This is a genomic window from Paenibacillus oryziterrae, from assembly GCF_042610485.1.
In the GTDB taxonomy this organism is placed as follows: Bacteria; Bacillota; Bacilli; order Paenibacillales; family Paenibacillaceae; genus Paenibacillus_AQ.
The window spans coordinates 57,672-115,342 of sequence record NZ_JBGJZO010000001.1; the positions used below are offsets into that span (position 1 = coordinate 57,672).

The following is a 57,671-nucleotide window of genomic DNA, read 5'->3' on the forward strand; positions in this document are numbered from 1 at the left end:
ATACGCTGGCAGACAAATATAAGGTTCTGCTTGAGAGTCATCACCGTGCGATAGATGATACCGTAGCGCTGGGCGGGATTCTCAATGGCTTGCTTGCGGATGCGGAGAAGCTGAAGGGCATGACCAGGCTGGACCGCCTGAATGACTATGTCGGCAATGATTTGTCGAATACCCGTCCGTTTCACTGCGGAATTTATGCGCTCAATCCAGTCGGGAAAAAGAACCTGTATAAGCTGATTTCTATGTCACATACCGAATATTTCAAACGAGTTCCTTGCATCCCTAAATCGAAGCTCGAAGAGCTAAGAGACGGACTTTTGGTTATTTCGGGATGTGAACGCGGTGAGTTCTTTGAGACTGTCCTGAACAAAACCACTGAAGAAGCTATAGAGGTTGCCCAGTTCTATGATGTCCTGGAGATTCAGCCTCTGACCATGTACATGCATTTAGTAGATAAGGGGTTTGTTGCGAGCCCAGAGGATTTACGGAGCGTAGTGCGGAAGATTTGCGAAATTGGTGAGCAGATGAATAAACCGGTTATTGCAACCGGTAATGTGCATTATCTTGAACCACGGGACAAGCTATATCGCGATATAACGATCCACGGGATAACCGGCTTCAGCCCTTTGAAAGACCAGCGTAAACCTGATGCCCATTTCCGGACAACGGATGAAATGCTGGAGGAATTTGAATTCCTGGGCGCGGAAAAAGCAATGGAGGTCGTCGTTACCAATACCGTGGAGCTGGCTGACCGTTTTGAGGAGTATGAGCTATTCCCGGACAAACTGTTCACACCGAATATCGAAGGGGCAGACGAAGAGATCCGGGAGACCTGCTATAATACGGCCAAGTCTATTTATGGAGAAGAGCTTCCTGAGGTTGTTGTAGCACGGCTTGAGAAAGAACTGGGGCCGATTATCAAATACGGCTTCTCTGCCAACTACTTGATCTCCGAGCGTCTGGTTAAAAAATCGAACCGAGATGGCTATCTGGTAGGTTCCCGGGGTTCGGTTGGCTCTTCCGTTGTAGCTACCTTCCTCGGCATTTCTGAGGTTAATCCGTTGCCCGCCCATTATATTTGTAATAATTCAGATTGCCGCCATAGTGAGTGGTTTCTGGATGGCAGCGTGCCAAGCGGTTTTGACCTTCCGGATAAGGCCTGCCCGGATTGCGGGAATGCACTTAAGGGCGAGGGACAGGATATTCCATTTGAAACCTTTTTGGGATTTAAGGGCGACAAGGTTCCCGATATCGATTTGAACTTTTCGGGGGAATATCAGCCGAATGCCCATAACTTTACCAAAACCATGTTCGGGCCAGATAACGTGTTCCGTGCCGGGACAATTGGTACAGTAGCCGAAAAGACAGCTTTTGGCTTTACGAAGAAATATGAAGAACATCATCAGAAGCAGTGGCGCGGCGCCGAGGTAGGACGCCTTGCTGCCGGTTGCACCGGCGTCAAGCGGAGTACGGGCCAGCATCCGGGTGGTATCGTCGTAGTTCCGGATTATATCGATGTTGAGGACATTACACCTGTTCAGTTCCCGGCGGATGATGTCAACGCCGAGTGGAAGACAACTCATTTCGATTATCATGCATTTGATGCCAACCTGCTCAAGCTCGATATTCTCGGTCATGATGATCCGACCATGATGCGGATGCTGCAGGACTTGACCGGGGTAGATCCAACATCTATTCCGATGAATGACCCCAAAGTAATGAGCATGTTCAATTCTACGGAAGCACTTGGTGTATCTCCTGAACAGATCCGGTCGCCTGTTGCAACCTATGGTGTTCCGGAAATGGGAACCAAGTTCGTCCGTCAGATGCTTATTGAATCGAAGCCGACAAGCTTTGCCGATTTACTGCAGATTTCAGGGCTATCCCACGGTACAGGCGTATGGCTGGGCAATGCACAGGAACTGATCAAGAACAATACGTGCAATATTAAGACTGTGATTGGCTGCCGGGATGATATCATGCTCTTCCTGATCTATAAGGCGGGAATGGATGCGGGTCTTGCTTTCAAAATCACAGAGAGTGTACGTAAAGGTAAAGGGTTATCTGCAGAATGGATCGAGGAAATGAAGAAGTGTAAAGTACCGCAATGGTATATCGATTCCTGTCTGAAGATCCAATACATGTTTCCGAAGGCGCATGCTGCTGCTTATGTTATCTCAGCGGTGCGTACCGCCTATTTCAAGCTATATCATCCTATTGAATATTATGCTACGTACTTTTCAGTCAGAGCGGCCGATTTTGACATTGAGCTTTGCTGCAAGGGTTATGAAGCGATCGGACGGCAGATCGTAGAGATTGAGCAAAAGGCTTTCCAGGCTTTGCCGAAAGAGAAGGCGATGCTGCCAATCCTGGAGATGGCTCTTGAGATGACCGCACGCGGATTAACCTTCAAGAATATTGATCTTTACCGCTCCGACGCTACCAAATTCACAGTGGACGGTAGCAGTCTGATTCCACCGTTCTCTGCTTTACAGGGAATTGGCGAGAATGCGGCCTATAATATCGCTGCTGCCAAAGACGCTGGAGAGTTTCTGTCGATCGAGGATTTTCAGCAAAAATCAAAAGCCAGTAAAACGGTAATCGAAACGCTTACCTCGATGGGATGTTTCCGGGGGTTGCCGGAAAGTAACCAGCTCTCACTGTTTTAATCGTCCGGGAATGTGGAAATCGCATTTTGGGCATATTCAATAATGTACGAAAGCCCCGTGATTCTTGGATTCACAAAGGGGAGTCAAGGGCTGGCACTTGTCAGTGCACACGCACCTATGGTATAATTTTTCTTGGTAATAATGCGAAAAGTCCGTTGTGTAAAGAGTGGGGAAACCCACTCTTTATCTTTGGTATATAGCAAAGACAAGTTCGTGGAGGTTATCATCTTTTGAGCACACCCAAATCCAAAATTAAACAAACGGTAGAGCAAATGCTCGGTCCCTATCTGGACGACCACGGTTTTGAACTGGTGGATGTTGAATACGTGAAGGAAGGCTCCAATTGGTTTCTGCGTATATTCGTAGATAAAGAAGGCGGCATTGATATTGATGACTGCGGATCGATCAGCGAATATTTCAGCCAAAAGCTGGATGAGAATGATCCGATTCCTGAAGCTTATTTCCTTGAAGTATCCTCACCTGGAGCGGAGCGTCCGCTTAAAAAGGCTGCGGATGTCGCCAAAGCTGTAGGCAAGGATGTCTATGTCACCGTCTATGAGCCTATTCATGGTCTCAAAGAATTTGAAGGCCGGCTGCTTTCATTCGAAGGTGAAGAATTGCTCATCTCCGCGGGCAAAAAGCAATTTGTTGTGCCATATGCCAAAGTCGCCAGCGCGAGATTGGCCATTATTTTTTAACGTCTTGAAAGGGGGACCGGAATTTCATGAGTATGGATTTTATCGAAGCTATGAATGAACTGGAAAGGGAGAAAGGCATCAGCAAGGACGTGCTGTTTGAAGCCATTGAGGCTGCGCTGATCTCCAGCTATAAACGTAATTTTAATGCGGCGCAGAATGTACGCGTCGACATGAACCGCAATACAGGGGTAATCAAAGTGTTTGCCCGCAAATTGGTTGTGGATGAGGTTCTGGATATCCGCACTGAAATTTCCTTGCCGGCGGCAAGAGAAATTAATCCTCATTTTCAGCTTGAAGACATTGCTGAGCTTGAAGTAACACCACGTGATTTTGGACGCATTGCTGCCCAGACAGCGAAGCAGGTTGTAACACAGCGTATTCGCGAAGCGGAGCGCGGACTTATCTATAACGCCTTTATCGACAAGGAAGACGATATCGTTACAGGACTTGTACAGCGTCAGGATATGCGCAATGTTTATGTGGATCTTGGCAAAATTGAGGCGGTTCTCCCGCTGAACGAATTAATGCCTGGTGAAAAGTTTAAGCAAAGCGAGCGTATCAAGGCATATATCACTAAAGTGGAGAATACAACCAAGGGCCCGCAGATCATGTTGTCCCGCAGTCATCCCGGTTTGCTGAAGCGCTTGTTTGAGCTTGAAGTTCCGGAGATTTTTGACGGCGTGGTTGAGATCCGTTCTGTAGCACGCGAAGCTGGATTCCGTTCAAAGATCGCGGTATACTCCCGTAATCCTGAAGTTGATCCGGTAGGCTCGTGCGTCGGACCAAGAGGAACTCGCGTACAAACGATCGTTAATGAACTTCGCGGTGAGAAGATTGATATCGTTCGTTACTCTGAGCACGTGCAGGAATATGTTGCTAATGCGCTAAGCCCGTCCAAAGTACTTGAAGTTCAAGTATTTGAAGCCGAGAAAATGGCACGAGTAATCGTTCCTGATTATCAATTGTCTCTGGCAATTGGTATTAAAGGACAAAATGCCCGTCTTGCCGCCAAGCTTACAGGATGGAAGATTGATATCAAGAGTGAAACTCAAGCGGAGCAGGAATACGGTAGACCTAGAGCAGCAAGTGATGAAATGCATCAGGATTCCGTCTCCATCGATTAATTAACTCTCGGCGGGAGGTGCATGTATGAAACAAAGAAAGATTCCGCTGCGCAAATGTGTCGCTACCCAGGAGATGATGCCCAAGAAGGAACTGATCCGTGTGGTCAGAACTCCTGAAGGCGAAGTGCTCATAGATCTGACGGGCAAGAAGTCAGGACGGGGAGCGTATATCTGCGGCAAGCTGGAATGCTTCAAGCTGGCTCAAAAAACAAAGGCGCTTGACCGAGCACTCAAATGCCAGGTCAGTCCGGAAATTTATGCTCAGCTTGCCCGGGATTTCGTATCCGTGGAAGAGCAGTTTCTGGCATCAAAGGATAGTGAGGATAATGAGTAAGGCTCTTTCTTATTTGGGGCTTGCCATGCGTGCGGGCAAGATAGTTACCGGCGATGAAGCCGTATTGAAAGCAGTAAGGTCTTCAGAAGCGAAACTCGTTGTACTTGCGGGCGACGCATCAGATAATACACAAAAAAAGTTCCGGGATAAGTGCGGAACCTACGATATTCCACTAGTAATCGCATTTCACCGGGATACTCTCGGTGCAAGTATTGGTAAGGATCAGCGCGTTGTGCTGGCCGTTACGGATAAAGGATTCGCGGAAATGATCTCCAAGCAACTCGGAGATACTGTCGGAGGTGGAGTTATTGACTAAGGAAGACAATAAAGACAAACTGCGTGTTTATGAGTACGCTAAATCATTAAACATGAGCAGCAAGGAAATCATTACGATTCTGAAGCGTTTGAATGTCCCTGTGAATAACCATATGAGCGTCATGGAAAATGGTTCCGTGACTAAAGTGGAACAATTCTTCAAAGACATAAAGTCAAACGCAGCAGCCAAACGCGATAGCGGGACCAGCAGCCGCCCGGCGAATACCGGTGCACCAACAGCTGAAGTCTCAGGCAGCCAGAATGTTAACAAAAATCAACCGGAAAAGCAGGTAGGTATGAACAGTAACCAAAACAACAACCAATCGACAACGTCACCAAGGCCCCAAAGCGGACAAGATTCGCGCAGAACACAAACAGGCGGAACGCAGAATGCACGTCCGCAATCTGGCGGAGCTCCTCGCCAAGGCAGTACAGGTGGCAGCCGTCCACAGAGTAGCACTGGTTCAACCGGCGGCAGTCGTCCGCAGGGCAGCAGCAGCCGTCCACAAGGCAGTACTGGCCCAAGACCGCAAGGCAGCACTGGTGGCAGCCGTCCGCAAGGCGGAACTGCACCACGTACTGACAGCCGTCCACAAGGTGGATCTGCACCACGTACAGATAGCCGTCCGCAAGGCGGAGCACCACGCACTGGAGCTCCAGGCGGCAGCCGTCCGCAAGGATCACAAGGCGGAGCACCGCGCACGGGTGACCGTCCACAAGGCGCACCTGCAGGCGGTGGAGATTTCTCCCGCGGCGGTGACAGAGGTCCCAAGAAGAATGCGACTGGCGGCAGACCGAACAACAACAATGGTAACCAGAAGCGGTTTGAAGATGGCAAAGGCGGAGGCAACTTCCGCGGCCGTGGAGGCAAGAATACACGCGGTCGTAACCAGCCGATGGAACGCCGCGAGAAGATTGACAACACACCGAAGAAAATCATTGTTCGCGGCAACATGACTGTCGGCGAGACAGCAAAACTGCTGCATAAGGATGCTTCGGAAGTCATTAAGAAGCTGATCCTGATGGGTGTGATGGCTACCATTAATCAGGAACTGGATATTGATACAATTCTGCTGCTTGCCGGTGAATTCGGAGTAGAAGTAGAAGTGAAGATCCCTGTCGACGAAGACAGCTTCGAAACGGTAGAAGAAAATGACAGCGAAGAGGATTTGCAGTCCCGTCCTCCAGTCGTTACCATTATGGGTCACGTTGACCATGGTAAGACTACTTTGCTAGATGCGATCCGGTCCACCAACGTAACTGGCGGCGAAGCCGGCGGGATTACGCAGCATATCGGTGCGTACCAAGTCGAAATCAATCACAAAAAAATCACGTTCCTCGATACACCGGGTCACGAAGCGTTTACCGCAATGCGTGCCCGTGGTGCACAAGTTACAGATATGACCATTATCGTTGTTGCTGCGGATGACGGTGTAATGCCGCAAACAGTAGAAGCGATTAACCATGCCAAAGCTGCAGGACTTCCAATCATTGTGGCTGTCAACAAGATCGACAAGCCAGGTGCAGATCCTGACAAGGTGAAGCAAGAGCTTACAAGTTATGAGTTGGTACCGGAAGAGTGGGGCGGCGATACTATCTTCGTTAACCTGTCCGCTAAACAGCGCATCAACCTGGAAGAATTGCTGGAAATGATTCTGCTCGTTGCTGAAGTTAATGAGTACAAAGCGAATCCGGATAAACGGGCGCGCGGTACAGTTATTGAAGCCGAGCTAGACAAGAGCCGCGGTCCGGTAGCACGTATCCTCGTACAACACGGTACACTCAAAGTCGGAGACGCATTTGTAGCCGGTAACTCCTTTGGACGTGTACGTGCGATGGTGAATGACAAAGGCCGTCGTCTCAAGGAAGCGGGACCTTCCACACCAGTGGAAATTACCGGTTTGACTGAAGTTCCGCAAGCCGGCGATCCGTTTATGGCTTTCGAAGATGAGCGTAAAGCTCGTGCGATTGCTGACAGACGTTCGACTACCCAACGTGTATCCGAATTGAACACGAACAGCCGTGTAACTCTGGATGATCTGTTCAAACACATCAAGGATGGCGAGATCAAAGATCTGAACGTGATTATCAAAGGTGACGTTCAAGGTTCGGTAGAAGCTCTGAAAGGCTCCCTGGCCAAAATCGAAGTTGAAGGCGTCCGCGTGAAAATTATTCATAGCGGTGCAGGTGCGATCACTGAATCGGATATTGCTCTTGCAGCGGCTTCCAACGCGATTGTTATCGGCTTTAACGTTCGTCCGGATGCACAGACTAAAGCGGCTGCGGATCAGGAGAAAGTGGACGTTCGTCTGCACAACGTAATATACAATGTTATTGAGGAAATTGAGCATGCTATGAAAGGGATGCTTGATCCTATCTTTAAAGAGAACGTTATCGGCCATGCCGAAGTACGTAGCGTCTTCAAAATCAGTAAAGTCGGTACAGTTGCAGGATGTATGGTTACTTCCGGCAAAATTGCCCGCAATGCTGAAATGCGTTTGATCCGCAGCGGAATTGTTGTGTTTACAGGCAAGATTGATAGCTTGAAACGCTTCAAGGACGAGGCAAAAGAAGTAGCACAAGGCTACGAATGCGGTATTACCCTGGAACGCTATACTGATCTCCAAGAGGGCGACGTTATTGAAGCGTTCATCATGGAAAAGGTTGAGCGCTAAGCAAAGAGGTGAACACACATGTCTAAAATTAGAGCTGGACGTGTAGGCGAGCAGATTAAAAAAGAGCTTAGCCTACTCATCCAAAAAGAACTGAAAGACCCCCGGATCGGATTCGTGACTGTAACCGGCGTAGATGTAACTAACGATCTGTCGCAGGCCAAAGTGTACCTTAGCGTATTTGGGGATGATGAACAAAAAGCGAACTCGCTCAAGGCGATCGAGAAAGCTAATGGTTATCTGCGCTCGGAAATCGGTAAAGCAATCCGTCTCCGGCACACGCCAGAGCTGATCTTCAAAATCGATGAGTCTGTTGCATACGGCAGCCACATTGAGAAGCTGCTCGGAGAAATCGGCAAGAACGAAAGCTAGGCAACATAAAGGAGACGGCGAATGCAGAGCTATGAACAAAGTCTCCAGCAGGCCCATAAATTTCTGCTGGAACACGACGATTATTTAGTAGTGTCGCATGTTCAGCCGGACGGAGATGCAGTCAGCTCCACCCTCGCGGTGGGCTGGCTTCTCTCATGTCTGGGCAAAAAATACACTATGATTAACGAGGGGCCAATCCCGACTCGGATGGAATATTTGTGGCATGCACGCGAAATCGTGGATATGTCAGTATCCGGACCTATGGGTCCATACAGTAATATCATCTGCGTGGATTGTGCCGACTTTAAGCGGGTGGGACAGACCCAGCGTTATTTTGCCGAGGATGCCCAAATTCTCAATATCGATCATCATCCTACCAATAACGGATATGGTTCTGTAACGCTAATCAAACCGGATGCCGCTGCAACCGCCGAAATTCTATTTGATCTGCTGAAGACCTTTCAAGTGGACTGGAATCTTGATATTGCTACAGCCGTGTACACGGGTCTGTTGACTGACACTGGTGGTTTCCGTTACACCAACACCTCTTCCAAAGTAATGGCCATCGTGTCCGAGCTGCTTGCACTAGGCGTGAATGGACCCGAGCTGGCTGAGACGCTGCTTGAAGAAATGACGCTTGCCCAGGTAAAAGTGCTGAACAAGGCTCTGAATACGTTGGAACTGTCACCTCAGGGAGATATTGCATGGGTGTATGTTACCCCTCAGGATATGATTGACTGCGGGGCGGCCAACGAAGACTTGGAAGGCATTGTGAATTATCCGAGGAATATCCGCGGTGTAGAGGTCGGTATTCTGTTCAAAGTCATTCATGACCAGGCTGTGAAGGTAAGTCTTCGCTCTGCCGGGAAAGTGGATGTGGCTGAGCTTGCCCAGACCTTTGGTGGCGGAGGCCATACCCGTGCAGCAGGTGCAAAGATCGAAGCTCCGTTGGAGCAGGTCATCCCGCTGATTCTCGAGGAGGTCCGGAGATATCTATGAGTGAGTTTGAAGGGGTCTTGGCTGTATACAAACCTGCAGGATTCACCTCGCATGATGTAGTTGCTAAGGTGCGTCGCATTCTGCGGATGAAACGGATTGGACACACAGGAACACTGGATCCTCAGGTAACCGGTGTTCTGCCGCTATGTTTGGGACGGGCTACCCGAATGGTAGAATATATTCAGGAGCTCCCTAAGGAATACGTAGCAACCTTACGACTGGGAATGTCCAGCGATACGGAAGATTTGACGGGGACGATTACAGAGACGGTTCAAGAGGTTCATGTGACCGAAGAACAGGTTCTGGATACTTTGAAGTCATTCACCGGAGTCATTTCTCAGACCCCTCCCATGTATTCTGCCGTTAAGGTTGACGGAAAGCGACTTTACGAACTTGCCCGTGAAGGTAAGACCGTGGAACGGAAGAGCCGCGAAGTTGAAATCTATGAGATTGAAATGCTGGATTTTAAATGGAATGGCAATTACCCAGATATTACATTCCGGGCGCTTTGCTCCAAAGGAACTTATATCCGGACATTATGCGTAGATATTGGTCGTGCACTGGGCTTCCCCGGTGTTATGGTTAAGCTTGAACGAACAATGTCAGCCGGCATCCGAAGTGACCGTTGTTTGACCTTTGAGCAGATTGAGCAGCTAGTATCCGAAGGCAATCTTGAGGATCACCTGATCCGAACGGACGAAGCAATCGCTCATATGCCTGCTCACAAGGTGATGGACGAGAAGAAGAAAGCTGCTATCCAAGGCCAACGCCTATCTACGCGTCATGTGGCACCAGAAGTGAAAGAGCAGGGCCATTTCCGGTTGTATGATCTACAAGGGACATTTCTTGGAATCTATGAGCTTGAGGATACTGGGGCCATTGCTCCTGTCAAAGTGTTTGCACAGAACTAATATCAATTTTACAAAGTGAATTGCAGGTGAGAACAGCGTGAGAACCGTAACATTAACCTTTCCTATATCGCCGGAGAATGCAGCAGAGTGGGCTCAGCCCCAGGTAGCGGCACTCGGGCAGTTTGACGGTCTGCACCGCGGACATGCCAGCGTTATCAAATCCGCTGTGGCTTTGGCTCGTCAAAAAGGTGTCACCGCTGCGGTGATCACTTTTCATCCCCACCCAAAGGATGTTATGGGCAGGGGGGATTATGACGGATATTTGACACCCCCGCTCGACAAGCAGGAACTGCTCGTGGAGATGGGCGTGGATATTCTGTATATCATTGAATTTAATGAGCAGCTATCTAAGGTATGTCCGGAGGATTTCGTGACCGGCATGCTGTTTCCACTGCAGCTTATTGCCGCTGTGGTAGGATTTGATTTCCGGTTTGGTTATAAAGGCGAAGGTGATGCCGATATGCTTCGCAAGCTGGGAGAAGGTGTAATGGAAGTGGAGACGGTAGCTCCCTTTCTGCTCAACGAACAGAAGGTCAGCAGCTCCGGTATCCGCAAAAGTCTGCAAAGCGGAGAGCTGGAGATCGCCAACTTCTGGTTTGGGCGTTGTTACCATTTACGCGGTACTGTTGTACATGGAGAAAAACGTGGACGCACCATCGGCTTCCCTACGGCCAATCTGCAGCTTGCTGACCGGTTTGTTATCCCTGCTAAAGGTGTATACGCTGTCCGCGTGTTCCATGAAGGAACGGTATTATCCGGTGTCATGAACGTGGGGGTTAAACCTACCTTCCATGCCGATGAAACAGTTCCAAGCTTCGAAGTGCATGTGTTTGATTTCGATGGGGATTTGTATGATAAGGAGCTTATGGTGGAGCTTGTTTCATTTATCCGGCCAGAGCGTAAATTTGATTCCATTCAAGCCCTTGTTGCGCAGATTAGCGCTGATGCCGATACCGCGAAAGCAGTGCTTACTGGCGATAAATAAATGCTTGGGACTTGCCGTTTACTTTTATCTTCTAAGATGCTATACTGATTAACGTTGCTGGAAAAATCAGCATCATAACCTTAGCTTGGTTATTTGCTCTCACCGGCGGTGACGAGGCTATTGGCGATTATAATGAAGGAGGTGAACAGGATGGCATTGACTCAAGAACGTAAACACCAATTGATTGACGAGCACAAAACTCATGAATCCGATACTGGATCCCCTGAGGTGCAAGTTGCTATCCTTACGGAGAACATCGTTAATCTGACAGATCACTTGCGTACCCACAAAAAGGATCATCATTCCCGCCGTGGACTTCTCAAGATGGTTGGACAACGTCGTAAATTGCTTGCGTATTTGAAAAACAAAGACGTTAAGCGTTACAGCGCACTGATCGAAAAGCTCGGATTGCGTCGTTAATCATCGATAAGATTACCCTTAAAGCAGCCTGGTTGTTTACCGTATGTCCTTCTCGGAGCGACGACGGAGGACGACCGGGTTGCTTTTTGAAAATAAGGGTAATATATTTTTTATGAGACCTTACCGAGGTATCAACTTATACGCAGAAACGGCTGCTTCTTTTTCATGTGAGGACAAGCCGTTTCTTCTTATATTGCTCTCGTCTTCAGCAGATGGGATAACGAATGAACACTACTTACATTCAAGGAGGGAATTTATGGAACAACGTGTTGAAATGCAGCTGGGCGGAAGACGCCTTGTGCTGGAAACCGGCCGTTTGGCCAAACAAGCGAACGCAGCAGTGATGGTGCGTTATGGCGATACTTCAGTATTGTGTACGGTTACAGCTTCGAAAGAACCCAAGGATTTGGATTTTTTCCCGCTTACCGTTAACTATGAAGAAAGATTATATGCAGTAGGTAAAATTCCCGGAGGATTCATCAAACGGGAAGGCAGACCGAGTGAAAAAGCGATTCTGTCGAGCCGCTTGACCGACCGTCCGATTCGTCCATTGTTTCCGGAAGGTTTCCGTAATGATGTTCAGGTATTGAACATGGTTATGAGCGTAGACCAGGACTGCACACCGGAAATTGCTGCGATGATCGGAACATCTGCCGCACTTAGCATATCTGATGTTCCATTTGACGGTCCAATTGGCGGCGTGGCTGTAGGCCGGGTCAATGGTGAGTTTGTCATCAACCCTGACATTGCCCAGCAGGCTGTAAGCGATATGTATCTGGTCGTTGCCGGAACAAAAGAAGCCATCATGATGGTCGAAGCGGAAGCTAATGAATTAGCGGAAGATATTATGCTCGAAGCCATTATGTTCGGACATGACGAAATCCGTAAGATTGTGGCTGTGATTGAAGATCTGGTTAAAGTAGCCGGTAAAGAGAAAATGGAAGTGAAACTGCACACGGTGAATGCCGAAGTGAATGCAGATGTTCGCGCCATGGCCGAAAGCCGTCTGGTGGAAGCTGTAAAAATTGCCGAGAAGCATGCACGTCAAGAAGCTATTGATGTCGTTAATAACGAGACTGTTGCGTATTTCGTGGAGAGATACATAGAAACACCTGAACTGTTGAAGGATGTCAAGGAAGTTCTACATGACATCGTGAAAGAAGAAGTCAGACGTCTGATCACCCATGACAAGGTTCGTCCAGATGGTCGTAAGCTGGATGAGATTCGTCCGATTGAATGTGATACAAGCCTTCTCCCGCGTACGCATGGTTCCGGTCTGTTCACACGTGGACAAACACAAATCCTTAGTGTATGTACACTTGGCGCACTTGGTGATGTGCAGATTCTTGATGGAATCGATCTTGCCGAAACCAAACGTTTCATGCACCATTACAACTTCCCTCCGTTCAGCGTAGGGGAAGCCCGTCCGCTTAGAGCACCAGGTCGTCGTGAAATCGGTCACGGAGCCCTTGGCGAACGCGCCTTATCCAAAGTCATTCCGAGTGAAACTGAATTCCCGTACACCATTCGTCTTGTATCTGAAGCTATTGAATCTAACGGTTCTACTTCCCAGGCAAGCATTTGTGCCAGTATTCTGGCCATGATGGATGCTGGGGTTCCAATCAAAGCGCCAGTTGCCGGTGTGGCAATGGGTCTCATTAAGGATGGAGAGCATGTATCGATCCTGACTGATATTCAAGGCATGGAAGATCACCTTGGCGATATGGACTTTAAGGTAGCGGGTACAGCAGAAGGTGTAACTGCAATCCAGATGGACATTAAAATTGCTGGTATTGATCGCCAAATCTTACAGGATGCACTGCAGCAGGCTAAAGAAGGACGTATGTTTATTTTGGGCAAAATGCTTGAAGTCATCTCCGAGCCTAGACCTACCCTGTCCAAGTATGCACCGAAGATCATTATCATCAATATCAATCCGGATAAGATCCGTGATGTTATTGGTGCAGGTGGTAAAATCATCAACAAAATCATTGAAGAGACCGGCGTAAAAATCGATATCGAGCAAGACGGACGCGTATTTATCGGCTCCTCTGATGAAGAGATGATTCAAAAAGCCCGTTCGATTATCGAAGGCATTGTACGTGAAGTACAAGTCGGTGAAATCTATGTGGGTACGGTTCGTCGTATCGAGAAATTCGGCGCTTTCGTTGAGCTGATTCCTGGTAAAGATGGACTTGTGCATATCTCCCAGCTGTCCACAGAACGTGTGGCTAAAGTGGAGGATGTGGTTGCGATTGGCGATACCATTACCGTTAAGGTAACTGAGATCGACCAGCAAGGCCGTGTCAACCTGTCCCGTAAAGCGGTATTGACTTCCGAAAGCGGAGCTAAAGCTTAATTTTCAGAATTCAAGGGAATACGGATATATGGGTTTCAAAAGAGACAGAAGCGAATGCGCTCTGGCTCTTTTTTAACATTTACATGAGTTCATGCTTTCTTCTGAAATGATTTGCCCTAGGCATAAAATCATTAAGCTGTACATAGGCTGGGACAAAGCCTCCCACTGCAAGAGCGGGAGTGTGATCCGTTTTTGCCTGGAGGGAAGGTACATGAAGCTCGAAAAGACCGCAATCATACTGGCCTGCACAACTGTGATTATCGGAATTGGGAGCACCAGCGGACCAGTTAAAGCAATGCTTCGGGAGATTTCACCTAATCAAAGTGTGATAGAAGTGTGGAAGTCCATTCTCCCTGCGACTTCAGACGATAAACTTCGAATGGCGATTGAAGAAAAGGCGGCAAAACTAAACGCCCCACCGGTTGACGCTGTACTCGATAGGGTATGGAAGGCAGTTCCGGGTTATAACGGTCTGGAAGTCGATGTGGAAGAGTCGTACCGCAAATCCTTGGCGTTGCCGTCACCGGACGGGAAGCCGAAGCTCGTATACAAGCAAATAGTACCAGGAGTATCTTTGAAAGATCTTGGGGCTCAGCCGATTTACCGGGGCAACCCTAGAAAGCCTATGGTTTCCCTGATGATCAATGTGGCATGGGGCAATGAGTATATCCTCCCGATGCTGGATATCTTGGATGAGGAGAAGGTTAAGGCTACTTTTTTCCTCGATGGAAGCTGGTTGAACAAAAATTCTGAGCTGGCGTTGGAAATGCTAAAGCGTGGGCACGAGCTGGAAAATCACGCATATACCCATCCGCAAATGAGCAGGCTTAGCCGGGAACGGGCTACTCTTGAAATAGACAAAACACGAAAGCTTCTGGAGAAGCTGGGTGTAAAAAATACATGGTTCGCTCCGCCTTCCGGTGATTTCGACCAGGAAACAGTGGAGATTGCAAGCGGGCTTGGGCTTCGTACGGTATTGTGGACGCTGGACACGGTGGACTGGCGCAATCCGTCTCCGGAGTCCGTTGTAACAAAAATTACATCCAAGGTTGAGCCAGGATTTCTAATTCTGATGCATCCGACCAATTCTTCCTCCAAAGCGCTGAAAGGCATGATATCCGGGATCAAAGCAAAAGGTCTGCAGCTGGGAACAGTAAGCCAGACGTTGTCTTCTGAGCGCATATTACCTTCTGAAGTTGAGTGAGCAGGTTATTTCTGCTAATATCAGTAGGGATTTATAATTTAGCAGCTCATGAAATGAACAGAGGAAGAGACAAAGGTAAGGCCGGGAGGATTTATAGTGGAAAAAATAGTGTTATCCAATGGATTACGGGTTGTCATGGAGAAAATCCCTACGGGTCGTTCGGTTTCATTCGGAATCTGGGTCAAAACCGGATCACGGAATGAAGCGCCCGAGAACAACGGGGTTTCTCATTTTGTAGAACATATGCTTTTTAAGGGCACAGAACGTTTTAGCGCTAAAGAAATTGCAGAACAGTTCGATGCCATTGGCGGGAATGTAAATGCATTTACCTCCAAGGAATATACGTGTTATTACGCCAAGGTGCTGGATGAGCATCTGCCGATTGCGGTTGATGTTCTTTCGGATATGTTTTTCCGTTCCAAGATGGATGCGGAGGAGCTCGCAAAGGAGAAGAACGTAATTCTTGAAGAAATATCCATGTGCGAGGATACACCCGATGATTTGGTACATGATCTGCTCTGCGCCGCCGCTTATGGTGAGCACCCGCTGGCCTATACCATTCTAGGGCTGAGAGAACGACTGATGGATATGACCCCTGAGGATCTTCATGCTTATATGAAAAAGCAGTATACGATTGAGAACACCGTCATTAGTGTTGCGGGCAATATTGATGATGGGATTGTCGATCTGCTGGAGCGTCATTTCGGTTCTTTTGATAATCATGGAACATCGGAACCTCTGTCGCCACCGGATTTTCAAGGAGAATTCAAGTTTCACCGTAAAAAAACAGAGCAGAATCACATCTGTATCTCCCTTCCCGGAGTCCGGTCCGGTGATCCGCTCCAGTATGCCATGGTGCTGATCAACAACGCCATCGGCGGAGGTATGAGTTCCCGTTTATTCCAGGAAATCCGCGAAAAGCGCGGGCTGGCTTACTCTGTATATTCGTATCACAGCGCTCAAGCGGACAGCGGTCTGTTTACGGTGTACGCAGGAACAGCTCCAAAGCAGACCAAAGAGGTTACTGAACTTACGAAAGAAATGCTGCGTGATCTAGCCGAAAACGGACTGAGTGAGGATGAACTGAGAAAAGGTAAAGAACAGCTTAAGGGCAGCCTGATTCTCAGTTTGGAGAGCACCAGCAGCCGGATGAACCGGATTGGTAAAAATGAGCTGATGCTCGGCAGGCATGATACATTGGATGAAATGATCGCCAAGATCGAAGAGGTTACGATGGATGATATTAACCGTACCCTCGACCTGATGTTCGCAGAACCGCTGGCCATCGCTATGGTTGGCTCATCGGATAAAGTTATTGGAAAAGTTAGGAGAGATGATCTTGTCTTATTACGTTCAAATCAATAAACTCCCGGGCAATGATGGAGTTAACCTTCCGCGGAAAATGTCGGAGCAGGCCTCCGGGTATGATCTGTTTGCAGCTGTTGAGGGAGAAGTAGTGCTTGCTCCCGGGCAACGGGCACTGATACCGACTGGGATCGCATTGGCTATGCCGGATGGACTGGAGGCGCAGATTCGCCCGCGCAGCGGTCTGGCGCTGAAGCATGGGATAACCTGCCTCAATACACCGGGAACGATTGATGCGGATTACCGCGGTGAAATTAAGGTGCTGCTGATCAATCTGGGGCAGGAGCCTTTTGCCATCGCCCGTAATGAGCGGATCGCTCAAATGGTGTTCCAGGCCGTTCCAGCCGTAACACTCGTAGAGGTAGAGGAACTTTCCGATACCGTTCGAGGCGCTGGGGGCTTCGGACATACAGGGAAATAATGTAGATTGGGCCTGTAGCTTCGTCATATTGACGTTGCTACAGGCTTTTTTTGTGTGGAATTGTTGTCCTTCACTATCCGCTTTCACCCATCTGCAGCCACCGGCATAAGATGCTCTATAGTCGAAAGTGTAGTTGAAAGGAGCGTCATCCCTATGCTTACTGGCGTGAGGATCGTCTTCCTGGGCGGGGACGCAAGACAGATTGAAGTGATTCGGAAATGTGTGGAAATGGATGCCACAGTAAGCGCTGCCGGGTTTGATAAATGGGAGACCCCGTGTGAAGGCGTTAGCCTTGAGTCGATGACTGTCGAACTGCTGGGCCGGGCGGATGTGCTTGTGCTGCCGACAGTGGGCTGTGATGATGAGGGAAATATTAATGCTTTGTTTTCCTCCGAGCGCTTACGGCTTTTGGAAGAGCATACCGCAGCATTGCCTCAGCAGTGTCTGGTTTATACAGGTATGGCCAAAGGATACTTACGGAAGTTATGCGCCGCCCGCAAGCTGAAGCTTGTTGAGCTGCTGGACCGGGACGATGTTGCCATTTACAACTCGATTCCGACGGCGGAAGGCGCTTTGGTAATGGCGATTCAGAATACTGATTTTACCATCCACGGCTCAGATGCAATGGTCCTCGGCATGGGAAGAACCGGTTTTACGATGGCCCGGAGCCTTCAGGGTCTTGGTGCAAATGTGAAAATGGGAGTACGGCGGCAGGAGCACTACGCGCGGGCGGAAGAAATGGGCTGGAAGCCTTTTATGACTGCTGAACTATTGAATCATGTAACGGATACGGATTTAATATTCAACACCATTCCAGGGATGATCATTACAGCTCAGGTACTCTCAAGAATCCCCAAGCATACTGTAATTATTGACTTGGCCTCTGCTCCAGGAGGCTGTGACTTCCGTTATGCGGAGAAGAGGGGAATCAAAGCCATTCTCGCCCCGGGACTACCGGGAATTGTGGCGCCGAAGAGTGCCGGAATTATTATGGCGAATGCGCTGGTGCAGTCGATTTCGGATGAGATTTTGATCAGGGGGAATGAGGAATGAACTGGCACGGAAAAACGGTCGGGTACGCAATTACCGGTTCCCACTGCACATTTGCCGAAGTAATGCCGCAGATTCAGCGATTTATGGACGGCGGCGCGAACGTTGTGCCCATCGTTTCTAGCTCGGTAATGACTACGGACACCCGGTTCGGCACATCGGAAAATTGGTTAAAACAGTTGAAAGATATAACAGGGAATGATATCATTTCTACAATTGTTGAAGCAGAACCGCTCGGTCCTTCCAAGCTGCTGGATGTGCTTACTATAGCGCCCTGCACAGGAAATACCACCAGTAAGCTGGCTAACGCAATGACAGATAGTCCTGTACTTATGGCGGCGAAATCGCAGATGCGCAACGGGCGTCCTGTGGTGCTCGCGATCTCCACCAACGACGGACTGGGTCTGAATGCTGCGAATATCGCCAAGCTGCTGGTAGCCAAAAATATTTATTTTGTTCCGTTTGGCCAAGATAATCCTACAGGAAAACCCAATTCTCTGGTGGCGCGTATGGACCTCATTCCTGAGGCCTGCTACGCTGCTCTGCAGGGAAACCAACTGCAGCCGATGATCATTGAGCGATTTCCTTCAGCATAATAACCGATGATGCAATTTATACAGCAGCTTTGCCCGGATACCGTCTCCTACACTGGGGGCGGTTCATCCATTTCATTTCCATTCCTTGTTTACAAATACTGCGGCAGAAGGGGAACCTTCTTCAGCGGGCTGTATTCTTGCGTCTTTGGTAATGGGCTTGCTCAATGATAATGGAGGAATAATAGATGAAAATTCTAGTACAGAAATTTGGCGGGACATCCCTGTCTACCCCACAGGCCAGAGAACATGTGATGGGACATGTGAAACGCGAGCTCGCAGATGGTTACAGTCTGGTTATCGTGGTTTCAGCCATGGGACGGCGCGGGGAGCCTTATGCTACCGATACTTTACTGGATTGGGTTGTACAGAACGGCAACGCACTTCCGGAGCGGGAGAAAGATCTTTTGCTATGCTGCGGTGAGATTATTTCCGCAACTACACTATGCAGTCTGCTCGAAATGGAAGGCATCCGTTCCACGGTCCTTACAGGGGCCCAGGCGGGCTTTCTGACGGACAGTGGCTACGGCAATGCCAGAATACTCGATGTGCGTCCAGAACGCATCCTGCGAGAACTGAGAGAGCAGAAGGTTGTCATTGTGACAGGATTCCAGGGACAGACTGAGGCAGGAGACTTCACGACCCTTGGGCGCGGCGGAAGTGATACTTCGGCAACAGCACTTGGAGCTGCACTTCGCGCAGAGATGGTTGATATTTATACGGATGTGGATGGCATACTAACAGCGGATCCGCGCATAGTAGAGGATGCCAGACCTTTAACTTATATGACCTACACAGAAATTTGTAATATGGCCTATCAAGGGGCCAAAGTTATTCATCCGCGCGCGGTGGAGATCGCCATGCAGGCGCAGATTCCGATGCGGGTACGATCTACGTTCTCCGAAGGAGCAGGCACCCTCGTTACACAGCAGGAAGGTTTCAGCGATATGTCAAGCGGGATTGTAGATCGTTTTGTTACCGGAATTGCTTATGTCAGCAATATTACGCAAATCGCTGTGGATTGTCCTGAGGGCAATATAGGCGGTGTTCAGCTTCAAATCTTTAAGAGTATGGCGGATAATGGCATCAGTGTCGACTTTATAAATGTAACACCTACAGGTGCCGTCTATACGGTATTTGACAATAACTCTGAAAAAGCAATCGCAGCGCTGCAGGAGATAGGACTTCGTCCGAAGAGCTTATCCGGATGTGCCAAGGTGTCCGTTATTGGGGGTGGCATCAATGGTGTGCCGGGGATTATGGCTCGTGTGGTAGAGGCATTGACTACCCAGAACATTCAGATCCTGCAGTCAGCCGACTCGAATACAACAATATGGGTACTTGTGAAGAAAGAAGATATGGTCCAATCTCTACGTTCGCTACACAACAAGTTTGAACTGCACCGTTAGGAGGAGGAATTCAAGTGGATTTCGGAAGATTAATTACAGCCATGGTCACCCCTTTTGACAAGGCGGGAGAAATCAACTGGGAAGAAACCTCAAGGCTTGTTGATTATTTGATTGAGGAACAAAAGACAGAGGGGCTGGTTGTGTGTGGCACGACTGGTGAATCACCGACCCTGACGGATGACGAAAAGCTTGAATTATTCTCATTTGTACTTGATAAAGCGCGTGGACGTTGCAAAGTAATCGCAGGAACGGGAACCAACAGCACGAGGCATTCCATAAACCTGACCAAAAAAGCGGAAGCGCTCGGTGTTGATGGTGCGCTCCTGGTGGTTCCATATTACAATAAGCCGAACCAGGAGGGCTTGTATCAGCATTTCGCCGCGATTGCGGCCGAAACTAATCTCCCCCTGATCTTGTATAATGTCCCCAGCCGGACCAGCGTCTGCATGAGTGCTGCGACAACCATCCGGCTTGCTCAAATTCCGAATATCGTGGCAACGAAAGAGTGTGTGTCTGTTGACCAAGTCACACAGATCGCTGCAGGATGTCCTTTGGATTTCCATGTGTATTCTGGGGATGACGCCGCTGCATTGCCTGCAATCGCAGTAGGAGCGCACGGTGTAATAAGCGTGGCCAGTCATATCGTAGGCGCACAGATGTCAGTGATGATTTCTTCTTTCATCTCGGGCGATGCAGGGCAGGCTGGAGAAATTCACCGTAGATTGTTCCCGGTATTTAAAGGACTGTTCGAGTGCCCTCAGCCGTTACCTAACCCGTCGGCGGTGAAATATGCGCTGGAGCTGCGAGGAATTCATGTTGGTTCGGTAAGACTTCCTTTAGTTCCGCCGACTGCAGAAGAAGCAGCGTTTATCGAAGCCCTTTTGAAATGATATCTGCACATGCTTAAATATGAACAACCGGTTCTCCTTTGAGAGAACCGGTTTTTTTGATGCTGTAATTGAGTTAGCACGGAGGAGGAGATACTTGAGAATGATTTTTGGATAATAAGGATGTATAGACAGAGAGGAACAATAATTTACAAAAATAACGGGTTTATTTTTAGGGGAGAATAAGGTTATGGAGTGGACGACTTGTGTTTTGACAAAAAAATCATGTATAATATGGTTAAGTGACTGGGTGCGGTTAATTTAATATGCGGTAAATTTCCGTCAATGTTGTTTACATTGTGAGACAGGATAGGTCCATGGATAAGTCTGTTCTTTGCAGGCCGGATCTTCGCGCGAGGGGCGCGGCGGTGAAGTTTGACGGTAGTTAGTACCGCTTAAGATGTTTTCTTTACTGCCCGGATCGGGAGTTTTAGCGTAGTGCAATTATACAGTATTTGGTATTTATCCCTGTGACTTACGGGAGATTTCTGCAGTTTGAAGCATGTGTTCAGCGCCGCTGAGATATTGAAGCTCATTTTTTAAAATAATAGTATGACGTCCAACATCATAGGAGGGTTAGATTCATTTGTCCAAAAAAAACAACAACGATAAATTGACGATTTTCGCATTGGGCGGAGTCGGCGAAATCGGGAAAAACATGTATGTCATTCAATATGGAGCCGACATTGTAGTCGTGGACTCGGGACTTAAGTTCCCAGAAGAGGATATGCTCGGTATTGACATTGTAATTCCTGATATTTCATACCTGACAGAGAACCGTGACAAAGTAAGAGGGATCGTGCTGACGCACGGACACGAAGACCATATCGGCGGACTCCCTTACGTCCTGAAGAATTTGAATGTTCCCGTCTACGGAACACGATTGACTCTGGGACTGGTTGAGAACAAGTTGAAGGAAGCGAATTTGCTTGGTGAAACCAAAAGAATTCTAATCAACGAAGATTCGGAAATACAACTGGGAACTTCCCTGAAAGCTACGTTCTTCAGTACAAACCACAGTATTCCGGATTCGGTCGGTGTATGCATCGAAACGCCGGAAGGTAACGTTGTTCATACCGGTGACTTTAAGTTTGACCACACTCCGGTTAACGGTCAGTTTGCGAACTTGCACCGTATGGCTGAAATCGGTCAAAAAGGTGTGCTTGCACTCCTGTCGGACAGTACTAATGCCGAGAAGCCTGGATTTACTCCATCGGAGAAGAACGTAGGTATTGTGCTTGAAGACATCTTCCGCAAAGCGGAGCAGCGCGTAGTTGTGGCAACTTTTGCATCCAATGTGCACCGTATCCAGCAGGTAGTGAATGCGGCGGAATCAACGGGCCGTAAAATCACAGTTATCGGACGTAGTATGGTTAACGTGGTGTCCATCGCTTCTGAGCTTGGGTACCTGAATGTTCCGGATGGTATGCTGATCGAACCTGAGGAAATGAACCGTATGGCGGCGAACCGTGTTGTAGTACTGTGTACGGGAAGCCAAGGCGAGCCAATGTCAGCATTGACAAGAATGGCACGTTCAAGTCACCGTAAAGTAGATATTATGCCAGGAGATACTGTTATTATTGCAGCGACCCCGGTTCCGGGCAACGAGAAGTATGTTGGTCGTACAATCGATGAATTGTTCCGTTTGGGTGCCAACGTTATTTATAGCGGCGCTAACTCTGGCGTTCACGTCTCCGGTCACGGTAGCCAGGAAGAACTCAAATTGATGCTCAACCTGATGAAGCCTAAATATTTCATTCCAATTCACGGTGAATACCGGATGCAGCGCAAGCATGCGCTTCTTGCGGAATCAGTAGGCGTGGATCCTAGCAATATTTTCATTACTGAGCTTGGCGAAATTGTGGAAATTGTGGGTGGAGCTGCACGTAAAGCGGGTAAGGTTACTGCTGGCAACGTGCTGATCGACGGTTTGGGAGTAGGCGATGTAGGAAATATCGTGCTTCGCGACCGCAAACTCTTGTCCCAAGACGGTATCCTTGTAGTCGTGGTGACGCTTAGCAAGCAGAACGGTGCCATTGTTTCGGGACCTGACATTATCTCGCGCGGATTTGTGTATGTACGTGAATCGGAAGGACTTCTGGACGAAGCCAACCGGATCGTATCCAGCACACTGCAGCGCCTGATGAGTGAGAAGGTTAACGAATGGGCTTCCCTCAAAACTAGCGTCAAGGATTCCCTCGGCCGCTTCCTGTACGAGCAAACCCGCCGCAGACCAATGATCTTGCCGATTATCATGGAAGTGTAATCTAAACAGTACGACAAATAAAAGCCTTTTCTCCCCGGAAATATTGGACGGTTTCCGGAGTGGGAAGAGGCTTTTTTGCGTTGTATTTATCTAATATAAATCGAGTGTCTGAATAATAGTGCGGCATGTGTAGTCATACTAATGGCAGTTACGGCTGCAGGGATTGTCTGCAAGCGGAAGGAGAAATGAAATCATGGCCAACACTCCGGGTTCACATCCGAAAGAACGTATGGGAGAGGAGAATATTCCGCAGGGTCCAATGAGACCAGAGAATACACCGATCGCAGAATTAGGTGCGATGAATGCAATCAAAGAAATGGGGCAAACCACAGTCCCAGGTGGTGAGTCTGATGTTTTTTGCATGACGATTATTGGTCAGATTGAAGGACATCTCGTTCTACCACCGCACAACAAAACCACTAAATATGAGCATATCATCCCTCAATTAGTTGCCGCAGAGCAGAACAAATCCGTTAAGGGCCTGCTTATTATTTTAAATACGGTTGGCGGAGATGTAGAAGCTGGTCTGGCTATTGCCGAAATGATTGCATCTCTCACCAAACCAACCGTAACAGTAGTTATTGGTGGAGGCCACAGCATTGGCGTCCCAATAGCAGTTTCTTCGGATTACTCCATCATTGCAGAAAGTGCAACCATGACGATTCACCCTATTCGGATGAATGGTCTCGTTATTGGTGTCCCACAGACCTTTGAATACATGGAGAAGATGCAGGAAAGGGTCGTGAAATTTGTTACTCGCCACTCCCGCATTTCGGATGAGCAGTTCAAGGATCTGATGTTCAAGACAGGTGAACTTAACCGGGATATCGGTACAGCTGTTGGCGGTCTGGATGCTGTTCAATATGGCTTAATGGATGAAGTCGGCGGGATCGGCACAGCGTTAATCCGTCTAAACGGGATGATTGCCGCGTCAGCCGCGAAAATGGAAGCAAACACTTCATTAATGGCGGGGACAGCCACTACCGAACCATTAAATGGAGGTCTGACTCAATGACCCTTTATTCAGTAATGCCTATGGAACAGGTATGGGAAGGGGTGTGGAGTGGTTTCCCGCAACTACGGGAGGTTATAAAGGACGGTATGCTTATGCAGGTTGAACCGCTTGAAGATGGGAATGCCCGCATTATCCGTCTGCTGCACTGTCCTTTGAACTGTTATTTGGACCCATCATTGTCACCGGGGAGTATAATTACGATGTAGAAATTAATGTATAAATCAAGCCTGAAAAAAGCACAAGAAGTGACAAAAGAGAACATAGGTACGCCACCTCTATATATGGTATAATGGTATTCTTGGAGGTGGCTTGTGTGGCTAAACGTAAAAAGAAAAAGAAAAAAGCGCTGCTTGGCAGCTTTTTAAAATATGAAATCTACGGAATATTACTGATTACGATTTCAGTTATCGCATTGTCGGGTGAAGCGGCAGTCGGCCGCTCGCTTTCCAGTATGGCAGGTTATATGCTTGGCAGATTTTACTTTGTTCTGCCGTTAATTGGAATTATATACGGACTAATGGTGATGATTCACCGTAAATGGCCATCCACGTGGAACAGCCGTCACACTGGCGCGCTGATTCTTGTGCTGTCCTTGTGCTTGATGAGCACAATATCATCGATGGAGCAGAAACTTGGACCTATATCCATGCTACACCCGAACAACGTCCTTTCACAGATACATAACGATTTAAACGGAGCCCTGTCTCCTGGAACTAACAACAGTGAAGTTTATATGCTTGGCAAAGATATTAGCGGAGGGTATGTCGGTGGGCTGGAATATGCCACTTTGTTATGGCTGTTCGGCAATCTGGGAGCCAAGCTGCTGATGATCGTCATGATGGCCATCAGTTTTATGCTGATCACCAACCTATCCTATGTGGAGCTCTTTGCTTTACTGCGTGTTCGTACAGTTAAGCTGCTCGAAAGCATTCAGCAGCGGGGTGCTAACCGCCCACGCGCGGTGCCTGTAACGGAGACAAAGTCGAATCAAGGCAGGAAGAAACCGGATGTGCGCGATGAAGATGAAGAGGATATTGAGGAAAGTGAGCCTTCGCTGCCAAACCGTAAGCAACCTCTTTTCTTCAAGAAACTTACGAGCTGGCCTTTTGGAACATCCAGAAATTCGAATGACTCTGATTATTCTGACGAAGAAGATACTAAGAGTGAGCCTGACGTAGGGAAGGGACCGATCATTACTTTATCTGGACTTGCAACCGATTCTCGTCCGAGCAGAGACAGTTTGGGGAATGATTACGATCCTGAGGATGATCTGGAGCCAGTAACTCCGATAATTCGTGATTTCTTTGAGCATATTCGCTCGGAGGGATTAAGTGACCAAGATCGTGAGGAGTGGGGAGGGTTCTCGCCTGCGGCACGAAGTGGTTCCAGAACACCAGAGCATCCTGGGTTAACAGATATACCATCAGATGTTGACTTTGCGGAGGCTGGTATGGCTCAGCAGGTGGCTCAGACGGTTGATTCCGGAATGTCAGATGAGGATATAATGATCTCTCCTCCGCTGCCACCACCGCCTAAACCGTACAAGTTGCCGCCTTTCCGGCTGCTTACCAAACCGAATAATGGCGGTAAAGGTGGAGACCAAAGTGACTATATGCAGACTGCTCGGAAGCTGGAGGCGACACTGGAAAGCTTTGGAGTACGGGCTAAGGTGCTTGAGGTTGTCCGGGGACCGGCTGTAACCCGTTATGAAATCCAACCGGATATTGGTGTGAAGGTTAGCCGGATCGTAAATTTGACGGATGATATCGCTTTGGCGCTGGCGGCGAAGGATATTCGCATGGAAGCCCCAATTCCCGGTAAGTCGGCTATTGGTATTGAGGTGCCAAATCCTGAGGTTTCGATAGTAACCATGCGTGAAGTTATGGAAACACCAACCTTCCAGGATGCTGAATCGAAGCTGACCATAGCTTTTGGCAGAGACATCTCCGGACAGACGATTATAGGCAATCTGGCTAAAATGCCCCATTTGCTTGTCGCAGGGGCAACGGGTTCAGGTAAGTCGGTATGTATCAACGGCATTATTACCAGTATTCTGTATAAAGCAAAACCTAGTGAAGTGAAATTTCTAATGGTCGATCCCAAAATGGTCGAGCTAAATGTATATAATGGCATTCCCCATCTCCTGGCACCTGTAGTTACAGATCCTAAACGGGCGAGCCTCGCTCTTAAAAAGATCGTTGTAGAAATGGAAAAACGGTATGAATTGTTCTCCAAATCAGGCACTCGGAATGTGGAAGGTTATAACACGCTGATGAAGGATAACCCATCGGCCGTACTGCCTTATATCGTGGTCATCGTGGATGAGCTTGCCGATCTGATGATGGTTGCAGCAAATGATGTAGAGGACGCGATCTGCCGTTTGGCACAAATGGCGCGTGCAGCGGGAATCCATCTTATCATTGCAACACAGCGGCCTTCGGTAGATGTAATCACGGGGGTCATCAAAGCGAACATTCCATCCCGTATCGCTTTTGGCGTATCCTCACAGGTGGATTCGCGGACCATTCTTGATATGGCTGGGGCAGAGAAGCTTCTCGGCCGCGGTGACATGCTATTCATGCCGATGGGTTCTTCAAAGCCGATTCGTGTACAAGGTGCTTTTATGAGCGATCAGGAAGTGGAGACTATTGTTCATTATGTAAGCGGACAGGCTGAGGCTAATTATGATGAAACACTTGTACCTGAGGTAGATGATAATACTTCAGGTGATGAAGACCCGCAGGACGAGCTTTATGAACAGGCCGTGCAGATCATACTTGAAGCTAAGCAGGCCTCCGTTTCACTGCTGCAGAGACGGATGAGGGTAGGCTACACCCGGGCAGCCCGACTGATAGACTCCATGGAGGCCAGAGGTGTCATTGGTCCTTACGAGGGCAGCAAGCCGCGCGAAGTTCTTATCTCATTGGAGCAGTATCAGCATAATCGAATCAGTTCTTAATAAATAGATGTTTAGAGGAAGTCATTCTTAGCTGTTTGCGGCTGAAGAATGGCTTCTTTACTTTGTTGGTCTCTTTTGTGAATAGGATGTGCGGACAGTCGTCATACTAACTTTAGCCATCCATTCTGAACCTACAAGAGAAAGGTAGAGCGAACCCAATGAAGAATCAAAAGCTGTGGATATTTGCCATATTGACCCTAGTGCTTACTGTGGCACCGCTTGCCGCTTCAAGCTATGGGGGACATAACGTTATTTCGCATAAGGAGCAAGCGAGGATAAATGCCGGGATTCCGGCTGATATACCGGAAACCTCTTTCGGAGAACAAGCTATTCCAGCTTTCAGCACTGTACCGGTTAAATACGGGGCTTCCGGCCAGGATGTATACGAATTGCAGGGCCGACTCAAACACCTAGGATATTATGATGGGAAGATAAACAGTCAGTATGACTACAAGACCCTGGAATCGGTGAAATGGTTCCAGTGGAAATTTGGTATGAAGGCGGATGGCATCGTCGGACCCAAAACGAAGCTTAAGCTGTATAACGCTACCAAGAATTGGAGACCTACAGAGCCAAAGACAGGAGCGGCCAATAAAAAGGCTACTGCTTCCAGTTCACCGGTGAGCAAAAAAAACACAGCCGAACTTTCGTCATCTAACACCATGGGACTGTCGGAGAACGATTTGAAAATAATGGCCAATGCCGTTTACGGTGAATCCCGTGGTGAACCCTTTGAAGGTCAAGTTGCCGTTGCAGCCGTCATTCTGAACCGTGTGAAATCACCGAACTTTCCGAAGACGCCATCAGGAGTAATTTTTCAGCCGGGAGCATTCACTGCTGTAGCTGACGGTCAAATCTATCTGGAGCCTAACGAGCAGGCACGTAAAGCAGTCCAGCAGGCGCTGGGTGGATGGGATCCTACAGGCGGTTGCATCTATTATTTCAATCCCAAAACAGCGACTTCCAAATGGATCTGGTCCCGGCCGCAAGTTAAAACGATAGGCGAGCATATTTTCTGCATGTAAGATGCACTTAGATCATGAAGCAACCAGGATTGTTCTTGGTTGCTTCCTTACTTTGGAATGGTTAGAATGGATATTACTTATAATCGCGCCGTAAAGGGGTTTTGGACTTGAATAATAATGGTTTTCAGCATGGCAGTGCCGCAGGCATGCGTATTCACGTATTGCCGACAAAGGCATTCAAGACTTTCGCCATCTCACTTTATGCCGGCGTTCCGCTTGCAGAGGAGACGGTTACCTCCACTGCGCTGATCCCTTTTGTCCTTCGTAGAGGTACATCCGCGTATCCTGAAACAACCCAGTTCCGGGAACGGCTGGAAGAGCTGTACGGGGCCGGTTTTGGTTTTGATGTATATAAACGCGGTGATCACCAAATCGTCCAATTCCGGATGGACACAATTAACGATTCCTTTGTGAACAGCAGTGAAAGCCTACTCGCCGAATCCTTTGCATTTTTAGGGGAGGTTCTGACCCGTCCGGTTCTGGAGAATGGCGTGTTCCGTCATTCCTATGTAGGCACTGAGCGTGAAACAGTCCGCAAAAAGCTTGAAGCTATCGTGAATGATAAGATCCGGTATGCTGCTGAACGCTGTATTGAGGAGATGTGTGTAAATGAGCCTTATCGACTACATCCCTTGGGACAACGAAGCGATCTGGATCTGCTGACATCGGAGAAACTTTATCAGTCTTACAATGCATGGCTGGATAATGCCATTCTGGATCTGTATGTGGTTGGAGATACAACGCCCGAGGAAGTGGAAACCCTGGTAAAACGCCATTTTGAGCGCGACCAGCTGCAGGCGAAAGAATATACTTCACGGTTCACTCCCGTCACGGTATCTGAGGTTCGTACCGTTGAAGAGAAGCTGGACGTGAACCAAGGTAAGCTTAACATGGGTCTGCGTACTTCCATTACATACAAAGATGATGCTTATGCATCGGCCTTGATGTATAACGGAATTCTTGGCGGGTACCCTCATTCCAAGCTTTTTGTCAATGTACGAGAGAAAGCAAGCCTTGCTTATTACGCCTCCTCCCGGTATGACGGTCATAAAGGAATCGGAACGATACAATCAGGCATTGAGGTGCAGAATTACGGCAAAGCCGTTGAGATTATTAAAAACCAGCTGGAGGAACTGCGGGCTGGGCGAATCACTGATTTGGAGCTTAGCCAGACCAAAGCAATGATCCGCAATCTGTTATCCGAAATACAGGATTCTGCTTTTGAGATGATTTCATTTGATTTCAACCGTCAGATTTCCGGAAAAGACCGTTCAACGCAGGAACTTATGGATCAGGTGGAAGCTACCGGTGCAGAGGAAGTTAAGGCTGTAGCGGACACTTTTCAACTGGATACGATTTATTTCCTGACAGGGCAGAAGGAGGAGTAGCGGTGGAACAAATACATTACGAACGGCTTCAGGAAACGATATATCATGAGGTTATGGATAACGGTCTTCAGGTTTATGTCCTTCCGAAACCGGGTTTCCGTAAAACCTATGCCACTTTTGCCACAAAATACGGATCTGTCGATAATCACTTTCAGGTAGCGGGCGGCGACGAGATTAAGGTTCCTGACGGCATCGCTCACTTTTTGGAGCACAAAATGTTTGAGGAGCCGGAAGGCGACATCTTCGCCACGTTCGCTTCTAACGGAGCATCGGCGAATGCTTTTACCAGCTTTGATCAAACTGTGTATTTGTTCTCGGCAACTGAGAATATTGAGAAGAATCTGGAGACGCTTGTTGATTTCGTACAGCGTCCTTATTTCACTGATGAGAATGTCGAGAAGGAAAAAGGGATCATTGGTCAGGAAATTAACATGTACGCAGATAACCCTGACTGGCGAGTATATTTCGGGCTAATCGAAGCGATGTATTCCATCCATCCTGTTCATATTGATATTGCCGGAACAGTGGAATCCATTGGCACGATTACGAAGGAAACCCTCTATTCCTGTTACAATTCATTTTATCACCCCAGCAATATGTTGCTGTTCGTTGTGGGCGGCGTAGAACCGGAGAAGGTGATTTCGCTGGTCCGTGACAATCAGAGCGCCAAGTCCTATGGACCCCAAGGTGAAATTAAGCGGATTTTTGATGATGAACCAATTCAGGTAGGAGAGACCCGCCGTGAATGTAAGCTGGCCGTTTCCTTGCCTAAATGTCTATTTGGCTTTAAAGAGAAAGTGGAGAATCGAACGGATGAAGAGGCAGTGCGCTTTGATTTAACGACCAAATTAATGCTGGATCTTCTGTTCGGCAGCAGCACCTCGCTGTATCAGAAATTGTATGATGAAGGTTTGATTTCAGACAGTTTCGGACATGAATTTAACAGCTCTCCGCAATATGCATTTTCCGCTATTGGCGGTGATACCAAGGATCCGGATCTTCTGCTTCAAAGAATCCGTGAAGAGGTAGATGGTCTTTTGAAAACCGGATTCGCCGAAAGTGATTTCGAACGTGCCAGAAAGAAGAAGATCGGCGGATATCTCCGAATGCTGAACTCACCTGAAAATATCGCTCATGAGTTCACACGTTATCAGTTCCGGGGCGGTAATTTGTTCGAAGTTCTGCCGGTGTATGAATCCATAACGCTCGATGAAGTGAATGAACGTCTCCGCAGTCATGTGGACTGGCAACAACTGGCTGTTTCCTTAGTGGTGAGCCCCTAATGGCAGGAATGGGAGAGGGCGGCAAGCCGATCGGGGAGACAACAGTATTGATTACCGGGGGAAGCGGTGGCATTGGCGGAGCGATTGCCGAAAGGTTTGCTTCTGTCGGAATGAATGTTGTTATCCATTACATGAATTCGCATGAAGCTGCTAATGATGTAGCCAGACGCTGCATGGCACTTGGAGCCAAGGTGCTTACTATCGCCGCAGATGTCAGAGACCGCAGCCAGCTGCTGCGGATGGCGGACAGACTGCAGGCAAGTGGTATGATGCCGGATATTCTGGTTAACAATGCGGGAAAAGCGCATTATGGAATGCTGGCTGATGTGACGGACGAGGAATGGGACGATATTATGGCTGTCAATTTGAAGGGAACCTTCTTATGCAGCCAGATTTTCATGCCATATATGATATCTCAGCGGTATGGGAGAATCGTCAACGTATCATCCGTATGGGGCATTTCTGGCGCCTCCTGCGAGGTAGCCTATTCCGCTAGCAAAGGCGGGGTCAATGCTTTTACGAAGGCATTGGCCAAAGAGTTAGCGCCATCGGGGGTAACTGTTAATGCGGTTGCTCCCGGTGCTGTCAACACTCCTATGCTGTCCAACCTGCAAGAGGATGAAATGCGCATGCTGGAGGAGGAGATTCCAGCCGGGAGACTTGCATCTCCGGATGAGATATCCTCCCTGGTGTATTTTCTGGCACTTCCGGAATCCGGCTACATCACCGGTCAGATCATTAGTCCGAATGGCGGCTGGATTACCTAAAGCATTCATGGCGAAATGCCCCAGCATAACGTTGCCGGGTCTTGGACATATTATAACTGTTGCTTTTAAATCTCATGCAGACCTGAAGGAGGATTTAAGATGTCAACAGAGTCTTCGGTAATCAAAAACTTTGATACCTGGAAAAAATTTCTGGGTGACCGGGTTGTTCAAGCGGAAAAAATCGGAATGAGTGATGAAACCATCGCCAAACTGGCTTATGAAATCGGGGAATTCCTCGATCATAAGGTGGATCCGCAGAATGCTTCAAACCGGGCAATCAAAGAGCTGTGGGATGTCGGTAATGAATCAGAGAAGCACACAATTGCCACTCTGATGGTTAAGCTGGCAAAAACCAACGCATAGCCGTGGATAAGCTCCCTTTACGGGGGCTTTTCTGTGAATATCCGAACATCTGCGCCTTCAACTTGTTTATTCTTCAGGAATTATAGAGACTAACCTTGCCATTCAATTTTTTTTTATATATCATTAACATGACCCATGTAATCTAGTACATTTGTCGGATCTTGACATTTATCGAAGGTGTGGGAAAAAGGAAACAACGAGGTGCACAAGTGGAATATAAACAATGGTACATGGAATACAAGATACATAAGAATAGACCCGGCCTGCTTGGTGACATCGCCTCTATGCTGGGCATGCTCGAAGTCAACATATTGACGATCAACGGAGTGGAAGGTAAAACCCGTGGCATGCTGCTGGAAACCAACGATGATGAAAAAATTAAGCTGATGGGCGAAATGCTCAAAAAGGTTGATAATATTACGGTTACAGCGCTACGGACACCAAGACTGGTAGACAAGCTGGCCGTTCGACATGGCAGGTATATTGACCGGGATTCCGATGACCGTAAGACTTTCCGTTTTACCCGTGATGAGCTGGGGCTTCTGGTGGATTTTCTGGGAGAGCTGTTCAAGCGAGAGGGGAATCAGGTCATCGGACTTCGCGGAATGCCACGTGTCGGCAAGACGGAGTCCATTATCGCAGGTAGTGTATGCGCCATGAAACGCTGGACCTTTGTGTCCTCTACACTGCTCCGCCAGACCGTCCGCAGTCAACTTGCCGAAGATGAATTGAATCCTCATAATGTATTTATAATCGACGGAATCGTCAGCACAATCCGCTCGAATGAGAAGCACTACAGTCTACTGCAGAACATTATGTCCATGCCGAGCACGAAGGTGATCGAGCATCCGGATATTTTTGTGCGCGAATCCGAATACAGCTATGATGATTTTGATATTATTATCGAGCTGCGCAACAATCCGACTGAAGAAATCTTGTACGAAAGTTTTACAACCAGCTACAGTGATGATTTATAAAAATATCTGGGCAATTGCATAACTGTAAGTTAAATGTTCAGGAGGTGATGGTATGTCGGAACTGGGCCGGCATTTAAAGGAGGCTCGCCTGCAAAAGGGAATGAGCCTTGATGATGTCCAGGAAGTTACGAAGATTCGCAAGAAATATTTAGAAGCCATCGAAACGGGGGACTACAAAGTACTCCCAGGAAGTTTTTATGTGCGGGCATTTATCAAAACATATGCTGAAGCAGTCGGTGTGAACCCGGATGAATTGCTACAGGAACACGGAAGTGCAACCGTAGCTCCAAAAGAAGAATCAACAATGGAAAGTGTAATCCAGAAACGCAGCCGCAGGCCGGAGACCGAAAGAAATGCTAAATGGCTTCCTACGTTGCTGATGTGGGTTTTTCCAGTGCTGATACTGGTAGTTATCTATATGTACGCATCGGATTATGGCAAGTCGGATTCAAATAATACTCAGGTAGACTCGACGAAGGTAACGGATGCTCAGCAGAATCCGGACACGGCACCCGGGGCACCATCCCCATCTTCCCCGGCTGCGGGGGAGAATACCAGTCAACCCACATCAGAAGTGACACCTGAGCCATCTCCGTCTCCTACTGCGTTGGCCTTTACGCTCAGCGAGGGTCATAAATCGGGCAAAACGACGATTTTTGATGTGACAGCATCACCTGGTACTGTTGAAGTAACAATCAATGCAACGGGTGTAAGCTGGCTTGAGGTTTATAAAGGTGAAGACTCCAGCGGAGAGAAGCTCTCTTACGGGAACACGGCTGCCGGTGATAATAAGGTCTTCACATTGGGAACTGAAGGTATCTATATTAAATCAGGTAATTCGACCGCAACGACAATTATGGTTAACGGGCAGACTGTTACAGACGGTAAAACGACCTCGCGGATTCTTCTGAAGCTTAATGACGGCACGACCAGCAGCGATGAAACGACGGGTATGGAAGGCAATGATCCAACAGGTACAGGGGGTACTGAGGAGCAGCCAACAACAGAAGGCAGTATTACTAGTGAATAATAATCTCATTGGAGAATAGACTCTCATTTTTTGGATAACCTAAGAATGAATTACAGTTCTTACGCCAAAGTGAGGTGTGTGTATTTCAATGACTGTCAGTTGGATTGTTACGGTCCTAGGTATTATCGTCAGTCTCCTCGGCTATTATCTTACGCCGAGTGCCTGGGGATATGGAATTCTCGGCTTCGGTCTGGCACATATTGTGCTCGGGATTCTGGACATGTTCCGGAGCCCTGCCCGAAGCAGATAGCTTGTCTGACGTCTCCCTGATGATGAAGGTATCTCGGGGAGACGTGTTTTTGTGCCTTTTTATTTGAAAATAAAGGGGTTTCCTTTTTCTTCTTGCAGAATTAGACTTGCGGGCCTCTTTCTCATATAATAGGAAAAGAATAAATGTTGGAAAAGGACGTGGATTAATGAGTTCGGAAAGTTCATTCGATATCGTATCTAAGATGGATATGCAGGAGCTGACTAATGCGGTTCACCAGACCGAGAGGGAAATCGAGAACCGTTTTGATTTTAAAGGGAGCAAAAGCAGCCTGAAGCTGGAAAAGGACGCATTGATCATTGCTTCAGAAGATGAATATAAGCTGAACGCAGTCATTGACATTTTGCAGACCAAGATGGTGAAACGGGGCATTACGCTGAAGAACCTTGATTTCGGTAAAATCGAACCTGCTTCTCTGGGAACTGTACGCCAGCGGCTGGGTCTGAAGCAAGGAATCGATCAGGAGAATGCCAAGAAAATCAATATCCTGATCCGTGATTCCAAACTTAAAGTGAAAAGCCAAATCCAGGGCGATACCATTAGGGTGACCGGTAAAAGCCGTGATGATCTTCAGCAAATTATCCAGCTTTTGCGCAAGGCTGATTTACCGCTGGATTTGCAGTTTAACAATCTAAAGTAAGGTTCTTGTGCCCCGCAGTGCTGGTTGCAGCACTAACTATTGCGGGGTGCTTTCTGTTATGAATAACTTGTCAGGGAGGAACTTCTGTGAACTTGCCCAACCGAATTACACTAGCACGTATTTGTCTCATTCCTATTATGATGTTTTTTCTACTGGGGAATTTCAGCTTTTATCCGGAACCTATTCATTGGGGTTCGTTCCAGTTATCCGTTAACCATCTCGCTGCCGCGGTTATCTTTCTGCTTGCCGCAAGCACCGATGGAATAGACGGATATATCGCGCGTAAGTATAACATGGTCACTAACCTTGGCAAATTGCTTGATCCGCTTGCTGACAAGCTGCTTGTATCGGCTGTGCTGATTTCTCTTGTACAAATGGGCAGATGCGAGTCATGGATCGCAGTGGTCATTATCAGTCGTGAGTTCGCCGTAACCGGGCTGCGCCAGGTCGCTCTGCTCGAAGGTAAAGTGGTTGCAGCCAGCCAATGGGGTAAGATCAAGACGGTTATCCAGATTGTAGCCATATCGCTGCTGTTGCTGAACAATTTCCCGTTCGAATTTATTGATATTCCTCTGGATGAGATTGCGATCTGGGCGGCTGCAATTGTGACACTCTACTCGGGTGTGGATTACTTTGTCAAGAATAAGGATTTGCTTCAGCTTAACAATGCCTAATCATGGCTAAATATTCTCTAAAATCGGAGGCGCAGCTATGAAAGCGGAAATTATTGCGGTCGGTACAGAGCTGCTGCTCGGCCAAATCGTTAACAGTAACGCCCAATTTTTATCGGTGGAGCTTGCTGCTATGGGAATCGATGTGTATTTCCAGACGGTGGTTGGTGATAACCGTATGCGCCTACAGCAGGCCATTGAAATCGCGAAGAGCCGTGCAGATCTCATTTTGTTTACAGGCGGGATAGGTCCGACCGAAGATGATCTGACGAAAGAAGGCCTTGCTGCAACACTGGGAAGAAACTTACATATGGATACACTGGCCATGGATCATGTCCAACGTTTTTTTGACGAACGCGGTATGTTCATGACCGAAAATAACCGCAAGCAGGCTCTTATTATTGATGGGACTACTCCTCTGCCGAATGAAACCGGACTGGCTGTGGGTCTTGCGCTTGCGCATGAGGATAAATATTATATCGTGCTTCCCGGACCTCCGCGGGAAATGAAGCCGATGTTTATAGACAAAGCGAAGCCTTGGCTTTTGCAGCATGCACTGACAGGTGAAATGCCCCTGTACTCCAAAATGCTTAAATTCGCCGGAATTGGCGAATCGCTATTGGAGGATAAGCTGATCGATCTTATCCGTAATCAGACAGACCCTACGATCGCGCCTTATGCCAAAGAAGGAGAAGTCACCGTACGGATCTCCACCAAGGCTGCTACGGAGCATGAAGCCATGGAAAGGCTCAGCATTCTGGAAGAAGAAATTCGGAGCATTCTTCCTGAGCATATGTATGCCAGCGTGGATGTTCCTCTGGAGAAGCTGATTGTTGACTGGATGACTGACGCCGGATTGACGCTGAGCTGCGCGGAGAGCTGTACCGGAGGGCTCCTGATGGAGACGATAACGAGTATCCCGGGCAGCTCGAGTATGTTCCACGGTGGAGTTGTCTGTTACTCCAATGAGATGAAAAAGAAGCTACTTCATGTGCCATCAGCCATGCTGGAAGGAAATGACGCTCCGGGAGCTGTTAGCCGCGAGGTGGCAGAGGTACTTGCGGAACAGGTCCGGATGATGGCTGACGCAGATTTCGGATTATCGGTTACCGGGGTAGCTGGTCCAGGCTATTCCGAACGCAAACCGGCGGGACTTGTCTTTATCGGGATCGCCGAACGGGGCCAGCCGACGGAGGTGTTCGAGCTTCATTTACAGGGAACGCGTGAGAACATCCGGCTGCGCTCTGTCAAAGCATTGCTGTATCGCCTCTGGCGTAGACTGGAGCAGCGTCGGATGAATTCGCTGTCTAACGGTTAAGATTTGCAATGAATTGCTAAAGTGAATATAATAGTTTTATGCGGAAGAACCGTGGCATTGAGATTTCATTGCCGCGGTTCTTCTTTTTTTAATGGGAACGTATGATCTGAATATTTAGTTGTATCTGTGGGGAGAGGAGGTTTACAATAAAAGGGATAGCAGAAGTGTATGGCAAAAAAAACGAATGTATGTTCGAAAAAAAGCTTGGCAAGACCTCCAAAACACGGTATTATAATAAATATAAACAGTGAAGGAAGTGATCTGATTGTCAGATCGTCGTGCAGCGCTGGAGATGGCGCTTCGTCAAATAGAGAAACAATATGGTAAAGGCTCAATCATGAAGCTGGGAGAATCCTCTCATATGCAGGTGGAAGTTGTACCGAGCGGAGCTTTGGCATTGGATATAGCGCTAGGTATAGGCGGGTTCCCTAAGGGACGGATTATTGAAGTATACGGACCGGAATCTTCCGGTAAAACAACGGTTGCTTTGCACGCTATCGCTGAGGTACAGAAAGCCGGAGGACAAGCTGCTTTTATCGATGCGGAGCATGCTCTGGATCCTAAATATGCTAAGGCTCTTGGTGTTAATATTGATGAACTCCTTCTTTCGCAGCCGGATACCGGTGAGCAGGCGCTTGAAATTGCCGAAGCTCTGGTCCGCAGCGGAGCGGTAGATATCATTGTTGTTGACTCTGTAGCAGCATTGGTTCCTAAAGCAGAGATTGAAGGTGACATGGGAGACTCTCACGTCGGCCTACAGGCCCGTCTGATGTCCCAGGCTCTTCGGAAGCTCTCAGGAGCGATTAATAAATCGAATACAATCGCAATTTTCATTAACCAACTTCGTGAGAAGATCGGTGTGATGTTCGGTAATCCGGAGACAACGCCGGGTGGACGCGCGCTGAAATTCTATTCTTCTGTACGGCTGGATGTTCGCCGTGTTGAAAGTATCAAGATGGGTAATGATGTGGTTGGTAACCGCACCAAGATTAAAGTAGTGAAGAATAAAGTGGCTCCTCCGTTCAAACAAGCGGATGTAGATATTATGTACGGTGAAGGAATTTCCAAAGAAGGCAGTCTTGTTGATATCGGTACAGAAATGGATATCGTGAACAAGAGCGGAGCTTGGTACTCTTACGAAGGTGAGCGTTTGGGTCAAGGACGCGAGAATGCGAAGCAGTTCCTGAAAGAGCATCCGGAAATTTCGTTAGTGATCGAGAATAAGATCCGTGAAGCAAGCAATCTAAGCACTCTGGTGGCTGCGCCAAGCGCATCGGAGCTTGAAGCTGAGAAAGCGGAAGAAGAAGCACTTTTAGAAATCGAATAATTACAAATGTCTGGACGCCCTGTGCATGATCATGTCAGGGCGTCTTTCATTCAATATAGAGCTTTTAATATGGTAAGGCTTGCAGCGAGGTGATGCACTGAGATGGTTATACAACTGGATTCAGAATTTGGAGAAGATAAGCAGGAAGAAGACATTCTTGCCGGATTTCCTGAACATGAGCCGCTGGAGATCACCAGAGTAGAGCGGCAGAAGAAACGGGATCACAGATACACTATTCATTTCGGTCCGCATATAATGACCGTTCATGAAGATGTAATGATTAAATATATGATGACCACAGGAAGCCGATTTATGAAGTCTGATCTGGAGTCCATTGTGCTTGCGGACGAACGCCAGCGGGCATATGTCGAAGGGCTGCGGTATCTGGGACTTAAACCCAGAACGGTACTGGAAATGAAACGCCGTTTACGGCAGAAGGAAATCGGGGAGACTATTATAGAAGAAACCCTTCAGCGGCTGCAGCAGGAGAAGTATATCGACGATCCGGCCTATGCGATGCAGTGGGCGGAGCAGAGAATTACCAATCAACGCAAGGGGAAGATGTGGATCCGCCAGGAGCTGCGTGAGAAGGGGATCGACAAATCATTAATCACTGAAGCGCTTGAACAGATCAGTCCTGATCAGGAGAAAGAGAGTGCACTGCATCTGGCCCGCAAGAAATGGCAACTGATCCGGGGCGAGGTTCCGGACAAAAGAAGAAAGACAGGTGCCTATCTGATGCGGCGCGGATATTCAGGTGAAATGGTGCGTCAGGTACTGCAAATTTTGCTTCAGGAGGAGAATTTTCAAGGGTGATGAGGAAGAATTGTACGACCCGGATTGATTCTCTTGACTTTAGGCTTCATATCGACTCTCTTGACAATGTCTTTTTATAAATAATAAAATATAACATGAATCGGCATGAGTCTAAATTCTTTTTACTTCCCAAAAAGAGTTTGACACCGACTCGAGTATTATCTCATATGAAAAGTAATCGCCGTAAAGGCGGAAGTGTGCATGTGCAGCATGTGCAGACCATTCGGTGAAATTACCGGTTTTGTGTTTGGTGAGAAGCGGTAGTTTTACAACTGCACAACCCCAGGGATATCCTGGAGAACTTAATCAACGAGGAGGTGAACAGATGCATATTGCGATCTGGATCATCATCGTTCTCGTTGTGGCTGCATTATTCTTTTGGTTCGGGTATTTTATTCGGAAGTCCCTTGCAGAAGCTAAAATTTCCAGCGCGGAGCAAGAAGCCTTAGTAATCGTGGAGAACGCGAAGAAAGAGGCGGAAGCGCAGAAGAAGGAAACGGTATTGGAGGCTAAGGACGAAGTCCATAGAATCCGTAGCGAAGCTGACAAAGAAACGCGTGAACGTCGTAATGAAATTCAACGGCAAGAAAGACGTTTGCTGCAAAAGGAAGAATCGCTGGATAAAAAGATGGAATCGCTTGAGCGAAAAGAAGAACAAGTAGCTAACAAAGAGAAACGTATTGATGAAACCCAACAGCAAATTGACGTCATTTACAAAAATCAAGTCGCTGAGCTGGAGCGTATTTCCAATCTTAGCATTGAGGACGCAAGAAGCATTATTTTAAGTAATGTAGAGCAGGAAGTTCGCCATGAAACCGCACAGATGATTAAGGAAATCGAGCAACAGGCGAAGGAAGAGGCGGATAAGAAAGCCCGTGAAATTATAACTCTTGCCATTCAACGCTGCGCAGCTGATCATGTGGCGGAAACTACGGTATCTGTAGTAACATTGCCGAATGAAGAGATGAAGGGACGGATTATCGGTCGTGAAGGCCGAAATATCCGTGCACTGGAGACTCTAACGGGTATTGACCTTATTATCGATGATACACCGGAAGCGGTTATTCTGTCGGGATTTGATCCCATCCGCCGTGAAGTCGCCCGCACAGCACTCGAGAAATTGGTTGCTGATGGACGTATTCATCCGGCACGTATTGAAGAAATGGTGGAGAAATCCCGTAAAGAAGTGGATGAACGGATTCGGGAATACGGCGAACAGGCAACCTTTGAGGTTGGTGTTCACGGATTACATCCGGATTTAATCAAGATTCTGGGACGTCTGAAATTCCGTACGAGCTACGGTCAAAACGTATTGAAGCACTCCATGGAGGTTGCTTATTTGACTGGACTTATGGCCGGTGAGCTTGGGGAAGACATCGTACTTGCAAAACGTGCAGGACTCTTGCATGATATCGGCAAAGCGCTGGATCATGAAGTGGAAGGATCACACGTTGAAATCGGTGCTGAGCTGGCAAGGAAATATAAAGAGCATCCTGTTGTGCTTAATAGTATCGCGTCTCACCACGGAGACTGTGAAGCTACCTCGGTTATCGCAATGCTGGTTGGAGCTGCTGACGCATTGTCGGCTGCAAGACCAGGAGCGAGACGGGAAACACTTGAAACGTATATCAAGCGTCTGGAGAAGCTGGAGGAAATATCCGAATCGTTCGAAGGTGTGGAGAAATCCTATGCCATCCAAGCAGGCCGCGAGGTTCGTGTTATGGTGCAGCCTGATAAGATTGACGATGCCGAAGCTTTCCGTCTAGCACGCGACATTACGAAGACCATTGAGAATGAACTGGATTATCCGGGACATATCAAAGTTACCGTTATTCGTGAGACCCGAGCGGTTGAATACGCTAAATAGGCAATAATGAGAAGTGGCGCCTTTAAAGAGGTGCCACTTTTCATTATGCAGACCCATTTAAGCTTTTGTAAGGAGGAGAATATGATCAAAGTATTATTTATCGGTGATATTGTAGGCAATACCGGAAGAAAGGCGCTGCGTGAAATGCTGCCTTCTCTAAAAAGCAAATATCAGCCACATATTATTATTGTGAATGGTGAAAATGCTGCGGCGGGAAGAGGGATTACTTCTGCTATTGCCAATGAATTCTTTAATTGGGGAGTTCATGGTATAACTATGGGCAACCATACCTGGGATAACCGGGATATCTTTGAATTTATTGATGATGAGCCGCGGATCATTCGTCCAGCTAATTTTCCGCCGGATACTCCAGGACGGGGTTACACGGTTGTGAAAGGTAATGGCAAGCAACTGGCGATTGTTAATCTGCAGGGACGTACCTTTCTGCCGGCCATCGACTGCCCTTTCCGTATAGGGGAATCCATTGTTGAAGAGCTGCGTGAGAAGCATAAGTGTATTCTCGTGGATTTCCATGCCGAAGCTACGTCAGAGAAGATCGCTATGGGATATTTCATGGATGGACGGGCTTCCATTGTAGTCGGAACACATACCCATGTACAAAGTAACGACGATGTAATACTTCCTGGCGGAACTGCATATTTGACGGATGCTGGTATGGTTGGTTCAAGAGAAGGGATTTTGGGTATGGAGAAAGATGCGGTGCTTTATAAATTCACGACCCAGCTCCCGGCACGCTTCGTGGTGGATGAAGGCAAATGGCAGCTGCACGGTTTATATGCGGAACTGGATGAAGATACCGGTGCGGCGACCCGTCTGGAGAAGATTCGTCTGCGTGAAGATGAATGGGTGATGAGTTAAAGGAGACGGATAACCGGAAATCGGACAAATTATTCAAACTTGGGTAAAATGTGATATTTATTATATCGAAAAAGTGGATCTTTTGGATTATTTTCTGCAGAATGCTTCGTAAAAAGAAGGAATTAATTCTTTTCTCTCGAATAACATCTACTGTAGTGGAAGAACACCATCATTTTTCCCAGGGGAGGTACTTATAATGGATGTATTAAAAGTATCAGCTAAATCCAATCCGAATTCCGTCGCCGGTGCATTGGCAGGTGTTCTTCGCGAACGTGGATCAGCCGAACTTCAAGCTATTGGAGCCGGAGCCTTGAACCAAGCGGTTAAAGCTGTTGCGATTGCCCGGGGATTTGTTGCACCGAGCGGTGTCGATTTGATCTGCATTCCCGCCTTCACTGATATTGTCATTGATGGAGAAGACCGGACGGCCATTAAACTGATCGTCGAACCTAGATAATTTTTATATAAGTTAAACTCTCAAAGAAACGGGGGCTTTTCCTTCATGGAAAGGCATTCCGTTTCTTTTTGCGCATATAAGTAAGAATAGCGGAATCATGGATACATACCTCTGAATGAACTGCAGCTTTATCAATATGATTTACCTAAAGGGGGACTCTAGTGAAAGCAGTATCTCAAAAAATTGTCGATTTTCATTGTGATGCCTTAAGCAAGATGCAGGAGTTGCCGGATCTTGTCTTCCTGAATGATCACCGGCTGGATGTTACCGCGGAACGAATGGATGCCGGAGGAATCCTGCTGCAGACGTTTGCAATCTATCTGTCGGCTCATAGAGGTAGCCCCCGCTTCGAAGATATAATCGGACAAATCGATCGATTCCATACCGAAGTAGAGAGGGTGGGAGGACTACAGTGGCTCCGGTGGAAGGAGGAAGCGGCAAACTTAGATAATGATAGCCGGAAGTGGGGAATGCTCTCTCTGGAGGGCGTAGAAGGTCTGGAGGGCAATTTGCTGTATGCACAGCTGATCTTCGAGCTTGGTGTACGCTTTATGGGGATTACATGGAACTATGCCAACTGGGCGGCAGACGGGGTACTAGAACGGCGAAACGGTGGATTCACGGAGAAAGGCCGCAAGCTGGTGGAGTGGTGCAATGCCAGTGGCATGCTGCTGGATGTATCTCATTTGTCCGAGGCGGGGTTTTGGGAGCTGGCAGAACTCAGCACCAGACCGTTTATTGCTTCGCATTCTAATGCTGCAGCCGTATGCAGACACCCGCGCAATCTAAGGGACGAACAAATTCGTGCCATCATTGAAATGGACGGGTTAATGGGCCTAACCTTCTACCCATGGTTCGTTAATGAGTCGGGTGAAGCTGGTACAGGTGATCTGCTAAAACATCTGGAGCATGTCTGCAGTCTGGGTGGAGAACGCCACATTATGTTTGGTTCTGATTTTGACGGAATTGACATCAAGGTCAAAGGTCTGGAACATCCAGGTTGTTATCCGGAGTTTGCGGAACAGCTTCTCAAGCATTTTCCGGAAGAAATCGTCAACGGTTGGTTGCACGGTAATGCAATTTCTTATTTAGTAAACCATTTGCCGTCTCATGCAACAAAAGGGTGACAATCTTGTTCCAAATTGTCGAATTGTCGAAAATATGTAGTGAGGTTCCATTATATTTTGGAAGAATAAGTTGTATAATGTTTAATGCTTGTACAGATAATAGAGAAAATACGAGGAGTTGACTTACAATGAGTAAGACTGTACCCGTAGGTGTGTCGGCCCGACATATTCACCTAACGCAGGAGCATGTGGAGGCGCTGTTTGGAGCTGGCTACCAGCTGACTGAATTCAAACCGCTTTCCCAACCAGGACAATTCGCCGCAAATGAGCAAGTAGCGGTCATTGGTACTAAAGGTAAATTTGAAAAGGTAAGAATTCTGGGACCTGCCCGTCCGGCATCCCAACTTGAAGTATCCCGCACGGATGCATTCGCTCTGGGTGTTAAAGCACCAGTTCGTGAATCCGGAAGCATAGAAGGTACTCCAGGCATTACGCTTAAAGGCCCGCATGGCGAAGTTGAATTGGACAAAGGTGTTATCATTGCAGCCCGTCACATTCACTTTCATACCTCTGAAGCTGAAGCTTGGGGCATTTCCGACAAGCAGCTTCTAAAAGTACGCCTGGGTGGCGAACGCGGTCTTGTACTTGAGAACGTGATCGCACGTGTGGCTGATAGTTTTGCGCTGGACATGCACATTGACACGGACGAAGCTAACGCTGCAGGTGCCAATAACGGAGATACTGCTGAAATTATCGATTAGTCTATAATACAAGGAAATATCGGAGACGGAGGAGAAATCCTCCGTTTTTTTATTAAAAATAAATGAATGTATCAAGTTTTGCATGAAAACGTGGTATGATAAGTGTACAAGAGGCCGTTTCTTGTGAGCGGTGCATCATTTCCTCTTGAATAAGTATGATCTTTTCTTGTAGAGAACCATGTCCGTTCAATCAGCTTCACAAAATAATGGTTACAGGGAAAAGAGGAAACGAATATGAATATTAACTTAAGTTTTACGCCAAAGGGTAAAGCAGCCATTGAAAAGTTTACGAATGATGAACTGATTGAGGTGTTCACCCGCTACACTAATACATTAACTAAAAAGTATTCCGTTGATTTCAAGGTGCCGGCAGAAGTGAATACAGACATCGTTGCAGATGGCGCATTGAACATGAACCTGAGTAATGTGAAATGTGATATCAATCATTTTTTCAGAGAACTGGGCAGAGATGTTAAAGTTCCACTGAAGAAAAGAATGGGTACTGGAACTTTGGATAATGTCTTCAAAGTGGTCGTAAGAGAGCAATAAGATTACAGATATAGGGCATCTGCCGATAAGTGGTTATCGGTTGGTGCAGTATTATATGAATAATCGTGAAGGGAGGGCCTAATGCAGGTCTCTCTTTTTTTGTCATGTTAAAGTCATTTGGTATACTGGAATCAGGAGGGGTGAGTATGGAGAATAAAGTGCAATCCGTGGAAGAATTGATCACCGGGCCAGCAGAAAGATCAGCATAGAAGAGTACATCCGGAGATATGAAGCGTCGTTGAGAAGATAATGATGTAACAATACAGCTAAAAGATACAAAGAAGACCGCCCTGTTCAGTCGTTGACTGAGAGGGCGGTCTTTATTTTACGCGGGAAGAAGTCCATAAGTGGAGAGGTACTTGCTCAACTCCTGCTGTAACGCCGGGCTAATGGACGTCATAGGCAGGCGCAGAGTATCGGAAGCGATAGTGCCGCTTTCGCTCAGTACCCATTTGATCGGTGCAGGATTGGATTCCTTGAACAGTAGCTGGATAAAGGGAATAAGCTGTTCAAACGCCATTTTCGCAATCTCTGTTTGTCCTGAACGATAGGCATCATAGATCTGGATGAATTCTGCCGGCTGTACATTGGCTGAAGCCAGCATGCCTCCAGCGGCTCCGCAGTCAAGCATGTCGAAGAACTTGAGGTCATCTCCGCACAGAATCGGCTTTGAGCCAAGCTGTGTCAGCTCTGTGGTCAGCTTAGGGCTGCCCGAGCAATCCTTCAGGCCTACCACATTATCTAGCTCCAGGATGGTACGGGCGGTATCTACAGTCATGCCAACACCGGCACGCCCCGGGATATCATAAGCAATAATAGGAACGCCTACCTCAGCAGCTTTACGGAAGTGAGCAATAATGCCTTCCTGAGACGGACGGCTGTAGTAAGGTACGACCACGAGCACAGCATCGACCCCAAGATTAGCAGCAAGTTCTGTCCGTCTGACAGTAGAAGCTGTGTCGTTGGTTCCTGTGCCAACTACGAGTGGGATGGACGTGGATTTCAAAAGCTCTTGGGATGCCTTCACGAGAACCTGCAGCTCGTCGGTGGTTACCGTCGGGGATTCTCCAGTAGTGCCATTCACGACGAGACCCTGAATCCGGTGAGCGATAATTTTCTGCACATAAGACTGGTACGAATTCAAGTCGACTTCGCCTGCTGCATTGAACGGGGTTACAACGGGTACATAGACACCATAAATCTGTTGCTCTGTCAGCATGAGTAATCGTCCTCCAACTTATTGTAATAAAATATAAGGATCTGCTTACAAGGACTGCGCAGCCGTTACTACTTAGAACCGTATTTATATGTTTCGAGCTGTGTATGATCTGTAGTGGCTTCCTGAGATGTCGATTCATCTTGCTATTAACTTTACTTTAGCATGGAAATTGCCATCGGTGTTAGCTATAATAAATGATATGCTTCATCAAAATTATTGATGTCAGGGTGATCCTATGGATATGACCTATTTGCGGACCTTCTATGAAGTGGCCAAAAAACAAAGCTTCACCCGTGCGGCTGAAGAATTGGGGTATGCTCAGTCCAGTGTAACGATGCAGATCCAGAAGCTAGAGAAGGAATATGGTGTTCCGCTCCTGGAAAGGCATGGACGGCAACTGCGGCTTACTCCCCCGGGTGAAGAGCTCCTGAAGCTTTGTGTGGAGATTCTGGATCTGTACGACCGTTCTAAAGAGACGATCGCCCAGCAAATCGGCGGAACGCTGACCATCGGAACGATTGATTCACTGGCTGCCTATTACTTGCCGCCTTTTCTACAGCAGCTGAGAACCCGGTTCCCCGGACTAAATATACATTTGCAGACTGATAAGGAAGCGAATTTGGTGGCGAAGATAAAAGAAGGGGAAGTGGATATTGGTCTGATGTTGGACCGTAGCCTGGCTGATTCCTCGCTGAACCGCACGATTATCCGTGAGGAGCCGCTTGTTCTGATCGCTCCGGGCGACCACCCGCTGGCCAGCCGTGAGAAAGTGGAGATGCTGGATCTCAATAACTGCGAATTTATCGTCTCGGAGGAAAGCTGCATTTACCGGAGTCTGTTTGAGAATTTATTAAAAGAGCATGGCATTATCTACCGGATCGGCTTCGAGCTGTCGAACCTGGAGGCAATCAAACGTTGTGTGATGAACGGACTGGGTATTGCTCTGCTGCCCAAGATTGTTGCCCAGGAAGAAATTAGCCGGGGAAATCTGACCGAGTTGCCATTTATTCATCCGGAGATCCATTTCGACCTGCAACTGCTGATTCATCCGAAAAAGTGGAAATCTCAACCGCTGCAATATTTGATTCAAATGCTTCAGGAGGATGCGATCGCGGGCATTCCGGTAATCTAAATAGCAGTAGAAGCCCTTATTGACCGGTGATCAGTAAGGGCTTATTTTGTCGTGCAAAGAGATGAGGCAAATCTATACAAAGAACATGCTTAGATATAATAGCGGTGATGATGAGTGACAATAAAATTAATAGAAGTTTATCGCCCTCAGCTCAGCTGTCCTGCCCGTGAAGTCGTCTCCTCATTACGCCGGGAGTGCAGCCGTAAGTCTTACGGAAGATGCGGATGAAATAATTCGTCTCCATGCCGAGGTTGGCGGCAATGTCCTGGATCGGAATGGCAGTGTTCTCCGTAAGTATCTGTAAGGCGCGTTCAAGGCGAAGATCCTGCAAATATTGATGCGGGGTAATACCGTACTCCTGAAGGAACAGCCGCTGGAAATGCTGGACAGAATAACCGACCGCACTGGCGAGATTTGAGATCAGGAGTGGCTCGGTAAAATGCCCATTAATAAGCTCTACGGCTTTCTGTAAAGCCCCGCCACGGATTTCTCCGGAGCGGGGCTTATTCATTGTACCTGGAGACTGGCTCGGTATGCGAAGCATCAGGAGCAGCTTGTACAGCATCACTGAAAGCCCCTGCATGGATTCTTCATCATGGCGTACCGCAGGCTGAGGGTTAGCTCCATGCCAGAGGTTGCCTATCTCACTCCAGCATTCTTCAAAGGAGACAGGATGAAAAGGGGAGGAGGGGAGCATACCGGCGCGTTCAAGAAAATCATGACAAGAACTTCCGCTTAATCCGACAAAGCCCACATGCCAGGGCTCATGTGACAGAGGATAATATTCATGACCCCGGTCCGGCGGAAAAGAAAAGGCCATTCCCGGTTCAAGTATATTGTCGGTACCGCTCTCCAGATCACGGAATAATCCGCTGCCGCTGCGGATAAGAAAGATCTGATGCACGGGAAAACCAGCCGGACGTACGTGATGATACTGGACGTGCCGTCCGACGGAATACGGATATACAGGGTAGCTGTCGATATCGCGCGGCATTTCAATAAGTGAGAAGGGAAGGATGGCATTCACCTCATATTCATTTTGTGCTATTCAGTTGCTATTAAAATCCTACATATATAAACGTTATATCTTATATTATAACTAGTATAAATTATAATATCCGATCTGGACAACAAATATCGATGGACATAATAAGAGAAAAGTCCCATTCAAATCCAGACGCGTAGATTGAGAGGATGAGCAATAGTAATGAGTATTCAATTTCCAGCAGTCAGCAGCAAAGTTCCAGTCATGCTACATGGCGCCGACTATAATCCTGAGCAATGGCTCCGATATCCGGAAGTGCTGAAAGAGGACATCCGGTTGATGAAGCTGGCTGGCTGTAATGTGATGTCGGTCGGGATCTTCTCCTGGGTGTCCCTGGAGCCGGAGGAAGGTGTCTTCACATTCGACTGGCTTGATGGCGTACTGGACTCTTTTGCAGAGAATGGCATCTTTGCCTTCCTGGCGACCCCAAGCGGAGCCCGTCCGGCCTGGATGTCGGAGAAATACCCTGAGGTACTGCGGGTAGAGAAGAATCGTGTGCGTAATCTTCATGGTGTCCGCCACAACCATTGCTTCACTTCCCCTGTATACCGCGAGAAGACTGCCATTATTAATGCGAAGCTGGCTGAGCGTTATGCCCATCACCCGGCGGTTATCGGCTGGCATATTTCCAATGAGTTCGGCGGGGAATGTCACTGCGGTTATTGCCAAGATGCTTTTAAGGCTTGGTTGAAGGAAAAATATAATAATAGCCTAGATGAGTTGAACCATGCGTGGTGGGCAACTTTCTGGAGTCATACCTACACCTCATGGGATCAGGTTGAATCTCCTGCACCTCATGGCGAAACACAGGTTCACGGGCTTAACCTGGATTGGAGACGGTTCGTGAGTGAGCAGACGATTGATTTCTGCCGCCATGAGATGGAAGCAGTCCGCGGATATAACCGGGGTCTGCCGATCACAACGAACATGCATATGATCGACGGTATTGATTACCGTAAGCTGGCAGACATCCTGGATGTGGTATCATGGGACGCTTACCCGGATTGGGGATATACCGAGGATGGCGACGATTCCCGGCTTGCAGCTTGGACAGCGATGCATCATGATATGTTCCGCACATTTAAAAAGAAGCCATTTCTGCTTATGGAAAGCACGCCATCACTCACCAACTGGCAGTCCGTCAGCAAGCTGAAGCGTCCCGGAATGCATAAACTGTCGTCACTTCAAGCGGTTGCACATGGTTCAGATTCGGTGCAGTACTTCCAGTGGCGCAAAAGCCGCGGCTCCAGTGAGAAATTCCATGGTGCGGTGATTGATCATAGTGGACATGCGGAAACCCGCGTCTTCCGCGATGTGGCTGAAGTAGGCAAGACGTTGGCAGGCTTGACTGAGGTAGTGGGTACATCTACACCTGTGCAGACAGCTATTATCTACGACTGGGACAACCGCTGGGCGATCAAGGATGCTCAGGGTATCCGTAATTCCGGGCTGAAATACGAAGAAACGGTATTGGAACATTACCGTGCTCTATGGGAGCTGGGGATTCCGGTGGACATCATCGGATCGGGTGATGACTTATCGGACTATAAGCTGGTTATCGCTCCGATGCTGTATCTGATCAGTGAAGAGAATGGCAAGCGGATTGAGAACTATGTCGAGCAGGGCGGTAATTTCCTGGCGACTTACTGGTCTGGTGTGGTGGGTGAGACAGATCTTTGTCATTTGGGAGGATTTCCTGGACCGCTGCGCAGAACTCTGGGCATTTGGGCAGAGGAGACGGAGGGGTTGCACAGCCGTGATATGAATGGGCTTGTGATGTCGGGTGGTAATGCACTTCAACTGACAGGAGATTTCGATGCCCATGAGATTGCTGAATTAATCCATCTGGAGGGTGCGGAGGCACTGGGACATTACCGGAATGATTTTTATGCCGGCCGTCCGGCACTGACGTTAAACCGCCTCGGTGAAGGTCGTGCTTACCACTTGGCTGTGCGGGTGAAAGATTCGGCATTTTATGTAGGGTTATATGCAGCAATTACAGCCAAAGCTGGCATTCGCCGCACGCTGGCGAGTGAATTACCTCAAGGTGTAACGGCACAGTTACGTACAAACGGAGAGTTTGACTATATCTTTGTGCAGAACTTCAGCGGGATAGAGCAGAACGTTGAGCTGGATAAACACAGCTATACCGATCTGGAGTCCGGACAAGAAGTAGCGGGGACAGTAACCCTGCCTGTGAACGGACTGTTGATACTGAAGCGAGAGCATATCTAGAATGGTATGAGTAATAAGAGAGAACCTGCGTGCAGCTGCGGGTTCTCTCTTTTTTTGGGATGGAAGGGGGAGGAAATAAAAAAGAAGGCGTCCCATAGGACGCCTTTAATAAGGAAAACTTAACCGGACTACTATTATCTAGCCAACCATCCGCCATCAACGTTCAGGATATGGCCGTTCAGGTAATCGGAAGCGGCAGATGCCAGGAAGACAGCAGGTCCTTTAAGATCTTCAGGCGTACCCCAACGTCCTGCAGGAATACGATCCAGGATAGAATCGGAACGCTTCTGATCAGCACGGATCGGAGCTGTATTTTCAGTAGCCATGTATCCAGGAGCAATTGCATTGATATTCAGACCGGAACCAGCCCACTCATTGGCAAAAGCTTTAGTAAGACCTGCTACAGCATGCTTACTTGCAGTGTATCCAGGTACATTGATTCCGCCTTGGTAGGAGAGCATAGAGCAGATGTTGATGATTTTACCGGAGCCCCTTTCCAGCATGTGACGGCCGGCGATTTGGGACAACAGGAATACAGTGTTTTGGTTTAGGTTGATAACGTCGAACCAGTCTTTTTCGCTGTGGTCTTTAGCTGGAGTACGGCGGATCATACCCGCGCAGTTAACGAGGATATCCACTTTACCGGTAAACTCAACCGCTTTGTCGAACATGCCTTGAAGTGTACTGTGATCGCTTAGGTCGCATTCGAGGCTAAGTGCTTTAACGCCGAAAGCTTCAGCGGCAGCAACGGTTTCTTCGCTGGAGAACAGGGATGCGGAGATCACATCTGCGCCTGCTTCTGCAAAAGCCAATGCGATCCCTTGTCCAAGACCTTGACCAGCACCGGTTACGATGGCTGTTTTACCTTTTAAGCTGAATAAAGATGACATTTAATATTCTCTCCTTCTGTATGCACGATGTGTATTTTGTAAGGCTTAAGTGTGTTTTGAATTACCCGCATTCAATGTTGACGCCTGCACTTCGGAACTGTTCCACAGTCTCGGCAGGGAGGCCGCTGTCTGTTAGCAGCACGTCTACTTCCTGCAGTGAAGCGAACGTGCGCAGCGCGGTATGACCAAATTTGTGATGATCCACAACGGCATACACCTTCCGCGCTGTGGAGACAAGCGCTTGCTTATATTCGATGAAGTCCCCGGTGTAGATAGAGAGTCCTTGTTCTATATTTACTGCGGTAGCCGACAGAAAAGCTTTTTGTATATTAAGACTTTTTACATAAGAGACAGCTTCCTGCCCTGCAAGCATGTTGCGGACACGGTAGCCCCCGGGCACGACGAGACGGATATTATCCTTAGGTGCAAGCTCGCTGATGATGTATACGTCATTGGTTACTACGGTTAGGGACATATTATCCAGTCTGCGGGCGATCTCCAGCGTCGTACTGCCGCCGTCCAATGCCACGATGTCATCCTGTTCAATATGAGAAAGTGCGCGCAGAGCAATCTCCGTTTTTTCATCCGAATATTTAACCAGCGGTGCTTTGGAAGGCAGTATGCCGAACTGGTCGCTTTGCGCGAGCACGGCTCCTCCGTGCACTCGGACGAGCAGACCTTGCTCCTCCAGCTTGCTGAGATCTTCGCGGATCGTTTTTCCCGTTACCTGGAGCTTTTCGCTCAGCTCATTGACCGTTACATCTTTTTGGTTCAGCATAACTTCCATAATCATCTCGTGGCGTCGTATAGGGTTCATGGCTGTCCTCATCTTTCCGAAAGAGAAATTTCCCTCTATTGTAATTCTTTTATGGAGAGTGCGTCCATATCATCATAACGTTTGTTGTCTCCGGCCATGCTCCAGATGAAGGTATAGTTGTGTGTACCTACACCGCTGTGGATGGACCAGCTTGGAGAAATAACGGCTTGCTCGTTATGCATTACAATATGACGGGTTTCTGTAGGCTCGCCCATCAGGTGGAATACCGCCTGATCTTCCGGAAGATCGAAATAGAAGTAAGCCTCCATGCGGCGCGGGTGAGTGTGGGAAGGCATCGTGTTCCACATGCTGCCCGGCTTAAGCTGGGTCATGCCCATAACAAGCTGCGCGCTTTGAACGCCATTAGTATGAATAAAGCGGTGGATTGTACGTTCATTTGCATTCTCCGTTCCGCCCATAGCACCGGATTCGGATTCAGCCAGAGTTGTTTTGGTAGTAGGGTAGGAATGGTGTGCAGGAGCGGAATTCAGGTAGAATTTAGCCGGTTTTGCGCTGTCTGCGCTTTTGAAAATAACGTCCTTCGCGCCTTGTCCTACGTACAGGCATTCTTTGGTGTCGATTTCATATTCAGTTCCGTCTACGAGCACAGTTCCTTTGCCGCCAACATTGATAACACCCAGCTCACGGCGTTCCAGGAAGTAGGAAACACCCAGCTCTTTAAGATCGGTGGTCAGAACAACGTCCTTTGTTACAGGATGTGCGCCGCCGACGATCATGCGGTCTTCGTGGGTCAGAACAAGCTTCAGTTCATCCGCAGCGAAAATCACCGGAATGTGGAATTCCTTGCGCAAGCGCGCAGTATCGAATTGTTTGACTTCGTTTGGATGGGAAGCAAAACGTCTTTCCATGAAATATTCAATCTCCTTTTATACTAAGGTGGTTTGTATAAGTACAATTTACTCCATTTACGTTCATTTAACAAGTGATAATCTTTTTTAGTACGTTTAATTTGGTTTACATGGTGGTTTGTAGTGTTGTCATGTGTATGTTATGGGAGTGCGATGAGAATGGGGAATAGAGGGCTGAGTAGGTTAGAGAGGGGGTAAATGATTCTGTTTAGTATTTCCTCTATAACTCTACTGGTCAAAAGGTTTATTATAGAGATATAGTGACACCGCGAGCCCAAAAGGACAAACTTCTAGCAGATCTTAGGGACAACTTCGAAAGCGGTTACTCTATTATCAAAACGATAACTGTTGTGGGGGGAATGAATGATGTCAGAGACAGAATATCGTATAGAGAAAGACTTCCTCGGCAGTAAGCAGGTCGAAATAAACGCCTATTACGGGATTCAGACACTACGTGCGGTGGAGAATTTTCCGATTACGGGCTACCGGGTGCATCATGAATTGATCAAAGCCATGGGTATTGTGAAAAAAGCGGCCGCTTTGGCCAATATGGATATAGGCAGGCTTTATAAAGGGCTTGGTGAAGTGATTGTGCAGGCCGCCTCAGAGATTATCGAGGGCAAATGGAATGATCAATTTATTGTAGATCCTATCCAGGGCGGTGCAGGAACTTCACTTAATATGAATGCAAACGAAGTTATTGCGAACCGTGGGCTGGAACTGCTCGGACAGTCTAAAGGGGATTACAAGCACTTAAGCCCGAACTCCCATGTCAATATGGCGCAGTCCACTAACGATGCATTTCCGACGGCGATCCACATTGCCACACTTTCACTGGTGAACCAGCTGCTAGTGACCATGCGGACGATGCACGGGGTATTCGCTGCTAAAGCCGTAGAATTTGATCCGGTTATCAAAATGGGCCGCACCCATCTGCAGGATGCTGTGCCGATCCGTCTTGGACAGGAGTTTGAGGCATACAGCAGGGTGCTGGAGCGGGACATCAAACGGATTGAGGCTTGCCGCCAGCATTTATATGAAGTCAATATGGGAGCGACCGCAGTCGGAACAGGGCTGAATGCTGATCCCCGCTATATTGAACTTGTTGTGAAATATTTGGCCGAGCTCAGCGAACTGCCGCTGGTCACTGCTGATCATCTGGTAGATGCGACGCAGAATACCGATGCCTACACGGAAGTGTCCGCAGCACTCAAGGTATGTATGATGAACATGTCCAAAATCGCGAACGATTTGCGGCTCATGGCTTCCGGCCCTCGTTCGGGTTTTAATGAGATTACGCTTCCCGCCCGTCAGCCCGGTTCGTCCATCATGCCGGGTAAGGTGAATCCGGTTATGGCGGAAGTCATTAATCAGGTAGCCTTTCAGGTCATCGGCAATGATCATACGATCTGCCTGGCTTCGCAGGCCGGACAGCTTGAACTCAACGTGATGGAGCCCGTGCTGGTGTTCAATCTTATTCAGTCGATTAGTATCATGAACAATGCCTTTAAGGTGTTCACGGAGTACTGCCTTGCGGGTATCGAGGCGAACAAGGAGAAGCTGGCGCAGGAAGTAGAACGCAGCGTGGGTATCATTACAGCCGTTAATCCGCACTTGGGATATGAAGTGGTATCACGGATTGCGCGAGAGGCGATATTGACCGGAGAATCGGTCCGGGCGCTCTGTTTAAAGTATAATGTGCTAACCGAGGAAGAACTGAGCATTATTCTCGATCCGTACGAAATGACACATCCCGGTATTGCCGGAGCATCACTGCTGAGTAGGGAATAATGTATCCAAAAGGCTGGAGCGGAAATTGCATCTGCTGACCGGCAGCTTTAAGAATCTCCACAGGACGCGCGAAAGCGCCGAGCGTGGGGATTTTCAATTTCACTATCTTGCTCTTACATTCCAAAAGGCTTACAGCAGGGACTGACCGGGGGTATACTGACTATAGAGGTGAGAGAAATGGAGAATGGTGAGGAAGTGCTGAGTGAAGCTTACTGGCAGGCCGTTGTTGCGAATGATGCTTCTTACGATGGCAGGTTTTATTATGCGGTAAAAACAACAGGGGTGTACTGCCGTCCATCCTGCAAATCCAAGCTGCCGAATCCGCAAAATGTCCGTATATTCACTACATCGCAGTATGCTGCGGAGGCGGGATTCCGTCCCTGCAAAAGATGTAAGCCAACGGGAGAGCGTCTGCCTGACAAAGAGTGGGTGGAGATCATAACTAATTACATTGACCAAAATTATATGGACCCCCTAACGCTTGAGACCTTAGCGGATATGTGCCATGGCAGTCCTTATCATCTTCACCGCACGTTTAAAAAAATCATGCACATTACCCCTGTAGATTATATACAGCACACAAGAATAACTAAGGCCACCGAATACCTGATTCAATCGGACAGGTCGATTGCGGACATTGCAGCTCAAGTAGGCCTGCCGAATACGCCATATTTTATTACATTATTTAAAAAGAAAACCGGACTAACCCCTGTGCAGTACCGCTTCAGGAACACACAGCAATCCAGCGGCGGGAGTCCAAATCATTCGGAGGTGCCAGGGAATGGATACTAATACCAAACCGGTCGTTTATTGGACCTTGATTGCTTTTAAAGAGTGGACGTTCTATATTGCTGCGAGTGAGCAGGGATTATGTTATGTAGGCCCGCAGGACAAACCTTTCAGCGAACTGGCGGATTGGGTCAAATTCCGACTCCCTGGCAGTTCCTTGGAGCGGGATGATGATCGGCTTGAGCAGGCGTCAGTTGAACTGAAAGAATATTTGCTGGGTGAACGCCGGAGTTTCTCGGTACCTCTGGATTTGTACGGCACACCCTTCCAGCAATCCGTCTGGCAAGCATTATGCGACATCCCATACGGGCATACCTGGTCATATTCCGATGTAGCGCTCCATATCCACAAACCGGCTTCTGTACGTGCGGTCGGCGCAGCGATCGGGGCGAATCCCATCCTGATTACAGTTCCCTGCCACAGGGTGATTGGTAAGAATGGTGCAATGACCGGTTACCGGGGCGGCTTAAACATGAAGATTGAATTGCTGGGCCTCGAACAAAAAGCGTCATTGGTAGATGCGAAGTAAGGTCATGTCATACCCGTAAGGTCATGTTATAATGGAGTAAAGCATTCATATTCAGCATGATCTGAAACTTGCAGTGCCTTATTGGAGGTATAGTGTGGCAAAACCAAAAGTAGCAAAACGGCCGACCAGAGATGAATTTGTGCTGGAGGAGATTGGCAACCAGTTGACCGAAGCCAAAATGGAAGATTCCGAGATTCTTTTGACCGTATGGGGCAAGGAAGAGCAGGTCCGGGGACGAATCACTGAAATGGACCCGCGAACCGGCAGGGTACACGTCAGCTGCAATGAAGGGATCAATAAGGTTCCTTTTATGGATATTATGAGAGTTGATTATCCAAGAGATTAAGTGTTCAAAGGGAGGGAGAGTCCAAACGGTCTGTTGACGGCCGATAGACGCTCCCTTTTTTTGCATGATGGAATAAATATACGGAAGAATGGGGGGATATCATGATCATCGACGAGAGGGAATTTTGTGTTAAAGGAGTCCGTTATACGGTCAGATCTGCAATCCACAGTGATGCCCGGGCATTATCTGCACTAAGACTACAGATTGATGGAGAGACCGAGCATTTGGACCGGGAGCCGGGGGAAGCTTTTATTGATGCAGCGGGTTTTGAACAATTGATCCAGGCAGATTCTGAGAATAGCAGAAACTTGTTTTTGGTAGCAGTTGTCCAAGATGAAATCGTCGGGTTCTCCAGATGTGAAGGCAGCCCCTTAAGACGATTTGCTCATAAAGTCGAATTTGGAGTATGCGTACTACAAGAGTACTGGGGCTACGGAATTGGAACTAATCTGCTACGTGAGTCGATCACTTGGGCAGACACCCAGCAACTTACCAAAATGACTTTAAAAGTGCTGGAGAGAAATGAACCCGCCATCGCACTCTATAAAAAGCTGGGTTTTGAAATCGAAGGGGTACTGAAAAAGGATAAACTACATTCCAGCGGTATCTACTACAACACCATTGTGATGGGCAGATTCAGAGCCTAAATTGGGATCAATACAGCATTCTCCACAAATAAAAAGTGGCATACGCCTCCCAGCCGCCCCACCCGGCGGATACTTCTATAATTTCAGCTCGTGTCGGCTTGCGGTCCAGCTTCAGCATCATTTTTAGCACATTATGCAGTCCCACATCATCAATGGGAAAAGCCGCAGTCATCCTCAGACACCGCATCAGTACATAGTTGGCCGTCCACGGACCGATTCCCCGGATGGAGATTAGCATACGCTCCGCTTCCTTAATACTACCTGTGTTCATCAGACTTTCTTTGGTCAGTTCTCCGTTAGCGATAAGTCGGGCAACGCCGATCAGGTATTCGGATTTCTTGACGGTGAGCCTTATAGGCTCCAGATCCTCTACCGTCAGAGCGGCGATGGTCTCTGCAGCAGGGAAAATCCAATATTCCTTACCCTCACACTCCACCCGGGTACCCAGATGCTCGACCAGTCGTCTTTTTAGCGTATAGGCAAAAGCTAGATTAATCTGTTGACCGATGATCCCCCAGCATAAAGCTTCAAATAAATCGGGAATGCCGATAATCCGCAGGCCGTAAAGGGAATCCGTTGCCTGCTTCAGCAGCACGTCACTTTCGGCAAGCGCATAGAAAGGGGTTAAGTCCCTGTCCAGATCCAGCCATTCCCGAACGTACGCAGTAACTTCCTCTCTGGCAATATCCGAATGTGGAGCGGTATCTCCCAGAAAACGAATGGTCAAGTAACCAGGTGAATTCCCGCTGAGCTCAATGACTACTATTTGATTACCAATCTCAAGCGCCTTGTATATCCGCTGATCTTCGATCCGGTACAGGCATTCATTCGGGGAACGTTCGAAATAGTTCAGATTCTCCGCGAAGCTGAATTCCCGGGGAA

Annotated in this window: 54 protein-coding genes and 1 pseudogene (2 of these 55 cut by a window edge); 49 read left to right on the top strand and 6 right to left on the bottom strand. The window is 48.0% G+C overall.

Translation table 11 applies throughout. The features are described from left to right. The 42 genes and pseudogenes from ACAN55_RS00310 to ACAN55_RS00515 all read left to right on the top strand — a co-directional run. Positions 1 to 2,669: the 3' portion of a PolC-type DNA polymerase III gene (locus ACAN55_RS00310; protein ID WP_379126610.1), read on the top strand. 1,654 nt of this gene lie to the left of the window's left edge; the window shows 2,669 of its 4,323 coding nt (coding positions 1,655-4,323); its start codon lies off the left edge, out of view; it ends in the stop codon at positions 2,667 to 2,669. 230 nt (positions 2,670 to 2,899) lie between these two features. Further along, positions 2,900 to 3,367: a ribosome maturation factor RimP gene (rimP, locus tag ACAN55_RS00315; protein WP_379126612.1), complete on the top strand. Its 468-nt coding sequence runs from the start codon at positions 2,900 to 2,902 to the stop codon at positions 3,365 to 3,367. A 26-nt stretch (positions 3,368 to 3,393) separates the two neighbouring features. Beyond that, positions 3,394 to 4,491 (top strand): transcription termination factor NusA, encoded by a 1,098-nt coding sequence (gene nusA / locus ACAN55_RS00320; protein ID WP_379126614.1) that lies wholly within the window; start codon positions 3,394 to 3,396, stop codon positions 4,489 to 4,491. Positions 4,492 to 4,516: 25 nt separating this feature from the next. Further along, entirely contained in the window at positions 4,517 to 4,825 is a 309-nt protein-coding gene (gene rnpM / locus ACAN55_RS00325; RefSeq protein ID WP_379126616.1) for an RNase P modulator RnpM, read from the top strand. Next, positions 4,818 to 5,136, top strand: a pseudogene (locus ACAN55_RS00330) (YlxQ family RNA-binding protein); the annotation flags it as partial. The gene rnpM and the pseudogene ACAN55_RS00330, both read left to right, overlap by 8 nt. Continuing rightward, the gene (gene infB / locus ACAN55_RS00335) at positions 5,134 to 7,815 is read left to right on the top strand and encodes a translation initiation factor IF-2 (RefSeq protein ID WP_379127518.1); all 2,682 of its coding nucleotides are present in this window, start codon (positions 5,134 to 5,136) and stop codon (positions 7,813 to 7,815) included. The pseudogene ACAN55_RS00330 and the gene infB, both read left to right, overlap by 3 nt. An 18-nt stretch (positions 7,816 to 7,833) precedes the next feature. After that, on the top strand, positions 7,834 to 8,184 hold the full coding sequence (gene rbfA / locus ACAN55_RS00340; RefSeq protein ID WP_379126618.1) for a 30S ribosome-binding factor RbfA: 351 nt from the start codon (positions 7,834 to 7,836) through the stop codon (positions 8,182 to 8,184). Positions 8,185 to 8,205: 21 nt separating this feature from the next. Next, positions 8,206 to 9,183, top strand: a complete 978-nt coding sequence (locus ACAN55_RS00345) for a DHH family phosphoesterase (RefSeq protein ID WP_379126620.1) — start codon at positions 8,206 to 8,208, stop codon at positions 9,181 to 9,183. Next, the gene (gene truB / locus ACAN55_RS00350; RefSeq protein ID WP_379126622.1) at positions 9,180 to 10,094 is read left to right on the top strand and encodes a tRNA pseudouridine(55) synthase TruB; all 915 of its coding nucleotides are present in this window, start codon (positions 9,180 to 9,182) and stop codon (positions 10,092 to 10,094) included. Before ACAN55_RS00345 ends, truB begins: the two co-directional genes overlap by 4 nt. 37 nt (positions 10,095 to 10,131) lie before the next feature. Next, on the top strand, positions 10,132 to 11,079 hold the full coding sequence (locus ACAN55_RS00355) for a bifunctional riboflavin kinase/FAD synthetase (protein WP_379126624.1): 948 nt from the start codon (positions 10,132 to 10,134) through the stop codon (positions 11,077 to 11,079). A gap of 150 nt (positions 11,080 to 11,229) precedes the next feature. Next, the gene (gene rpsO / locus ACAN55_RS00360; RefSeq protein ID WP_379126626.1) at positions 11,230 to 11,499 is read left to right on the top strand and encodes a 30S ribosomal protein S15; all 270 of its coding nucleotides are present in this window, start codon (positions 11,230 to 11,232) and stop codon (positions 11,497 to 11,499) included. Positions 11,500 to 11,755: 256 nt separating this feature from the next. Further along, complete coding sequence (gene pnp, locus ACAN55_RS00365) at positions 11,756 to 13,858, top strand: polyribonucleotide nucleotidyltransferase (RefSeq protein WP_379126629.1); 2,103 nt, start codon at positions 11,756 to 11,758, stop codon at positions 13,856 to 13,858. A 211-nt stretch (positions 13,859 to 14,069) separates the two neighbouring features. Continuing rightward, positions 14,070 to 15,062: a polysaccharide deacetylase family protein gene (locus ACAN55_RS00370; RefSeq protein WP_379126631.1), complete on the top strand. Its 993-nt coding sequence runs from the start codon at positions 14,070 to 14,072 to the stop codon at positions 15,060 to 15,062. A gap of 96 nt (positions 15,063 to 15,158) precedes the next feature. Continuing rightward, complete coding sequence (locus ACAN55_RS00375; RefSeq protein ID WP_379126633.1) at positions 15,159 to 16,427, top strand: M16 family metallopeptidase; 1,269 nt, start codon at positions 15,159 to 15,161, stop codon at positions 16,425 to 16,427. Further along, positions 16,402 to 16,848, top strand: a complete 447-nt coding sequence (gene dut, locus ACAN55_RS00380; RefSeq protein ID WP_379126635.1) for a dUTP diphosphatase — start codon at positions 16,402 to 16,404, stop codon at positions 16,846 to 16,848. The genes ACAN55_RS00375 and dut overlap by 26 nt, the downstream gene beginning before the upstream one ends. 153 nt (positions 16,849 to 17,001) lie before the next feature. Then, the gene (gene dpsA, locus ACAN55_RS00385; RefSeq protein WP_379126637.1) at positions 17,002 to 17,901 is read left to right on the top strand and encodes a dipicolinate synthase subunit DpsA; all 900 of its coding nucleotides are present in this window, start codon (positions 17,002 to 17,004) and stop codon (positions 17,899 to 17,901) included. After that, positions 17,898 to 18,494, top strand: a complete 597-nt coding sequence (locus ACAN55_RS00390; protein ID WP_379126640.1) for a dipicolinate synthase subunit B — start codon at positions 17,898 to 17,900, stop codon at positions 18,492 to 18,494. Before dpsA ends, ACAN55_RS00390 begins: the two co-directional genes overlap by 4 nt. Positions 18,495 to 18,679: 185 nt before the next feature. Next, complete coding sequence (gene dapG, locus ACAN55_RS00395; protein WP_379126642.1) at positions 18,680 to 19,900, top strand: aspartate kinase; 1,221 nt, start codon at positions 18,680 to 18,682, stop codon at positions 19,898 to 19,900. Between the two features lie 14 nt (positions 19,901 to 19,914). Further along, the gene (dapA, locus tag ACAN55_RS00400; RefSeq protein ID WP_379126644.1) at positions 19,915 to 20,790 is read left to right on the top strand and encodes a 4-hydroxy-tetrahydrodipicolinate synthase; all 876 of its coding nucleotides are present in this window, start codon (positions 19,915 to 19,917) and stop codon (positions 20,788 to 20,790) included. A gap of 583 nt (positions 20,791 to 21,373) precedes the next feature. After that, positions 21,374 to 23,053, top strand: coding sequence for a ribonuclease J (locus ACAN55_RS00405; RefSeq protein ID WP_379126647.1), 1,680 nt, complete (start codon positions 21,374 to 21,376; stop codon positions 23,051 to 23,053). Positions 23,054 to 23,312: 259 nt separating this feature from the next. After that, complete coding sequence (locus ACAN55_RS00410) at positions 23,313 to 24,068, top strand: ClpP family protease (RefSeq protein WP_379127521.1); 756 nt, start codon at positions 23,313 to 23,315, stop codon at positions 24,066 to 24,068. Beyond that, a complete protein-coding gene (locus tag ACAN55_RS00415) occupies positions 24,065 to 24,274 on the top strand; it encodes a YlzJ-like family protein (RefSeq protein WP_379126649.1) in 210 nt (69 codons plus the stop codon). Before ACAN55_RS00410 ends, ACAN55_RS00415 begins: the two co-directional genes overlap by 4 nt. A 107-nt stretch (positions 24,275 to 24,381) precedes the next feature. Further along, positions 24,382 to 27,027 (top strand): FtsK/SpoIIIE family DNA translocase, encoded by a 2,646-nt coding sequence (locus tag ACAN55_RS00420; protein WP_379126651.1) that lies wholly within the window; start codon positions 24,382 to 24,384, stop codon positions 27,025 to 27,027. Positions 27,028 to 27,185: 158 nt separating this feature from the next. Further along, positions 27,186 to 28,052 carry a spore cortex-lytic enzyme gene (gene sleB / locus ACAN55_RS00425; RefSeq protein ID WP_379126653.1) on the top strand — a complete coding sequence of 289 codons (867 nt, stop codon included), beginning with the start codon at positions 27,186 to 27,188 and terminating at the stop codon, positions 28,050 to 28,052. A gap of 107 nt (positions 28,053 to 28,159) precedes the next feature. Next, positions 28,160 to 29,440: an EF-P 5-aminopentanol modification-associated protein YfmF gene (gene yfmF, locus ACAN55_RS00430; RefSeq protein ID WP_379126655.1), complete on the top strand. Its 1,281-nt coding sequence runs from the start codon at positions 28,160 to 28,162 to the stop codon at positions 29,438 to 29,440. Between the two features lie 2 nt (positions 29,441 to 29,442). After that, on the top strand, positions 29,443 to 30,723 hold the full coding sequence (gene yfmH, locus ACAN55_RS00435) for an EF-P 5-aminopentanol modification-associated protein YfmH (protein WP_379126657.1): 1,281 nt from the start codon (positions 29,443 to 29,445) through the stop codon (positions 30,721 to 30,723). Continuing rightward, a complete protein-coding gene (gene ymfI, locus ACAN55_RS00440; protein WP_379126659.1) occupies positions 30,723 to 31,490 on the top strand; it encodes an elongation factor P 5-aminopentanone reductase in 768 nt (255 codons plus the stop codon). The genes yfmH and ymfI overlap by 1 nt, the downstream gene beginning before the upstream one ends. A gap of 99 nt (positions 31,491 to 31,589) precedes the next feature. Further along, complete coding sequence (locus tag ACAN55_RS00445) at positions 31,590 to 31,853, top strand: DUF3243 domain-containing protein (protein WP_379126661.1); 264 nt, start codon at positions 31,590 to 31,592, stop codon at positions 31,851 to 31,853. A 209-nt stretch (positions 31,854 to 32,062) separates the two neighbouring features. Beyond that, complete coding sequence (locus tag ACAN55_RS00450; protein WP_379126664.1) at positions 32,063 to 32,830, top strand: DUF3388 domain-containing protein; 768 nt, start codon at positions 32,063 to 32,065, stop codon at positions 32,828 to 32,830. A 52-nt stretch (positions 32,831 to 32,882) separates the two neighbouring features. Continuing rightward, on the top strand, positions 32,883 to 33,860 hold the full coding sequence (locus ACAN55_RS00455; RefSeq protein ID WP_379126666.1) for a helix-turn-helix domain-containing protein: 978 nt from the start codon (positions 32,883 to 32,885) through the stop codon (positions 33,858 to 33,860). 88 nt (positions 33,861 to 33,948) lie between these two features. After that, positions 33,949 to 34,110, top strand: coding sequence for a hypothetical protein (locus ACAN55_RS00460; protein WP_379126668.1), 162 nt, complete (start codon positions 33,949 to 33,951; stop codon positions 34,108 to 34,110). A gap of 166 nt (positions 34,111 to 34,276) precedes the next feature. Continuing rightward, positions 34,277 to 34,768, top strand: a complete 492-nt coding sequence (locus ACAN55_RS00465) for a YajQ family cyclic di-GMP-binding protein (RefSeq protein WP_379126670.1) — start codon at positions 34,277 to 34,279, stop codon at positions 34,766 to 34,768. Between the two features lie 86 nt (positions 34,769 to 34,854). Then, complete coding sequence (pgsA, locus tag ACAN55_RS00470; protein WP_379126672.1) at positions 34,855 to 35,442, top strand: CDP-diacylglycerol--glycerol-3-phosphate 3-phosphatidyltransferase; 588 nt, start codon at positions 34,855 to 34,857, stop codon at positions 35,440 to 35,442. Between the two features lie 37 nt (positions 35,443 to 35,479). After that, positions 35,480 to 36,757, top strand: coding sequence for a competence/damage-inducible protein A (locus ACAN55_RS00475; RefSeq protein WP_379126674.1), 1,278 nt, complete (start codon positions 35,480 to 35,482; stop codon positions 36,755 to 36,757). 265 nt (positions 36,758 to 37,022) lie between these two features. Further along, positions 37,023 to 38,084, top strand: coding sequence for a recombinase RecA (gene recA / locus ACAN55_RS00480; RefSeq protein ID WP_379126676.1), 1,062 nt, complete (start codon positions 37,023 to 37,025; stop codon positions 38,082 to 38,084). A 108-nt stretch (positions 38,085 to 38,192) separates the two neighbouring features. Continuing rightward, positions 38,193 to 38,900, top strand: coding sequence for a regulatory protein RecX (locus tag ACAN55_RS00485; protein ID WP_379127524.1), 708 nt, complete (start codon positions 38,193 to 38,195; stop codon positions 38,898 to 38,900). Between the two features lie 325 nt (positions 38,901 to 39,225). Continuing rightward, entirely contained in the window at positions 39,226 to 40,767 is a 1,542-nt protein-coding gene (gene rny / locus ACAN55_RS00490; protein WP_379126678.1) for a ribonuclease Y, read from the top strand. A gap of 84 nt (positions 40,768 to 40,851) precedes the next feature. Next, positions 40,852 to 41,646 (top strand): TIGR00282 family metallophosphoesterase, encoded by a 795-nt coding sequence (locus tag ACAN55_RS00495; RefSeq protein ID WP_379127527.1) that lies wholly within the window; start codon positions 40,852 to 40,854, stop codon positions 41,644 to 41,646. A gap of 196 nt (positions 41,647 to 41,842) precedes the next feature. Beyond that, positions 41,843 to 42,103 (top strand): stage V sporulation protein S, encoded by a 261-nt coding sequence (locus ACAN55_RS00500; protein ID WP_019910496.1) that lies wholly within the window; start codon positions 41,843 to 41,845, stop codon positions 42,101 to 42,103. Between the two features lie 161 nt (positions 42,104 to 42,264). Next, on the top strand, positions 42,265 to 43,230 hold the full coding sequence (locus ACAN55_RS00505; protein WP_379126683.1) for a dipeptidase: 966 nt from the start codon (positions 42,265 to 42,267) through the stop codon (positions 43,228 to 43,230). Positions 43,231 to 43,358: 128 nt separating this feature from the next. Next, positions 43,359 to 43,931 (top strand): phosphate propanoyltransferase, encoded by a 573-nt coding sequence (locus ACAN55_RS00510; RefSeq protein WP_379126685.1) that lies wholly within the window; start codon positions 43,359 to 43,361, stop codon positions 43,929 to 43,931. Positions 43,932 to 44,165: 234 nt separating this feature from the next. Next, the gene (locus ACAN55_RS00515; RefSeq protein ID WP_379126687.1) at positions 44,166 to 44,480 is read left to right on the top strand and encodes a hypothetical protein; all 315 of its coding nucleotides are present in this window, start codon (positions 44,166 to 44,168) and stop codon (positions 44,478 to 44,480) included. A gap of 325 nt (positions 44,481 to 44,805) precedes the next feature. Here the strand turns inward: ACAN55_RS00515 and dapA (ACAN55_RS00520) are convergent, their stop codons facing one another. Then, on the bottom strand, positions 44,806 to 45,699 hold the full coding sequence (gene dapA / locus ACAN55_RS00520) for a 4-hydroxy-tetrahydrodipicolinate synthase (protein ID WP_379126689.1): 894 nt from the start codon (positions 45,697 to 45,699) through the stop codon (positions 44,806 to 44,808). Between the two features lie 235 nt (positions 45,700 to 45,934). Between dapA (ACAN55_RS00520) and ACAN55_RS00525 the strand changes: the two genes are divergently transcribed. Further along, on the top strand, positions 45,935 to 46,831 hold the full coding sequence (locus tag ACAN55_RS00525) for a LysR family transcriptional regulator (protein ID WP_379126691.1): 897 nt from the start codon (positions 45,935 to 45,937) through the stop codon (positions 46,829 to 46,831). A 151-nt stretch (positions 46,832 to 46,982) separates the two neighbouring features. On the opposite strand, the gene ACAN55_RS00530 is transcribed toward ACAN55_RS00525, so the two are convergent. Continuing rightward, on the bottom strand, positions 46,983 to 47,825 hold the full coding sequence (locus ACAN55_RS00530; protein ID WP_379126693.1) for an AraC family transcriptional regulator: 843 nt from the start codon (positions 47,823 to 47,825) through the stop codon (positions 46,983 to 46,985). Positions 47,826 to 48,038: 213 nt separating this feature from the next. Between ACAN55_RS00530 and ACAN55_RS00535 the strand changes: the two genes are divergently transcribed. Beyond that, positions 48,039 to 50,111, top strand: a complete 2,073-nt coding sequence (locus tag ACAN55_RS00535) for a beta-galactosidase (RefSeq protein ID WP_379126695.1) — start codon at positions 48,039 to 48,041, stop codon at positions 50,109 to 50,111. A 134-nt stretch (positions 50,112 to 50,245) separates the two neighbouring features. Here the strand turns inward: ACAN55_RS00535 and kduD are convergent, their stop codons facing one another. The 3 genes from kduD to kduI all read right to left on the bottom strand — a co-directional run bounded on the left by kduD (position 50,246) and on the right by kduI (position 52,687). Further along, the gene (gene kduD / locus ACAN55_RS00540) at positions 50,246 to 51,001 is read right to left on the bottom strand and encodes a 2-dehydro-3-deoxy-D-gluconate 5-dehydrogenase KduD (protein WP_379126697.1); all 756 of its coding nucleotides are present in this window, start codon (positions 50,999 to 51,001) and stop codon (positions 50,246 to 50,248) included. 61 nt (positions 51,002 to 51,062) lie between these two features. Then, a complete protein-coding gene (locus ACAN55_RS00545; RefSeq protein ID WP_379126699.1) occupies positions 51,063 to 51,818 on the bottom strand; it encodes a DeoR/GlpR family DNA-binding transcription regulator in 756 nt (251 codons plus the stop codon). Positions 51,819 to 51,853: 35 nt separating this feature from the next. Then, positions 51,854 to 52,687, bottom strand: a complete 834-nt coding sequence (gene kduI / locus ACAN55_RS00550; protein ID WP_379126702.1) for a 5-dehydro-4-deoxy-D-glucuronate isomerase — start codon at positions 52,685 to 52,687, stop codon at positions 51,854 to 51,856. A gap of 363 nt (positions 52,688 to 53,050) precedes the next feature. On the opposite strand from kduI, the gene aspA reads away from it, so the two are divergent. From aspA to ACAN55_RS00575, 5 genes are all read left to right on the top strand, one after another. Then, positions 53,051 to 54,478: an aspartate ammonia-lyase gene (gene aspA / locus ACAN55_RS00555; protein WP_379126704.1), complete on the top strand. Its 1,428-nt coding sequence runs from the start codon at positions 53,051 to 53,053 to the stop codon at positions 54,476 to 54,478. Between the two features lie 177 nt (positions 54,479 to 54,655). After that, complete coding sequence (locus tag ACAN55_RS00560) at positions 54,656 to 55,270, top strand: bifunctional transcriptional activator/DNA repair enzyme AdaA (protein WP_379127530.1); 615 nt, start codon at positions 54,656 to 54,658, stop codon at positions 55,268 to 55,270. Then, a complete protein-coding gene (locus ACAN55_RS00565) occupies positions 55,260 to 55,796 on the top strand; it encodes a methylated-DNA--[protein]-cysteine S-methyltransferase (protein ID WP_379126706.1) in 537 nt (178 codons plus the stop codon). Before ACAN55_RS00560 ends, ACAN55_RS00565 begins: the two co-directional genes overlap by 11 nt. Positions 55,797 to 55,890: 94 nt before the next feature. Then, positions 55,891 to 56,142: a YolD-like family protein gene (locus ACAN55_RS00570; protein ID WP_379126708.1), complete on the top strand. Its 252-nt coding sequence runs from the start codon at positions 55,891 to 55,893 to the stop codon at positions 56,140 to 56,142. A gap of 101 nt (positions 56,143 to 56,243) precedes the next feature. Further along, on the top strand, positions 56,244 to 56,789 hold the full coding sequence (locus tag ACAN55_RS00575) for a GNAT family N-acetyltransferase (protein WP_379126710.1): 546 nt from the start codon (positions 56,244 to 56,246) through the stop codon (positions 56,787 to 56,789). Between the two features lie 7 nt (positions 56,790 to 56,796). On the opposite strand, the gene ACAN55_RS00580 is transcribed toward ACAN55_RS00575, so the two are convergent. Beyond that, a protein-coding gene (locus ACAN55_RS00580) for a DNA-3-methyladenine glycosylase family protein (protein ID WP_379126712.1) crosses the window boundary here: on the bottom strand, positions 56,797 to 57,671 show its 3' portion. Its footprint extends 25 nt past the window's final position; 875 of the gene's 900 nt are visible here — the last part of the coding sequence; its start codon lies off the right edge, out of view; it ends in the stop codon at positions 56,797 to 56,799.

What these genes read in the sequence shown, in the direction of transcription:
- nusA (WP_379126614.1), top strand. Translation starts at nt 3,394, where the DNA reads ATGAGTATGGATTTTATCGAAGCTATGAATGAACTGGAAAGGGAGAAA.
- rnpM (WP_379126616.1), top strand. Translation starts at nt 4,517, where the DNA reads ATGAAACAAAGAAAGATTCCGCTGCGCAAATGTGTCGCTACCCAGGAG.
- rbfA (WP_379126618.1), top strand. Translation starts at nt 7,834, where the DNA reads ATGTCTAAAATTAGAGCTGGACGTGTAGGCGAGCAGATTAAAAAAGAG.
- ACAN55_RS00345 (WP_379126620.1), top strand. Translation starts at nt 8,206, where the DNA reads ATGCAGAGCTATGAACAAAGTCTCCAGCAGGCCCATAAATTTCTGCTG.
- truB (WP_379126622.1), top strand. Translation starts at nt 9,180, where the DNA reads ATGAGTGAGTTTGAAGGGGTCTTGGCTGTATACAAACCTGCAGGATTC.
- rpsO (WP_379126626.1), top strand. Translation starts at nt 11,230, where the DNA reads ATGGCATTGACTCAAGAACGTAAACACCAATTGATTGACGAGCACAAA.
- pnp (WP_379126629.1), top strand. Translation starts at nt 11,756, where the DNA reads ATGGAACAACGTGTTGAAATGCAGCTGGGCGGAAGACGCCTTGTGCTG.
- ACAN55_RS00370 (WP_379126631.1), top strand. Translation starts at nt 14,070, where the DNA reads ATGAAGCTCGAAAAGACCGCAATCATACTGGCCTGCACAACTGTGATT.
- dpsA (WP_379126637.1), top strand. Translation starts at nt 17,002, where the DNA reads ATGCTTACTGGCGTGAGGATCGTCTTCCTGGGCGGGGACGCAAGACAG.
- ACAN55_RS00390 (WP_379126640.1), top strand. Translation starts at nt 17,898, where the DNA reads ATGAACTGGCACGGAAAAACGGTCGGGTACGCAATTACCGGTTCCCAC.
- dapG (WP_379126642.1), top strand. Translation starts at nt 18,680, where the DNA reads ATGAAAATTCTAGTACAGAAATTTGGCGGGACATCCCTGTCTACCCCA.
- ACAN55_RS00410 (WP_379127521.1), top strand. Translation starts at nt 23,313, where the DNA reads ATGAGACCAGAGAATACACCGATCGCAGAATTAGGTGCGATGAATGCA.
- ACAN55_RS00415 (WP_379126649.1), top strand. Translation starts at nt 24,065, where the DNA reads ATGACCCTTTATTCAGTAATGCCTATGGAACAGGTATGGGAAGGGGTG.
- sleB (WP_379126653.1), top strand. Translation starts at nt 27,186, where the DNA reads ATGAAGAATCAAAAGCTGTGGATATTTGCCATATTGACCCTAGTGCTT.
- ymfI (WP_379126659.1), top strand. Translation starts at nt 30,723, where the DNA reads ATGGCAGGAATGGGAGAGGGCGGCAAGCCGATCGGGGAGACAACAGTA.
- ACAN55_RS00445 (WP_379126661.1), top strand. Translation starts at nt 31,590, where the DNA reads ATGTCAACAGAGTCTTCGGTAATCAAAAACTTTGATACCTGGAAAAAA.
- ACAN55_RS00455 (WP_379126666.1), top strand. Translation starts at nt 32,883, where the DNA reads ATGTCGGAACTGGGCCGGCATTTAAAGGAGGCTCGCCTGCAAAAGGGA.
- ACAN55_RS00460 (WP_379126668.1), top strand. Translation starts at nt 33,949, where the DNA reads ATGACTGTCAGTTGGATTGTTACGGTCCTAGGTATTATCGTCAGTCTC.
- ACAN55_RS00465 (WP_379126670.1), top strand. Translation starts at nt 34,277, where the DNA reads ATGAGTTCGGAAAGTTCATTCGATATCGTATCTAAGATGGATATGCAG.
- ACAN55_RS00475 (WP_379126674.1), top strand. Translation starts at nt 35,480, where the DNA reads ATGAAAGCGGAAATTATTGCGGTCGGTACAGAGCTGCTGCTCGGCCAA.
- rny (WP_379126678.1), top strand. Translation starts at nt 39,226, where the DNA reads ATGCATATTGCGATCTGGATCATCATCGTTCTCGTTGTGGCTGCATTA.
- ACAN55_RS00500 (WP_019910496.1), top strand. Translation starts at nt 41,843, where the DNA reads ATGGATGTATTAAAAGTATCAGCTAAATCCAATCCGAATTCCGTCGCC.
- ACAN55_RS00510 (WP_379126685.1), top strand. Translation starts at nt 43,359, where the DNA reads ATGAGTAAGACTGTACCCGTAGGTGTGTCGGCCCGACATATTCACCTA.
- ACAN55_RS00515 (WP_379126687.1), top strand. Translation starts at nt 44,166, where the DNA reads ATGAATATTAACTTAAGTTTTACGCCAAAGGGTAAAGCAGCCATTGAA.
- dapA (WP_379126689.1), bottom strand. Translation starts at nt 45,699, where the DNA reads ATGCTGACAGAGCAACAGATTTATGGTGTCTATGTACCCGTTGTAACC.
- ACAN55_RS00525 (WP_379126691.1), top strand. Translation starts at nt 45,935, where the DNA reads ATGGATATGACCTATTTGCGGACCTTCTATGAAGTGGCCAAAAAACAA.
- ACAN55_RS00530 (WP_379126693.1), bottom strand. Translation starts at nt 47,825, where the DNA reads ATGCCGCGCGATATCGACAGCTACCCTGTATATCCGTATTCCGTCGGA.
- ACAN55_RS00535 (WP_379126695.1), top strand. Translation starts at nt 48,039, where the DNA reads ATGAGTATTCAATTTCCAGCAGTCAGCAGCAAAGTTCCAGTCATGCTA.
- kduD (WP_379126697.1), bottom strand. Translation starts at nt 51,001, where the DNA reads ATGTCATCTTTATTCAGCTTAAAAGGTAAAACAGCCATCGTAACCGGT.
- ACAN55_RS00545 (WP_379126699.1), bottom strand. Translation starts at nt 51,818, where the DNA reads ATGAACCCTATACGACGCCACGAGATGATTATGGAAGTTATGCTGAAC.
- kduI (WP_379126702.1), bottom strand. Translation starts at nt 52,687, where the DNA reads ATGGAAAGACGTTTTGCTTCCCATCCAAACGAAGTCAAACAATTCGAT.
- aspA (WP_379126704.1), top strand. Translation starts at nt 53,051, where the DNA reads ATGATGTCAGAGACAGAATATCGTATAGAGAAAGACTTCCTCGGCAGT.
- ACAN55_RS00560 (WP_379127530.1), top strand. Translation starts at nt 54,656, where the DNA reads ATGGAGAATGGTGAGGAAGTGCTGAGTGAAGCTTACTGGCAGGCCGTT.
- ACAN55_RS00565 (WP_379126706.1), top strand. Translation starts at nt 55,260, where the DNA reads ATGGATACTAATACCAAACCGGTCGTTTATTGGACCTTGATTGCTTTT.
- ACAN55_RS00575 (WP_379126710.1), top strand. Translation starts at nt 56,244, where the DNA reads ATGATCATCGACGAGAGGGAATTTTGTGTTAAAGGAGTCCGTTATACG.